Origin of the sequence: Rathayibacter sp. AY1E8, assembly GCF_002931415.1 — a bacterium.
Taxonomy (GTDB): domain Bacteria; phylum Actinomycetota; class Actinomycetes; order Actinomycetales; family Microbacteriaceae; genus Rathayibacter.
On the sequence record NZ_PSVI01000001.1, the window covers coordinates 54,180 to 111,249 of the forward strand.

Consider the following 57,070-nt stretch of genomic DNA (forward strand, 5'->3'; position numbering starts at 1 on the left):
CGGCGCGTGACTCCGCCCGCCCGCGCCGCTCGACCTCGCTGCGGCGCGCGTACCTCCGCGACTACCGCTACGCCTACGGCTCGCGCTTCGTGCACCTGCGGGAGGGCTGGGACGTGTCGCGGTACGCGTCCGGCGACGGCGCTCCGGTGCTGCTCATCCCCGGGATCTATGAGACGTGGCAGTTCCTCCGGCCCATCGCCGAGAGGTTGCACGCGGCGGGCCATCCGATCCACGTGCTGCCCGCGCTCGGCTACAACACGCGGCCGATCGTCGCGTCGGCCGGACTCGGCCAGGACTACCTGCGCGAGCACGATCTGCGCGGAGTCGTCGTCGTCGCGCACAGCAAGGGCGGCCTGATCGGCAAGCACATGATGGTCGTCGACGACCGCGAGGACGGGCGGATCGAGCGCATGATCGCCGTCTCGACCCCGTTCAACGGCTCGTCGCTCGCACGGATCGCCCCGGCGCGGGCGCTCCGGGAGTTCGCGCCCCACCGCCCGCTGATCCGCACCCTGCTGGCCGAGCGCGAGGCCGACGCGCGCATCACGTCGATCTACGGGATGCGCGACCAGTACATCCCCGGAGGGAGCCGCCTCGCCGGGGCGCACGAGAACATCGCGGTCTCGGTGGTCGGCCACTTCGCGCTGCTCTCGAGCCCGAAGGTGCTCGACCTCATCGCGGCCCGGGTCTGAGGCCGGACCGGATCCGCTGGACTCGCCGCCCGGGTGAGGCGCCTGCCGTGCGGCGCGTCCTCGACCGGAGGACGGCCGCCTCAGCGACGGGCCGAGCCGCCCGCCGCACTCAGGACCAGGGAGTGAGCAGCACGAGCGGGATCTGCCGCTCGGTCTTCGTCTGGTACTCGGCGTAGTCCGGCCACGCGGCGACCGCGCGCTCCCACCAGGCCGCGCGCAGATCGCCCTCGAGCACGCTCGCGGCGTAGTCCTTCTTCACGGGCCCGTCCTGCAGCTCGACGTGCGGCTCCTTGAGCATGTTGCCGTACCAGACGGGGTGCTCGGGCGCGCCGCCCTTGGACGCGACGACCACGTACTCGCCCTCGTGCTCGACGCGCATCAGCGCGGTCTTGCGGAGCTTCCCGCTCTTCGAGCCGACGGTGGTCAGGACGATGATGGGGCGGCCGCGGAGGAGGTTCCCCTCGGCTCCGCCGGTCCGCTCGTAGAGCTCCGCCTGCTCGCGGGCCCACTCGGACGTGCTGGGTTCGTACTCTCCGGTCAGCGGCATGCCTCCGATCGTACGGCCGCGGCGGCCCCGGTGGCCGACCCGTGTGCAGGAGGATGGAGCGGTGTTCTCCGCAGACCCGTTCGACCGAGCCCGTATCGCCCTCCTGCGCGACGACCTGATCCGCGCCCGCTACGGCGTGGACGCCGTGCGGGGGCTCTGGGGCGACGAAGCGGCCGAGGCGCTGCACCGCGGCGACCGGGTCCCCGCCCGCCGCGCCCTCGAGCGCAGCGGCGACCACGACGCGCTGGCCACCCTCGCCCGCCTGTTCCTCCTGGCCGATCCCGTCTCGGCCGACGACGCGGACGAGGCGTTCGGCGCTCTCGCGCTGGAGGGGGCGGTGGAGCTCGGGCTGGTGCGCGTCGAGGCCGGAGCCGTCGTCACCGCGGCCCTCGACCTGCGCCCCTACGACGTGGTCGACCAGCGCGGCGCTGCCTCCTGGTGGATCGCCTCCGACCTCGGGGAGCTCGCCCTCGGCCGCGCGCTCGACGAGGACCACGTGCTCGGCGTCGGCGGCGCGAGCCTCACGCTGACCGGCCTGATGATCCAGCGACCCGTCGGCCGCGTGCTCGACCTGGGGACCGGCTGCGGGATCCAGGCGCTGCACGCCTCCCGCCACGCCGAGCAGGTGGTCGCCACCGACATCTCCGAGCGCGCGCTCGCGCTCGCCTCCTTCACCGCGGCGCTCAACGGGATCGAGAACATCGAGTTCCGCCTCGGCAGCCTCTACGAGCCGGTCGCGGGGGAGCGCTTCGACCACATCGTCACGAACCCGCCGTTCGTCATCACGCCGCGAGCCGAGGGCGTCCCCTCCTACGAGTACCGCGACGGCGGGCTGGAGGGCGACGAGATCGTGCGCCGCGTCATCCTCGGAGCAGCCGAGCACCTGGTGCCCGGCGGTGTCGCGCAGCTCCTGGGGAACTGGGAGTACCGGGAGGGCGCGGACGCCTTCGACCGGATCGCGGCCTGGCTCGCCGACGCCCGCAGCCCGCTGGAGCAGGCGCTCGAGGCGGGGCCCGAGGGGCTCGACGCCTGGATGGGCGGGACCGCCTCTCCGCTGGACGTCTGGGTCGTGGAGCGCGAGCGTCAGGATCCGGCGGTCTACGCCGAGACCTGGATCCGGGACGGCGGCACGACCCGCGGCCCCGCGTTCGACGCGCTGGTCGACGCCTGGCTGACCGACTTCGAGCGGCGCGGGGTGACCGGCGTCGGCTTCGGCTACGTCACGCTCCGCCTGCCCGAGCAGCCCCGCCCGCCGATCCGCCGCTTCGAGCGGATCACCACGCCGGTCGCGACCGCGGGCCTGGGCGGCCACCTCGCCGCCTGCCTCGACGCGGCCGAGGCCCTCGCGTCGATCGACGATCGCGCTCTGGCGGGTCTCGCCCTGGTCGTCGCCGGAGACGTCACGGAGGAGCGGCACTACTGGCCGGGCAACGACGATCCGACGGTTCTGCGGCTGCGCCAGGGCGGCGGGTTCGCCCGGGTCGAGGAGGTCGACACGGCGCTCGCCGCCGTGGTCGGCGCCTGCGACGGCGAGCTCTCGGTGGCGGCGATCGCGGCGGCGGTCGCCTCGCTCCTCCAGGTCGAGGAGGAGGCGGTGTCCGACTCCGTGCTGCCGCGGGTGCGCGAGCTGGTGGCGACGGGGCTGCTGCGGCTGCCCCAGGGGGAACGCGGCTAGAAGAGGGTGGCGGAGTCCTCGACGGGGGGCGCAGCGGCCGCGGCGGGCGCGGCGGCGGCCGTCGGCCATCCGGGTCCGGCGTCGACGGGCTGCCGGCGCTGGTAGGCGGTCGCGGCGCTCCGGGCGCGGAGGTCGGCGGCCTCGTTCATCCGGTGGTTGGCGTGCCCCTTCACCCACTCGAAGGTGACGGCCCGGCCCTGCAGCTCCTCGTCGAGCGCCTTGATGATCTCGACGTTCATCACCGGCTTGCCGTCGGCCTTGCGCCAGCCCTTCCGCTTCCAGCCCGGCAGCCACTCGGTGCAGGCCTTGATGGCGTACTGGCTGTCGCAGAGGATGTGCAGCGGCTCCTCCTCCTGCGCGGTCGCGCGCAGCAGCTCGAGCACCGCGGTGAGCTCGCCGATGTTGTTCGTGCCGTGCGACCAGCCGCCCGCGGCCCAGCGCTCGTCGTCGACGTACCAGGCCCAGCCGGCGGGGCCGGGGTTGCCCAGTGCGGACCCGTCTGCGGCGGCGATGATGCTCACGTGCGTCTCTCCTCGTGCTCTCGGTGCTCGCGCCGGTGCGGCGCCCTCCGAGGGTAGTCGGCGGGCGGGGCGGTCCGCGGCGCGCGGCGCGGAGTCAGGCGGAGGAGGAGCGGCGCGCGATCGTCACGCGCGTCGAGTACGGCATCGCGACGGTCCCGCTCCCGCCCGACTCCTCGTCCACCACGGCGTCGACCGCCGCGAGGACCGCGGCGCGCTCCTCGTCGGGCATCGCGATGACGGAGCTGCGGGACGCGAACATGTCGCGCACCCCGGCTCGGTCCAGCTCGAAGGACCACTCGAAGGCCGCGAACGCCACCCGCTCGAGAGCGGAGCCGAGCGGCGGCCGGAGCGTGTCGAAGCGCTCGGCGGAGGAGGCTCCGGCGACCTCGCCGAGCCGGCGCACCCAGGGGACCGACTCGTCGCGGATGTTCCACACCAGCGCGAGCACGCCCTCCGGCACCAGGACGCGGGCGACTTCGGCTCCCGCGCGCTCGGCGTCGACCCAGTGCCACGACTGCGCGGCGGTGACGAGCTCCGCGGAGGCGTCCGCGGCGGGGATCGCCTCGGCCGTCCCCTCCTCGGGGCGGACCCCCGGCAGATTCGAGGCGAGCCGCGCGAGCATCTCCGCGTCGGGCTCGACCGCGGTCACGGCGAGGCCGCGGGACGCGAGCGACGCGGTGAACTTGCCCGTTCCCGCGCCGAGGTCCACGGCGCGCAGCCGATCGGAGGCGTCGGCTCCCGCCGCGCGGGCCCGCTCCGGGAGGAAGGCGCCCGCCACCCGCGCGGGGGCGTGCCCCACGATCCAGTCGACGGCGTCGTCGGGGTAGCCGGGCCGCCCGCGGTCGTAGGCGTCGACCGCGCTGCCGAAGGAGCGTCCGAGGCCGCTCATCGCTTCTCCGCCGCTCGCGCGAGCACGTCCACCGCGTAGCCGTAGCCGGCGATCCCCGCGCCGACGATCACGGCGATCGCGACGTCCGAGAGGTAGGAGTGCTGCCGGAACGGCTCGCGCCGGTGCACGTTGCTCACGTGGACCTCGACCATCGGCAGCTCGGTCGCGAGGACGGCGTCGCGGATCGCGATCGACGTGTGCGTGAACGCCCCGGCGTTGAGCACCACTCCCGAGACGGAGCCGCGAGCCGCGTGCAGCCGGTCGACGATCGCGCCCTCCGAGCTGCTCTGGAAGGTCTCGACCGTGAAGCCGTGCCGCTCGGCCGCCTCCGCCGCCAGCGCCTCGGCGTCGGCGAGGGTGTCCGAGCCGTAGAGCTCGGGCTCGCGGGTGCCGAGCAGGTTCAGGTTCGGGCCGTTGAGGACGAGGATCGGCAGCTTCACGCTCCGACCCTAGCGCCGGCCGTCCCCGCGAGCGGGAGCGGCGGCAGCGCCGCGCTGCCGGCCGTCCCCGCGAGCGGGAGCGGCGGCAGCGCCGCGCGCAGGAGGATCAGCTCGCGCGCACGGGCGTCCAGACGCCGGTCCTCCTCGGTCCGCGGCTCGAGAGGCGGGACCGGCTCGGCCGCCCCGTCGGAGCCCCGCACCACGAAGACGCTCCGGCACTGCGTGGTCAGCTCCAGCTCGCCGGTCCGCGGGTCCCCGGAGCGCACGTGCACCGCCAGGTGCATGCTCCGGGCGCTCGTGTGGATGAGGCGCGCCTCCACCTCGACGAGGTGCCCGATGCGCACCGGACGGTAGAAGTGGATCCCGCCGGAGTAGACGGCCACCGCGTCGCGGCCGGTCCAGCGCTGCGCGACCGCGTCGGCCGCCTCGTCGATCCAGCGCATCACGATCCCGCCGTGGGCGTTGCCGCCCCAGTTGACGTCGCCCGGCGCCGCGAGGAAGCGGAACACGATCCGCGGACCGGTGCCCTCCTCGGTGTACTCCTGGGCGCGCATCACGTCGTGCAGCCGTCGGCGGCCGTCGATGCGCGCGGCGGCGCCCTCGGCGAGGGACAGGTCCTCGATCGAGCGGGGCCGCCACTCCGGGACCGACCGCGGCCTCTTCTCGTCGTCGACGGCCACGAACACGAGGAGGCAGTGCGTGGCGTCCTCGTAGAGGCCGGTCCGCGGATCCGCCTGCGCGACCTGCACCAGCACGTGCATGCTCGTGCGCCCGGTGTGGATGACGCGGGCGGTCGCCTCGATCAGGTTGCCGACCGAGATGGGCCGGGTGAAGTGGACGTTGCCGACGTACGCCGTCACGCAGTAGCCGCCGCTCCAGCCCACGGCGCAGGCGTAGCCGGCCTTGTCGATCCACTCGAGGACGCGGCCGGCCTGGGCGCTGCGGCCGTCGGCGGTGGCGTCCTGCGGGGCGGCGAGGAAGCGGAGCGTGATGCGGTCGGTCATGGTGCCCGTCGTCGTGGGAGCGGAAGGGGAGAGTGGACCCGCGGGGGTGCGAGGAAAGGGGGATGATCCGCCCGCGGGCCACAGGGGTGTCCGGCCGGAGCCGGCTCGGTCAGGGGGATCAGGCCGCCAGCGGCAGCTTCTCGGCGAGGAGCCGGAGCCGCAGGGCCCGGAGCTCGGCGGTCAGCTCGGGCGGCAGCCGGTCGCCGAACCGCGTGAAGAACTCCTCCGTGAGCGCGCACTCCTCCAGCCACGCCTCGACCGGGACGGAGAACAGCTCCTTCTTCTGGGCCGCGGAGAGCCGGAGCCCGTGCGTGTTGATCGCGACCGGCAGGTCGCCGAGGGGGCTCCGCCGCGCCTCCGCCAGCCCCTCCAGGCGGCGGACGAGCCACTGCAGCACCCGCGCGTTCTCGCCGAAGCCGGGCCAGAGGAACTCGCCGTCCGCGTCCTTCCGGAACCAGTTGACCTGGAACACGGCCGGCGCCGCATCGCCGAGCTCGGCGCCGATCGCGAGCCAGTGCGCGAAGTAGTCGGCCATGTTGTAGCCGCAGAAGGGGAGCATCGCGAACGGATCGCGGCGCAGCTCCCCGACCGTGCCCTCCGCGGCCGCGGTCTTCTCGGAGGCGACGGTCGCACCCAGGAAGACGCCGTGCTGCCACGAGGTGGCCTGCGTGACCAGCGGGACGTTGCTCGCCCGTCGGCCCCCGAAGACGATCGCGTCCAGCGGCACGCCCTCGTGGGCGTCCCAGTCGGCGGAGAGCGACGGGCACTGCGCGGCCGGCGCGGTGAAGCGGGAGTTGGGGTGCGCGGCAGGCGTGCCGGACGCCGGCGTCCACGGGTGCCCGCGCCAGTCGGTCAGCCGCTCCGGGACCTCGTCGGTCAGGCCCTCCCACCACACGTCGCCGTCCTCGCGGAGCGCGACGTTGGTGAAGATCGTGTTGCCCCAGAGCGTCTGCACGGCGTTCGGGTTCGAGGTCTCCCCGGTGCCGGGAGCGACGCCGAAGAAGCCCGTCTCGGGGTTCATCGCCCAGAGGCGTCCGTCCTCCCCGCGGCGCATCCAGGTGATGTCGTCGCCCAGCGTCTCGACCCGCCAGCCGGGGATCGCGGGCTGCATCATCGCGAGGTTGGTCTTGCCGCACGCGCTCGGGAAGGCGGCGGCGACGTGGTAGCGCCGTCCCTCGGGCGAGACGATGCGGATCAGCAGCATGTGCTCGGCGAGCCAGCCCTCCTCGCGCCCCATCGCCGAGGCGATGCGCAGGGCGAAGCACTTCTTCGCCAGCAGGGCGTTGCCGCCGTAGCCGGAGCCGTACGAGACGATCTCGCGCGTCTCCGGGAACTGGGTGATGTACTTCACGGGGCTGCACGGCCAGGCGACGTCCTCGCGGGAGACGCCGTCCGCGTCGCGGAGGGGCAGCCCCACGGTGTGCACGCCGCGGACGAACGGGGTCTCCTCGGTGAAGGCGGCGAGCGGCTCGGAGCCCACGCGCGCCATGATCCGCAGGTTCAGCACCGCGTAGGCCGAGTCGGTGACCTGGACGCCCAGCTGCGAGAGCGGACCGCCGACGGGCCCCATCGAGAACGGGACGACGTACATCGTCCGTCCGCGCATCGCTCCGTCGAGGAGGGGAGCGAGCTCGGCCCTCATCGCGGCGGGCTCGCGCCAGTTGTTGGTCGGTCCCGCGTCGGCCTCGTCGGTCGTGCAGATGAAGGTGCGGTCCTCGACCCGGGCGACGTCGTCCGGGTCGGTGCGGGCCAGGAACGAGCCGGGCCGCCACTCCGGATTGAGCGGGAGGAGCGTGCCGGAGGCGACGAGCCGCTCGGTCAGGCGGTACCACTCCGCGGGGGAGCCGTCGCTCCACTCGATCGCGTCGGGCTTGAGGATCGCGGCGGTCTCGCGCACCCAGCGGCGGAGGGCGAGGGGCGCCGGCGGCACGACGGGCGCGGGGACGGACGTCGGCCCGGTCATGGTGCTCGGCTCGAGTCGGACGGTGTTGCTGTAGATGCTCATGCTGGCTCCGCTTTCGGTGGTCGTCGTCGACGGGAGTGGGGAGTCGCCGGCCGCAGCCGGAGAGAGGCCGGCCGGGCCGGGAGGGGCGCTCGGTGGCGCCTGAAGCCAGGATGGAGGAGGATCAGGAGGTATTCCCGGCGCTCAGGCGGTCAAGAAACCGCCTTTTTGCGCTTCCGTCACAACCGACCGCTGGAGCTCGTCGTGACCGATCCCTCGACGCCCGCCCCGGGCTCCGACGCCGTGCTGCTCGGGCAGCGCCTGCGCCACTTCCGCACCCGGCGCGGACTGACCCTCGGGCAGCTCGCCGAGCGCGTCGACGTGTCGGGGAGCCAGCTCTCGCTGATCGAGACGGGGCGCCGCGAGCCGCGCCTCTCCCTCCTGCAGCGCCTCGCGGCCGCGCTCGGCGTCGAGCTGGCGGCGCTGCTCTCGGACGAGCCGCCGAGCGAGCGGGCCGCGCTCGAGATCGAGCTGGCGCGCGTGCAGAAGGGGTCGCTGTACCGCTCGCTCGGCCTGCCCGAGTTCAAGGTCAACAAGGGGCTGAGCACGCCCGTGCTGGAGGCGTTCCTCGGCGTCTACCGCGAGCTCGCCCGTCGCCGGAGCGAGGCGAGTGCCACACCGGAGGAGGCGCGCCGAGCCAACACCGCCCAGCGGCTCCAGCTGCGCGAGCGCAGCTCCTACCTGCCCGAGATCGAGGAGGTGGCGGGCGAGATGCTCCGGACCGTCGGGCACCGCGCAGGAGCTCTGACCCACAGCTCCGTCTCGAAGATGGCCCGGCACCTCGGCTTCGAGATCATCCACGTCGGCGACCTGCCGCACTCCGCCCGCTCGGTGATCGACCTCGCGAACGGCAGGATCTACCTCCCGCCCGCCTCGATCCCCGGGGGGCACGGCCTGCGGGCGCTGGCGCTGCAGGCGATGGCGCACCGCCTCCTCGGGCACGAGCGGCCGGTGACCTACGCCGACTTCCTCCGCCAGCGCCTCGAGATCAACTACTTCGCCGCCGCGTGCCTGATGCCGCTGGAGCCGGCGGTCGCGTTCCTCCAGGAGGCGAAGCGCGAGCGGGACGTCTCGGTGGAGGACTTCCGCGACGGCTTCGGCGTCACCCACGAGGCCGCCGCCCTGCGCTTCACGAACCTGCTCACCTCGCACCTCGACATCCGGATGCACTTCCTGCGGGTGCTGGGAGACGGCTCGATCCAGAAGGCCTACGAGAACGACGGGCTGCCGCTGCCGACCGACGTCACCGGGGCCGTCGAGGGCCAGGTCGTCTGCCGCTACTGGTCGGCGCGCTCCGCGTTCACCCGGACCAACCGGACGACGGAGTACTACCAGTACGTCGACACTCCGGCGGGCACCTTCTGGTCGGCGTCGCAGACCGGCACGACCGCCACCGAGGAGTTCTCGATCACCGTGGGCGTCCCGTTCGCCGAGGCCCGCTTCTTCCGAGGCCGCGACACCGACCGCCGCGAGCTCTCCCGCTGCCCCGACGAGTCCTGCTGCCGGCGCGCCCCGTCGGAGCTCGCCGCGCGCTGGGACGGCAACGCCTGGCCGAGCGCGCGCCTGCACGCGCACGTGCTCGCGCCGCTGCCGTCGGGGACCTTCCCCGGCATCGACGACGCCGAGGTCTACGAGTTCCTCGACGCGCACGCTCGCGAGTCCTGACCGCTCCCGCGAGACGCCGCTCCGGTGCGCCTGGGTCGGCGTGCCGCGTACCCGAGCGCGCCCGCGGAAGGGCGGGAGTCGTCAGTCCGAGATGAGGGCGCGGGCCGTTCCCTCGTCGAGGATGAGGTCGGTGATGAGGCCGGCCGCCAGGGCGCCGCGCAGGCCCGGCAGCTTCGAGGCGCCCGACACGACGCAGATCCGGCGCGACGCGCGGCGCACCGTGGAGAGGTCCGGACCGCTTGCACGTTCGTTCATGGGGATGTCGTCCCAGCTGCCGTCGGACCGGTAGAACACCGTCGCGACGTCGCCGACGACCCCGGAGCCGCTGAGCGAGGTGAAGTCGCTCGGCTCCAGGTAGCCGCCGATGTAGACCTTCGAGGGGACCGCCGCGAACGGCGACCCGAGCCCGAACAGCGCCACGTCCATCCGCTGCTGCAGCTCCAGGACCCGTCGGGTGGAGCGCTCGCGCCACACCGCCTGCTTGGTGGTCGGGTCGTCGAAGAACGCCGGCACCGGGAACTGCTGGACCTTCGCCGCGTAGGCGTCACCGAAGCGGCGGAGGATCTCGCTCGAGTAGTTGATGCCCGTGGTCTCGGTGTTGCCGGCGCCGTTCAGCTGCACGATCTGCGTGTTGTGCGTCTCCTTGGCGATCAGGTGGCGGCTGATCGCGCTCATCGTGGAGCCCCAGGCGATGCCGACGATCATGTTCGAGTCGATGAACTGCCCGAGGATCCTCGCTGCGGACAGGGCGACCCGCTCGAGCCGGTCGATCTCGCTGGTGTGGTCCGGCACCGGCACGATGTGCGCCGTGATGTCGAAGTGGGACCGCACCTCGGCCGAGAGGGCGCTCGCCCGGTCGAGGGGGGAGCGGATCTGGATGTCGACCAGGCCGGTCGCGCGGGCGTGCGAGAGCAGGCGCGAGACGGAGGAGCGCGACGTGTGCAGCTCGTGCGCGATCGCGTCCATCGTCAGATCCTGCATGTAGTACAGCTGGGCCGCACGCAGCGCGTCCCGCGTCTTGTCGGGATGGGTCGCGTGGGTCGTCTCGTCGAGTTCGACGACCGGTCTCACCGGGGTCATAGCGCTCCCTGCACGGATTTCCACCCGTCTTGACCGGATGTGTTGTCGGGTCAAGGATGGCTGTATTCCTCCGCGAAATCAATCGGTCATCTCCCCGGTGCAGGCTGGTGCGGAGGCCTCGACGACACCCCTACGACACGAAGGCGAGTACGAAGTGGCACAGTCCGACGGAACTCCCGGAAACTCCGCTCTGCGCGAGAGCGTCGCTGCTCTCCGCGACAACCCCCGCGCCACGGTCCTGGTCATCGGCGGTGGCATCAACGGCATCGGGACCTTCCGCGAGCTCGCGCTCAACGGCGTCGACGTCGCCCTCGTCGAGCGCGGCGACTACGTCTCCGGTGCCTCGAGCGCCTCGAGCCACATGATCCACGGCGGCATCCGCTACCTCGAGAACGGCGAGTTCCGACTCGTCAACGAGGGCGTGCACGAGCGCAACGGCCTGCTGAAGATCGCTCCCCATTACGTGAAGCCGCTGCAGACGACGATCCCGATCTACTCGACGTTCTCGGGCATCCTCGCGGCTCCGCTGCGCTTCCTGACCCACAAGTCGGGCAAGCCGCAGGAGCGCGGTGCGCTGCTGATCAAGGTCGGCCTCACGATGTACGACTTCTTCTCCCGCGACGGCGGCACGGTCCCGCGCCACCAGTTCCACGGGCGCAAGCGCTCGCTGAACGAGCTCCCCAAGCTCGACCCGAAGATCAAGTACACCGCCACCTACTTCGACGCCTCCGTGCACGAGCCCGAGCGCCTCGCGCTCGACGTGCTCCACGACGCGCTGATCGGCGGCAGGAAGGCCCGCGCGGCCAACTACGTCGAGGCCGTCGGCGCCGACGAGAAGGGCGTCGTCCTCCGCGACCGCGAGTCCGGCGAGGAGTTCACCTTCGCGGCGGACGTCGTCGTCAACGTCTCCGGACCGTGGACCGACTTCACCAACACGGCCCTCGGCACGTCCACGAAATTCATGGGCGGCACCAAGGGCTCGCACATCGTGCTCGACAACCCCGAGCTGGTCGAGGCCTGCGAGGGTCGCGAGATGTTCTTCGAGCACAGCGACGGACGCATCGTCCTCATCTACCCGCTCAAGGGCCGCGTGATGGTCGGCACGACCGACATCGACGCCGACCCCACGAAGCCGGCGGTGTGCACGGAGGAGGAGATCGACTACTTCTTCGAGCTCGTCAACCACGTCTTCCCGGCCATCCGCGTGGACCGTTCGCAGATCGTCTTCAAGTTCTCCGGCATCCGCCCGCTGCCCCGCCACGACGACGAGGCCCCGGGCTTCGTCTCCCGCGACTACCGCATCGAGCCCTCGACGCTCCCCGGCAACGGCTCGCCCGTGCTCAGCCTGGTCGGCGGCAAGTGGACGACGTTCCGCGCCCTGTCGGAGCACCTCTCGAACGAGGTCTTCAAGCGGATCGGCGTGACCCGTCGCGTCTCCACCGTGAAGACCCCCATCGGAGGCGGCAAGGGCTTCCCGCGCACCGACGCGTCCCGCGCGCAGTGGATCAGCCAGCACCGCTCCGGGCTCTCCTCGGCCCGCACGGGCCAGCTGCTCGAGCGCTACGGCACCCGCGCGCAGGAGGTCATCGAGGCCCTGGCCGACGGACACGACGAGGCGCTCGACTTCGACAAGGACTTCACCACCGGTGAGATCCGCTACCTCGCCCAGCGCGAGAGCGTGGTGCACCTCATCGACCTGGTGATGCGCCGCACCAACCACGCCTTCACGGGCGGCCTGAGCCGCGAGCTCCTCGAGGAGCTCGCCGAGCACACGGGCGCCGTGCTGGGCTGGGACGACGCCGCCCGCGCGTCGGAGGTCGACGCGACCATCGCGCACCTCAAGGAGTACAACGGCGTCGACGTCGGGGGCACCTCGGTGCAGACCCCGACGGCCGTGCCCGCCTCCTGATCGGCGATCAGGCGCGGATCGACGGAAGCCCCGGACCGAGGACCACCTCGACCGGGGCTTCCGTCGTGACAACGCACAAACGTGCACGCGCCGTTCCTTGTCGCTAGGACAGGGCGCCGATAACTTCACACCGTCGGGCATCGAAGCCCGCCGCGGACGCCTGTGCGCGTCCGTCTTACGAAAAGGAAAAGGTCAACGTGGACAATCTCGGAGTGGTCTTCCTCGCCGAAGTCGTGGGAACGGCCATGCTCGTGCTCCTCGGCTGCGGTGTCGTCGCCAACGTCGCGCTCGTGAAGAGCAAGGGTCTCAACGGCGGAACCCTCATGGTCAACATCGGCTGGGGCTTCGCGGTCTTCGCCGGTGTGATCGTCTCGTACAACTCGGGGGCGCACCTCAACCCCGCGGTCACCCTGGGCCTCGTCGCGAGCGGAGCGACCGAGTTCGGATCCGGCGTGCCCGTCAACATCGTCTCGATCCTCGTCTACATCCTCGCCCAGATGATCGGTGCGATCCTCGGTGCCGTCTTCTGCTGGCTCGCCTACAAGCAGCACTTCGACGAGGAGCCCGACGCGGCGAACAAGCTCGGCGTCTTCTCGACCGGCCCGGCGATCCGCTCGTACGGCTGGAACTTCGTCACCGAGGTCATCGGCACCTTCGTCCTCGTCTTCGTCGTCATCGGCTTCGGCGGCGGACGTCAGGGCGACGGCGGTCTGGCCGCGCTCGGCGCGCTGCCCGTCGCCATCCTGGTGATCGCGATCGGCGCCTCCCTCGGCGGCCCGACCGGCTACGCCATCAACCCCGCCCGCGACCTCGGCCCCCGCATCGCGCACGCTCTCCTGCCGATCAAGGGCAAGGGCTCGAGCGACTGGAGCTACGCCTGGGTGCCCGTCGCCGGCCCGATCGTCGGTGGAGTGCTCGCGGGCCTCGCCTCGCTCGTGCTGCTCCCGGTCCTCTAGACCGCCGCGCTTCCTTTCACCCCCGTTACGAAGGAGTAATCATTCATGGCTGACTACGTCATCGCTATCGACCAGGGGACCACGTCGTCCCGCGCGATCATCTTCGACAAGAAGGGATCGATCGTCTCCACCGGCCAGAAGGAGCACGAGCAGATCTTCCCGCGCGCCGGCTGGGTCGAGCACGACCCGATCGAGATCTGGAACAACGTCCGCGAGGTGATCGGCCAGGCTCTCTCCCGCGCCGACCTGACCCGCCACGACATCGCCTCCGTCGGCATCACCAACCAGCGCGAGACCGCTGTCGTCTGGGACAGGACGACCGGCAAGCCCGTCTACAACGCCATCGTCTGGCAGGACACCCGCACCCAGTCGATCGTCGACCGCCTCGCCGGCGACGAGGGCGCGGACCGCTTCAAGTCGATCGTGGGCCTCCCTCTCGCGACCTACTTCTCCGGCACCAAGATCGTCTGGATCCTCGAGAACGTCGAGGGTGCTCGCGAGAAGGCCGAGGCAGGCGACCTGATCTTCGGCACGACGGACACCTGGGTCCTCTGGAACCTGACCGGCGGCATCGACGGCGGCGTCCACAAGACCGACGTCACCAACGCCTCCCGCACCCTGTTCCTCGACCTCGAGACCCTCGAGTGGCGCGACGACATCCTCGAGGCCTTCGGGGTCCCGAAGTCGATGCTCCCCAAGGTCTGCTCCTCCTCCGAGGTCTACGGCCACGTCGAGTCCTCGTCGCTGCTGCGCGAGGTCCCGATCGCCGGCATCCTCGGCGACCAGCAGGCCGCGACCTTCGGCCAGGCGGCGTTCGACCCGGGCGAGGCGAAGAACACCTACGGCACCGGCAACTTCCTGATCTTCAACACGGGCACCGAGATCGTCCACTCGAAGAACGGTCTGCTCACCACCATCGGCTACAAGCTCGGCGACGGCGAGGTGCACTACGCGCTCGAGGGCTCGATCGCGGTCTCCGGCTCGCTGATCCAGTGGCTGCGCGACAACCTGGGCCTCATCGGCTCGGCCCCCGAGGTCGAGGCGCTGGCCGCCACGGTCGAGGACAACGGAGGCGCGTACTTCGTGCCCGCCTTCTCGGGTCTGTTCGCCCCCTACTGGCGCTCCGACGCACGCGGAGCCCTCGTCGGCCTCACCCGCTACGTCAACAAGGGCCACATCGCCCGCGCCGCGCTCGAGGCGACCGCCTTCCAGACCCGCGAGGTCCTGGACGCGGTCAACGCCGACTCCGGCGTCCCCCTGCAGGAGCTCAAGGTCGACGGCGGAATGATCGCCAACAACCTGCTCATGCAGTTCCAGGCCGACATCCTCGGCGTCCCGGTCGTCCGACCGGTCGTCGCGGAGACCACCGCGCTCGGAGCGGCCTACGCGGCCGGTCTCGCGGTCGGCTTCTGGGAGAACCTCGACGACCTGCGCCAGAACTGGCAGGAGGACTCGCGCTGGACCCCGCAGATGGACCAGGACGAGGCCGCCCGCCAGTACCGCCTCTGGAAGAAGGCCGTCACCAAGACCTTCGACTGGATCGACGAGGACGTGCAGTAGTTTTCTCCGCGGCAGTCCCTGCCTGCCGCGGCGCGGTCGGCTCATCGAGATGGTCGCGTCTCGGGGAGCGGGTTCCGTCCGGCTAGGGGACGACGCTGACACGCGTCCTCCCCGTTCGCCTCGTGCGGCGAGCGGATGATGTGCGTCCGTTCACGGTGAAGCGCCCTGTCCGACCCCCGGGTCGGGTGGGGCGCTTCGTCGTTCCGACGACGACGCAACGGGTATCGCAACGGGGTGGTTCGGGGACACCCATGCTGGTCGAGTGGTCGCCGCAGACGGCTCATCGAGACCCGGCAATTCGGACCTGCATGCTGGTCGCGTAGTCGCTGCAGGCGGCTTATCGAGACCCGGACCGGGTGAGGCCTCAGCCCGCCGACAGCCCGAGCTGCGCGTCCAGCTCATCCAGGGAAGCGATCCGGCGCACGCCCAGCTCGACCGCCTCGGGCGGCAGCTCGCGGCCGTGCTCGGGACCGCCGACGCGGTCGAGCCAGACGCCGCGCAGGCCCGCAGCGGCCGCTCCGACGGCGTCGGTGCCGAGCCGGTCGCCGACGTAGAGGGCCTCCTCCGGAGAGACCCCGAACCGCTCGCAGGCGATCGCGAAGATCCGCGCGTCCGGCTTGGCGACGCCGACGTCGCCGGAGGCGATCACGTGCTCGAAGCGACCGGAGAGGCCCGTGCCCTCGATCTTCCCCCGCTGGAAGTCGAGCACGCCGTTGGTGATGACGCCGAGGCGGACTCCGGCGGCGTCGAGCCGGTCGAGGACGGGCAGCGCGTCGTCGTGGAGGGTCCAGGCGGCGACGTAGCGCTCGAGGTACCCGCGGAACCAGGAGCTCGCCTCCTCGGGAGCCAGCATGACTCCGGCCTCCGCGGCGAAGTCCGTGGCGCGCGCCCGGCGCTGGCCCTCGTAGTCGAGCTCGCCCGCGAGGTAGCGGTGGTAGTGCTCCTCCTCGAGCAGGTGCCAGCGGCGCTGCACGTCGGCCGGCTCGCCGGCGTAGGCGGCGCCGAGCGAGGCGGCGTACGCGACGATCCCCTCCCGCACAGCGCGGGCATGGGCGAAGAGGGTGTCGTCGAGGTCGAAGAGCGCGAGCCGCAGCACGGCCGCCTCAGCGGACGCGGCGGAGGAGGCCGACGGAGTCGTAGACGGCGGCGAGCGTGCGCTCCGCGGTCTCGGACGCGCGGTCGGCGGCGAGGGAGAGGACCCGGTCGAGCTCGGCCGGGTCGGCGAGCAGCTCCGCGGTCCGCGCTCGGATCGGGTCGAAGGTGGCGGCGACCACCTCGACGAGGCCCTTCTTGAGGTCCCCGTAGCCGCGGCCCGCGTACTCCTGCTCCAGCGACTCGACGGAGCGGTCGGCGAGGACCGAGTAGATCGTCAGCAGGTTCGAGACGCCGGGCTTCGCCGCCCGGTCGAAGCGCACCTCCGACTCGGTGTCCGTCACGGCGCGCATGATCTTCTTCGCGGTCGCCTTCGGCTCGTCGAGCACGCTGAGCAGGCCCGCATCCGACTCCGCCGACTTCGACATCTTGGCGCCCGGGTTCTGCAGGTCGAAGATCTTCGCGGTCTCGCGCACGATGTGGGGCTCCGGCACGGCGAAGGTCTCGCCGAAGCGCGAGTTGAAGCGCGCGGCGAGATCGCGGGTGAGCTCCAGGTGCTGGCGCTGGTCCTCGCCGACCGGCACCGCGTCCGTCTGGTACAGCAGGATGTCGGCCGCCATCAGGATCGGGTAGGTGAACAGGCCCACCGAGGCGGCCTCAGCGCCCTGCTTCGCCGACTTGTCCTTGAACTGCGTCATCCGGCTGGCCTCGCCGAAGCCGGTCAGGGTGTTGAGGACCCAGGCGAGCTCGGCGTGAGCGGGCACGTGGGACTGGATGAAGAGGGTCGAGCGCGCGGGGTCGATGCCCGCGGCGATGTACTGCGCGGCGGTCGCGCGGGTGCGCTCGCGGAGCTGCTGCGGGTCCTGCGGGACCGTGATCGCGTGCAGGTCGACGACGCAGAAGTAGGCGTCGAAGTCCTCCTGCATCGCGACCCACTGGGTCAGCGCGCCGATGTAGTTGCCGAGGTGCAGCGACCCGGAGGAGGGCTGCATGCCGGAGAAGATGACGGGCTTGGCGCCCGGGGTGCTGGGAGTCATGGGTGGCCTCGAGGGGTCGGGATCGCGGGGAGAGGGTCAGAGCTCGTAGTCGACGACCACGGGGGAGTGGTCGGACCAGCGGGTGTCGTAGGAGGCGGCGCGGTCGACCTCGTAGCTGCGGGCGAGGTCGGCGAGCGCGGGCGTGGCGAGCTGGTAGTCGAGGCGCCAGCCGGTGTCGGTGTCGAAGGCCTGGCCGCGCTGCGACCACCACGTGTACGGTCCGGGCACCTCGCCCGCGAACCGGCGGCCGAGGTCGACCCAGCCCAGTCCGGCACCGGCGTTGTAGTCCGGGTCGCCCTCGGCGCCGACGAAGCGGTCGACGTAGGCGCGCTCCTCCGGGAGGAAGCCGGCCTTCTTGACGTTGCCCTTCCAGTTCTTGATGTCGAGCGTGCGGTGGCCGACGTTGAGGTCGCCCATCACCACGGCGAGCTCGCTGTGCGCCTGGATCTCGGGCAGGCGCGCCTCCATCGCGTCGAGGAAGCGGTACTTCTCGACCTGCTTGGGGGTGCCGACCTCGCCGGAGTGGACGTAGGTGGAGACGACGGTGAGCGAGCGGCCGCCGACCTCGTAGTCGGCCTCGAGCCAGCGTCCGGCCGAGTCGAAGTCGTCGGCGCCGAACGTCACGCGGTGGATCGTGGCGCGCCTGCGCGAGGCGAGAGCGACTCCGGCGCGCCCCTTGGCGGTCGCCTCGTCGTGCAGCACGTCCCACTCGTCCCCGAGGAGCCCCGTGAGGTCGTCCGTGGAGGCGCGGACCTCCTGCAGGGCCAGGACGTCGACGTCGCGGGCGGCGAGCCAGTCGCCCATCCCCTTGCGGTAGGCGGCGCGGACGCCGTTCACGTTGACGGAGGCGATGCGGAGGGTGCTGCGAGTCACCGGAGCAGTCTATTCGGAGCCGCGGAGCGGGCCGCCCGGCCGCGCTCGCACCCCGGAACGCGGAAGCCGGCGGCCGCCTCACGCCACTCCCTCGGAGAGGGGGAGGAGCGCGGAGGCGACCGCCGGCGGGACCGCTCAGGACGGTCGGTCGGAGGGGATCAGGCGGGGACGGCCTGCGCGGTGGCGGGCTCGGGCACCTCGGCGACCACTGGGGCGCGCTTGATGCTCTTCGCGATGATCACGCAGACGGCCGTGACGACCATGCCCACCAGGATGGCGACCAGGTAGAGGATCGGCTGCCCGACGAGCCCGGTGACCCAGACGCCGCCGTGCGGGGCGCGGAGGGTGGAGCCGAAGAGCGCGACGAGCGCACCCGTGACGGCCGAGCCGACCATGGCGGACGGGATCACGCGCAGCGGGTCGACCGCGGCGAACGGGATGGCCCCCTCCGAGATGAAGGACGCGCCCAGCAGGTAGGCGGCCTTGCCGTTCTGGCGCTCGGCGTCGGTGAACAGGCGCTTGCGGAGCGTCGTGGCCAGGGCCAGACCCAGCGGCGGGGTCATGCCGGCGGCCATGACGATCGCCATCACCTTGAACTGCACGGAGTTCGGGTCGCCGTCGGCGGGGACGGAGGCGAGGCCGGTGGTCGCGAAGGCGTAGGCCACCTTGTTGACCGGACCGCCCATGTCGAACGCCATCATGAGGCCGAGGATGATCCCCAGGATGATCAGGTTGCCGCCCGAGAGGCCCGAGAGCCAGGACGACAGGCCCTCGCTCAGTGCGCGGAGCGGCGCTCCGAGCACCACGAACATCAGGAAGCCGGTGATGAAGGTGGCGATCAGGGGGATGATCACGACGGGCATCAGCGACTTGAACGCCGCGGGGAGCTTGATCCGCGAGATGTAGAGGGCCGCGTAGCCGGCGATGAAGCCGGAGGCGAGGCCGCCCAGGAAGCCCGCGCCGACGGTGACCGCGACCGCGCCGCCGAGGAAGCCCGGCGCGATGCCGGGACGATCGGCGATGCCGAAGGCGATGAAGCCCGAGAGCACCGGCACCAGGAAGGCGAAGGTCGCGCTTCCGATGAGGAACATCACTCCGGCCCAGTCGGTGATGTTCGCCACGTTGAAGCCGTCGTCGATGATCTGCTGGGCCGTGAAGTCGACGATCCGGTAGCCGCCGAACAGGAACGACAGCGCGATCAGCAGACCGCCCGCCGCGACGAACGGGATCATGTAGGAGACGCCGGTCATCAGGTTCTGGCGGATGCGTGTTCCGACGCCGACCTTCTTCGGCGCGGCGGGGGCCGCGGCCGGAGTCGAGCGGGCGGGGGCGGACGCGGCGGAGCCGGAGCCGCGGAGGGCCAGAGCGCGGTCGAGGACCTCGTCCGGCTTGGACAGGGCCTCGGCGACGCCCACCTGGAGGATCGGCTTGCCGGCGAAGCGGTCCTTGCCGCGGACCTCGAGGTCGGCGGCGAGGATGACGACGTCCGCGGCGGCGATGTCGGCCGCGGTCATCTCGTCCGAGCCGGCCGCGCCCTGGGTCTCGACGTGGATCGGGTAGCCGCGCTTCTTCGCGGCCTGCTCGAGCGCCTCCGCCGCCATGTACGTGTGGGCGATGCCCGCGATGCAGCTGGTCACGGCGACGAAGCGCGGGCCGGAGGCGGGGCTCGCGGCGGGCGCGTCCTGCACCTTCGCGACGGCGCGGTCGATGACGTCGGCCGCCTTCGCGAGCGCCTCCGACGTGCCCACCTCGAGGGTGGGCTTCCCGGCGAAGCGCTCCTTGCCGCGGACCTCGAGGTCGGCGGCGAGGATCACGACGTCGGCGTCGGCGATGGTCCGGTCCGACATGGGATCGGAGCCCGCGGCGCCCTGGGTCTCGACCTGGATCTCGTACCCCTTCTTCTTCGCGGCCTGCTCGAGGGCCTCGGCCGCCATGTAGGTGTGCGCGATGCCGGCGATGCAGCTCGTGACGGCGACGATCCTCATGAGACGACGACCTCTCGGGCGATGATGTCCGCGACCTCCTGGCCGCTGGCGGCGGCGCGGAGGGAACCGGTGAAGGACTCGTGGATCAGCTTGCGGGCGAGCTGGGCGAGGATCTTGAGGTGCGCCTGGTCGGCGCCGTCCGGAGCCGCGATCAGGAAGATCAGGTCGGCCGGGCCGTCGGGGGCGCCGAAGTCGACGCCCTGCTTCGCGATGCCGACCGCCACGCTGGGCGAGACGACGTGGGAGGAGCGGGCGTGGGGGATCCCGATGCCGCCGGGCATGCCGGTCGCCATCTGCGACTCGCGGTCGCGGACGTCGGCGAGGAAGCCGTCGAGGTCGGTGACGCGGCCGGCGTCGGCGAGCGTCTTCGCGAGCTGCGCGGTGGCCTCGTCCTTCGTGGCGGCGGTGAGGTCGACGATGACCGTCGACGCCTCGGTGAGAGCAGTCATGCGCTCAGTTCTCCAATCGGGAGGGTGGGGTCGGGGTTCTCGACGACGGAGACGTCGTCGAGGCGGAGGGAGTCGGGACCCGGGGCTTCGCTGCCCGGGAGCTGGACAGCGGCGGTACCCCACGCGACTGCTGTCGCGAGGCGCTCCGCCTCCGTGGCGTCGACGGCCGAGAGGTAGCCGGCGAGCGTGCTGTCGCCGGCGCCGACGGTGCTGAGGGGCACGACGGCGGGGGCGCCCGCCCACCACGACGCGTGCGCCGTGACGAGGAGGGCGCCGTGCTCTCCGAGGCTGACGAGCGCTCGCGCGTCGGGCAGCTGCAGGAGTTCACGGGCTCCGGCGACGACGTCTCCGACCGTCGTCAGGGAGCGGCCGAGGAGCTCCTCGAGCTCCTCGAGGTTGGGCTTCACCAGGGTGGCGGTGCCGGCCGCGATGATCGCGGTCAGGGGGGCTCCCGAGGTGTCGACGGCGAGGGGGACGCCGAAGTGCAGGGCGAGGCGGCCGAGGGCGGGGTAGAAGTCCGCTCCCAATCCCGGGGGGACGCTGCCGCAGGCGACGAGCCAGCGGGGCGAGGCCGAGACGTGCTCGCCGATCAGCTCGGAGAGGGCGTGAGCCTCCTCCTCCGTGACGGCGGGGCCGGGCTCGTTGATCTTGGTGGTGCGGCCCGTCCGGTCGTCGACCACGGTGATGTTGGTGCGGATCGGGTGGGCGATCGCCGCACTGGCCGAGCGGACTCCGGCGGCCCGGAGCATCGTGGACAGGTCGACGCCGGTGGAGGCGTCGGCCGGGTAGACCGCGGTCGCCTCGACGCCGTTGCGCGCGAGGGCACGGGCGACGTTGACGCCCTTGCCGGCCGGGTCGCGCCGCACGTCGTGCGCGCGGTTGACCTCGCCGACGGCGAAGCCGCTCGTGGAGAGGGTGACGTCGATGCTCGGGTTGGCGGTGACGGTGACGATCATGCGCGGACGACCTCCGGGCCGGCCGACTCGATGTCGTCGGCGAGCTCGTCGTCGACATCGGCGTCGGTGATGACGGTGTCGACCGCGGACAGCGGAGCGACGTGCCCGAAGTCCTGCCGGCCGAACTTCGAGTGGTCGGCGAGGACCACGACCCGGCGCGCGGAGGCGATGATCGCGGACTTGACGACGGCCTCGTCGAGATCGGGGGTGGTGAGCCCGCGCTCGAGGCTGAGGCCGTTCGTGCCGATGAAGGCGACGTCCACCGAGACCGTGGAGAGGGCCTGGGCGGCCCACGGCCCGACGGCGGCCTGCGTGACTCCGCGCAGGTGCCCGCCGATGAGGTGGAGGTCGATGTTGGGCCGGCCGACGAGCGCCATCGCGACGGGGAGGGAGTGGGTGACGACCGTCAGCCGGCGGTCCAGGGGGAGCAGCTCCGCCAGCCGCACCGTGGTGGTGCCGGCGTCGATGGCGATCGAGCCGCCGTCGGGCACCTCGGCGAGGGCCGCGGTGGCGATGCGGTCCTTCTCGCCGGCGAGGTGTCCCTCCCGGGCGGCGACCTCGGGCTCGATGCCCAGCCGCTCGACGGGGATGGCTCCGCCGTGCGCACGGCGCAGCAGGCCCCGCTTCTCGAGGCTGGTGAGATCGCGGCGGATCGTCTCCGGCGTCACGGCGAGGGAGAGGGCGAGGTCGCGGACCTCGACACGCCCGTCGGTGCGGGCGCGGTCCAGGATCGCCTGGTGCCGCTCCGGTGCGTACATGTGGACTCCGTCGTCTGGCCGTGGGTGGTGCGCCGGATCCGCGGTGTCGTTGCCGACCTCGGATCTGCGTTTACCTCTTTTTAGACCCGTTCAGGAGGGAAGTCAACAGAAACGGACAGAATCGGCAGGCGGAATCGGGCGCGGCGACGCCGGGAAGACCGGGAAGCGGACCGCCGGGTCAGGCGGCGAGCTGCTCGAGCTCCTCCTCGAGCTGCGCGAGCTGGCGCTCCAGGCGCCGTCGTTTCAGGAGGGACGCCTCCGGCAGCGCGGCGCGAAGCCGCTCGCGCTCGGCCTCGGCGAGGGTGCGGCGCGCGGTGCGCAGCTGCTCCTCCCGCTCCTTCTCGCGCTCCTCCGGCGTGAGCTTGCGCGCCGAGATCCCGGCGTCGCTCATCCCGACGGAGATCCACGACGCGGCGATCAGGATCACCTGGCAGACGAGGTTGAACCAGATCAGCAGACCGATGAGGACCGCGAACGAGGCGAGCAGCGGATTGCGGGAGGCGCCGCCCAGCAGCTGCGTTCCGAGGACCTTGAGCGCGCCGAGAGCGATTCCGCCGAGCAGCGACCCCGCCCAGAGGTTCTTCCAGGGGATCGAGATGCCCGAGAGGATGCGGAAGGAGCCGGCGAGGGTGCCCGTGTCCAGGGCGAGCATGATCAGCAGGCCGACCGCGCTGCCGGCGAGACGGGCCGGCATCGACTCGCTGCCGATCCCGAGGAAGCCGAACGCCACGTCCACCAGCGAGGTCGAGAACACGGAGAGACCCGCCGAGACCAGCAGCACCGCCCCGAAGACCAGGGCGAGCCCCGCGTCCTTGAGCTTGAGCAGGACGAAGAGGGTCGTGGGTCCGGGGAGCGAGAAGAGCAGCCGGACCGCCTGGCGCAGGCTCCCCAGGAAGTTCAGCGCCGTCCAGAGCAGGCCGGCGGCCGCGATCGCACCCGTCCAGCCGAGGATCGACGAGTCGAGCAGGTCGTCCACCGACACGAGCGCGTTCTTCCCGCCGATCAGGCCGGGGACGGAGCGGGTCACCAGATCGAGGAGGGAGTCGCGCAGCACCGAGTCGTCGCGCACCCAGAAGCCGAAGACGGCGAAGAAGACGAAGAGCGCCGCGAAGACCGCGAACAGGGCCTGGAAGGCGAGTCCGGAGGCGAAGAGGGGCCCGCCGGTCTCGGAGTAGTGGAGCATCACCCGCACCGGCCGCGTCCGCATGACCCGCTCGAACAGGCCCGGGATCCCGCGGGGAGTGTCGGCCGCCTCGGTCATTCCTCCAGCGTACTGAGGCCTCGCGGCGCTCCCGTGCACGCGCCCGCCTGCACGCTGGAACGCGTCCGGCCCGCCGGATCCGAGGATCCCGGCGGGCCGGACGCGTTCGCGAGGGGGAGGATCAGGCGCGGCCGCGGATGACGGCCTGCTTCACCTCGGCGATCGCCTGCGTGATCTGGATGCCGCGCGGGCACGCCTCCGTGCAGTTGAAGGTCGTGCGGCAGCGCCACACGCCCTCCTTGTCGTTGAGGATGTCCAGGCGCGCTCCACCGGCGTCGTCGCGCGAGTCGAAGATGAAGCGGTGGGCGTTCACGATCGCCGCGGGGCCGAAGTACTGCCCGTCGGTCCAGAACACGGGGCAGGACGACGTGCACGCGGCGCAGAGGATGCACTTCGTGGTGTCGTCGAAGCGGGCGCGGTCGGCGACCGACTGCACGCGCTCCTTGCCCTTGGGCGCCGGGGTGTTGGCGACCAGGAACGGCTGCACCTCGCGGTAGGAGGCGAAGAACGGCTCCATGTCGACGACGAGGTCCTTCTCGAGGGGCAGTCCCTTGATCGCCTCGATGTAGATCGGCTGCGAGATGTCGAGATCCTTGATCAGCGTCTTGCAGGCCAGGCGGTTGCGGCCGTTGATCCGCATCGCGTCGGATCCGCAGATGCCGTGCGCGCACGAGCGGCGGAAGGTCAGCGATCCGTCCTGGTCCCACTTGATGCGGTGCAGGGCGTCGAGGACGCGGTCGGTCGAGTACATCTCGACGTCGAAGTCCTGCCAGCGCGGCTCGGCGTCCACCTCGGGGTCGAAGCGGCGGATGATGAACGTGACGGTGAACGCCTCCGGGGCCGCGGGGGCGGCGGGCGGCTGCTCGAGGGTAGCGGTCGACATGGCTAGTACTTCCTCTCCATCGGCTGGTACCGGGTGATCACGACGGGCTTCCAGTCGAGCCGGATGTGGTCACCGGCGTCGGAGGAGTGGGCGTCACCGGAGAGGTACGCCATCGTGTGCTGCATGTAGTTCTCGTCGTCGCGCTTCGGGAAGTCGTCGCGCATGTGGCCGCCGCGGCTCTCCTTGCGGTTGCGCGCCGAGTAGACGACGACCTCGGCGAGGTCGAGCAGGAAGCCCAGCTCGACGGCCTCGAGGAGGTCGGTGTTGAAGCGCTTGCCCTTGTCCTGCACCGAGATGTTGCGGAACCGGTCGCGCAGGCGCTGGATGGTCCCGGTGACGGCCTCGAGGGACTCGTCGGTGCGGAACACCTGGGCGTTCTTGTCCATCTCGTCCTGCAGCTCCTTGCGGATCGAGGCGATCCGCTCGGTGCCGGTCGCGGAGCGGAGCGAGGCGAGCATGTCGCGGATCGCGCCGGCCGGGTCGGCGGGCAGGGGGGTGAAGTCGACCGTCTTGGCGTAGTCGGCGGCGTTGTTGCCGCTGCGCTTGCCGAAGACGTTGATGTCGAGGAGGGAGTTGGTGCCGAGGCGGTTGGAGCCGTGCACCGAGACGCACGCGCACTCGCCGGCGGCGTAGAGGCCGGGGACGACGGTCGTGTTGTCCGAGAGCACCTCGGCCTTGACGTTGGTCGGGATGCCGCCCATCGCGTAATGCGCGGTCGGCATGACGGGGACCGGCTCGACGACGGGGTCGACGCCCAGGTAGGTGCGGGCGAACTCGGTGATGTCGGGGAGCTTGGTCTCGAGGACCTCGGCGCCCAGGTGGGTGCAGTCCAGCAGCACGTAGTCCTTGTGCGGTCCGGCGCCGCGGCCCTCCGCCACCTCCTGGACCATGCAGCGGGCGACGATGTCGCGCGGCGCGAGGTCCTTGATGGTGGGGGCGTAGCGCTCCATGAAGCGCTCGCCCGAGGCGTTGCGGAGGATCGCACCCTCTCCTCGCGCTCCCTCGGTGAGGAGGATGCCGAGGCCGGCGAGGCCGGTCGGGTGGAACTGGAAGAACTCCATGTCCTCCAGGGGGAGGCCCTTGCGCCAGATGATGCCGACGCCGTCGCCGGTGAGGGTGTGCGCGTTGGAGGTGGTCTTGTAGATCTTGCCGAAGCCGCCGGTCGCGAAGATGATCGCCTTCGCCTGGAAGACGTGCAGCTCGCCCGTGGCCAGCTCGTAGGCGACGACGCCGGAGGGCTTGGCCACTCCGTCGACCTCGGTCATCACCAGGTCGAGGACGTAGAACTCGTTGTAGAAGTTGATGCCGAGCCGGACGCAGTTCTGGAACAGCGTCTGCAGGATCATGTGGCCGGTACGGTCGGCCGCATAGCAGGCCCGGCGGACGGGCGCCTTGCCGTGGTCGCGGGTGTGGCCGCCGAAGCGGCGCTGGTCGATCTTGCCCTCCTCGGTGCGGTTGAAGGGCAGGCCCATGTTCTCGAGGTCGATGACCGCGTCGATGGCCTCCTTCGCGAGGATCTCGGCCGCGTCCTGGTCGACGAGGTAGTCGCCGCCCTTGACGGTGTCGAAGGTGTGCCACTCCCAGCTGTCCTCCTCGACGTTCGCGAGGGCGGCGGCCATGCCGCCCTGCGCCGCTCCGGTGTGGGAGCGGGTCGGGTACAGCTTCGAGATCACGGCCGTCTTCGCCTTGGGGCCGGCCTCGATGGCCGCGCGCATCCCGGCACCGCCGGCGCCGACGATGACGACGTCGAACTGGTGGTAGTGGACGCCGTCGGGTCCGACGGTCTGCGCGAAGGCGCTCTGGTCGGCGCCGGTGTGGGAGTGGCCTGGTGTGCTCACGGGGTGGGTGCTCCGTCGTACGGGGATGGGAGGGGGAGGTGCCGGGACGCGGTGCCGCGGACCGGGAGGGGCGCGGGCCCCTCTCCGATCCGCGGCACCGTGGTCACGCTGCGCAGAAGGAGGGCAGCAGGTCCGCGGCGGTGCCGGCGGGGCACGGGTCGAACGCGAAGACGACCCAGGTGCCGAGCGCGATCAGCGCGACGACGGCGACGAGGATGCCGCCCTTGAAGGCCTTGGCCAGCAGGGGCGAGGTCGCGTAGTCGTTGACCAGCGTGCGCATGCCGTTGCCGCCGTGGATCAGCGCGAGCCACAGCATGAGGACGTCCCACCACTGCCAGAACGGGTTCGCCAGCTTGCCGCCGACGAAGCCGAAGTCGATGGCCTTGATGCCGTCGCCCAGCAGCAGGTTGTAGATGAGGTGCCCGAAGATCAGGACGATCAGCACGACGCCGGAGGCGCGCATGTAGATCCAGCCCCACTTCTCCCAGTTGGTGCCGGAGGAGCGGGTCGGGGTGTGCGGGGTCCGCGGTGCGGCGACGGTGCTCAATGCGCACCCCCCTCGCTGAAGACGTTGATCAGGTGGCGCGGCGCGAAGCCGAGCATCAGCACGACCCAGAGGCCCATGACGACCCAGAAGAGGACGCGCTGGTTGCGGGTCGCCCAGCTCCAGAAGTCGACCAGGATGATCCGCAGGCCGTTCAGCGCGTGGAACGCGATGGCGCCCACGAGCCCGGTCTCGCCGAGTCCCATGATCGGGTTCTTGTACGTCCCGATGACCGCGTTGTACGCCTCGGGGCTCACGGCGATGAGAGCGGAGTCGAGGACGTGGACGAGGAGGAAGAAGAAGATGGCGACACCGGTGATCCGGTGGAGCACCCACGACCACATGCCTTCGCGACCGCGGTAGAGGGTGCCGGCCGGACGCCGGATCTTCCCCTGCTTCCGGGGTGCGAGGGTTTGAGCAGCTTGAACTGACACGAACAACCCTCCCTGGTTGTGCTCCGACGGCCTGACCTGTTCCCACGTCGCGTGGACGGGGACGGGGCGGGGAGCGACGAGAAACTCGCCCTCCGATTCTAAGCGCGCTCGCAGGCGGGCGCGGCTTAGGCGAGCCTTAGCTGCGGGGCAGGGCGAGGGCGGGCGCCCCCGCGGTCGCGTAGTGCGCGAGGAGCTCGTCGGTGAGCGCGCTCCAGGTGCGGTGGAGCACGCGGCGGCGGCCCGCCTCGCCGAGCCGGGCGCGCAGTGCGGGATCTCGGACCAGGCGCTCCACCTGCCGGCGCAGGTCCGAGTCGCTCTCGGGCGCGTAGAGCAGGCCGTCCACGCCGTGCTCGATGAGGTCGGTGGGGCCGCCCGCGTGCGGCGCGACCACGGCGGTGCCGGACGCCTGCGCCTCCTGGACCGTCTGGCCGAACGTCTCCTCCGTGCCGGTGTGCACGAAGACGTCGAGCGCGGCGAAGACCGCCGGCAGCCGGTCGCCGTCGAGCCGGCCGAGCATCCGCGCCGCCGGGCCGAGGGCGGCGGCGACCCGGGCGGAGGAGGGGCCGTAGCCGCCCACGACCAGCTCCGCGTGCGGGAGGGAGGCGAGCGCCGCCATCCGCTCCACCCTCTTCTCGGGGGAGAGGCGCCCGATGTAGCCGACGAGCGCGTCGTCGGTGCCGAGTCCGGCACGGACGGCCTGCGCGTAGGGGGAGGAGCGGCGGCGCGGGTGGAAGCGCTCGCTCTGCACGCCGCGGCCCCACAGCGCGGTGCGCTCGATGCCGGCGGCGGCGAGGTCGTCGAGGGCGCTCGTGGAGGGGGCGAGGGTCAGGTCCGCCCCGGCGTGGATCTGGCGGATCACCCGCCAGGCGAGGGCGCGGGCGCCGCGGATGCCGTAGCGGGCCGCGAATCGCGCGACGTCCGTCTGGTAGATCGCGACACTCGGCACCCCGAGCCGGCCGGCCGAGGCGATGGCGCGGGCGCCGAGGAGGAAGGGCGAGGCGACGTGCACCACGTCGGGCTCGAAGTCGGCCAGCTCCCGGGTGAGGGCGAGCGTGGGGATCCCGACCGGGAAGTCGCGGTAGGCGATCGCCGGGTGCTCCACGACGCGGTGGCCCGCGTAGTGGCCCGGCGCCCCCGCGGCCGGGCAGACGACGAGCGCCTCGATCCCGCGCTCCGCGAACTCGTCGAGCACCCGCAGGACGCTCGTGGTCACGCCGTTCAACGACGGCAGGAAGCTCTCGGTGACGACCGCGACTCTCACGCCCCGGACGCTACGGCGGCGGGATGAACGGCGGCGCGCGCCCGGGTGAACGGACGGTCGCGCTCGGGCTCCCTTGTATCCTGCGGACATGACATCACCTGAGACCGATGGCCGCGCCCCGCTCGACCGCTTCTACAGCGTGATCCCCGCCGGCGGGATCGGCTCGAGGCTGTGGCCGCTCTCCCGGGCCGACGCCCCGAAGTTCCTGCACGATCTGACGGGATCGGGACAGACCCTCCTCCGCGACACCTGGGACCGCCTCGCGCCTATCTCGGGCGCCGACCGGATCATGGTCGTGACCGGCCGGGCGCACCGCGCCGCCGTCGAGGAGCAGCTCGAGAGCCTCGAGGACCTCAACGTCGTCCTCGAGAGCGAGCCGCGCGACTCGTCCGCCGCGATCGGCCTGGCCGCGGCCATCCTCGAGCGCCGCCAGCCGGGCGTGATCATCGGCTCGTTCGCCGCCGACCACGTCATCAGCGGTCAGCAGCTGTTCCACGACGCGGTCGCCGAGGCCGTCGTCGCGGCGGACGCGGGCTACATCGCGACCATCGGCATCACGCCGACCGAGCCTGCCGTGGGCTTCGGCTACATCCGCACGGGGAAGCACCTCGGGATCGACGGGGCGACGCACACGCTCGCCGTCGACTCCTTCGTCGAGAAGCCCGACGCCGACACCGCGCGCGCCTATCTCTCCAGTGGTCAGTACCTCTGGAACGCGGGCATGTTCATCGCCCGCGCCGACCGCCTCCTCGAGGAGCTCGGCCGCGCCAAGCCGAAGCTGCTCGCCGGACTGCTCGAGCTCGCCGCCGCGTGGGACACCCCGGAGCGCGGCGCGGTCGTCGACCGCATCTGGCCGGGCCTGGAGAAGATCGCGATCGACTACTCCGTCGCCGAGCCGGCCGCGGCCGCGGGCAAGCTGGCCGTCGTGCCCGGCCACTTCTCCTGGGACGACGTGGGCGACTTCGCCTCGATCGCGAAGCTGCACTCGAGCGGACTCCGCTCGGACCTCGCCATCCTCGGCGAGGACGCGCGTGTTCTGGCCGACTCCGCGACGGGCATCGTCGTCAGCGGCGGCAACCGCACCATCGCCCTCATCGGAGTGAAGGACATCGTCGTCGTGGACACCCCCGACGCACTCCTGGTGACCACGACCGAGAACGCCCAGAAGGTCAAGGGCGTCGTCGACGCCCTGCGCCTCTCCGGCCGCACGGACGTCCTCTAGCCCTCCGTCCCACCCGTCGAAGCGCGGCCCTCCCCTCGGAGGCGCCGCGCTTCGCCGTTCCGCCCCTCGCCTCATGCGCGTGCGGCGGTCCCGATACGCCGTTCGCGCGGCGACTCGACCACCCTCGATGAGGGCCTCGGCCGTCGCCCTGGGTGCTGGTGGCTGGGTCTCGATACGCCGCTTCCGCGGCAACTCGACCACCATGGAGGAGCATCGCGTCGAGCCCGACCGCGCGCAGCGCGGAGCTCCTCCGAACGCCTTCGACGTCCGGCAGCAGGGGAGAGGGCCGCGAGCCGGAATCGCGTGCCAAGCGATTCAGGCCAGCCCGACGCGACCCGCTCTGCGGAACGCACCCGTCGCGAAGCCGACCGCGCCGAGCCGCTCCGCGGCTCGGAATCGAGCCCAGCCGACCGCGCCGAGCCGCTCCGCGGCTCGGAATCGAGCACAGCCGACCGCCCCGCGACACGCTCCGCATGTCGCGAAGATCAACACTGTGTAACTCTTCCTGACCACCACCGTCCGGGCGGCTGAGCGGCTTGTCACATTGGGTAACGTGTGGGGATCGACGCCCTGCTGCGCTCGTCGCGCGGGGCCGCATTCCTGGAGGACGACATCTTGACTATCACCTCGCGTAAGGCCGCGTTCGGCGGTCTCGCCGCCCTCGGCGTCACCGCGCTTCTCGCCGGTTGCGCCTCCGCCCCCGAGGAGAGCGGCTCCAGCGCCGCCGCCGGTGGCGACTTCCTGCCCTGCATGGTCTCCGACGCGGGCGGGTTCGACGACAAGTCGTTCAACGAGCTCGGCTACAACGGCCTCGTGAAGGCCTCGGAGGACCTCGGCGTCACGCCGAAGACCGTCACCTCGGAGTCCGAGACGGACTACGCCCCGAACCTGACCAGCCTCGTCGACCAGGGCTGCAACCTGATCATCACCGTCGGCTTCGCGCTGGCCGAGGCCACGTCGGCCGCGGCCGAGGCGAACACGGACATCGACTTCGCGATCATCGACGACGCGTCGATCGACCTGCCGAACGTCAAGCCGATCACCTTCGACACCTCGCAGGCGGCGTTCCTCGCCGGCTACACGGCCGCGTCGTACTCCAAGACCGGCGTCGTCGGCACCTACGGCGGCCAGCAGTTCCCGACCGTCACGATCTTCATGGACGGCTACGCCGACGGCGTGAAGTACTACAACGAGCAGAAGGGGAAGGACGTCAAGGTCGTCGGCTGGGACGTCGACGCGCAGACCGGCTCCTTCACCGGCGGCTTCGCGGCGGGCGTCGAGGCCAAGTCGGCCGCGCAGTCGCTGATCGACCAGAACGCGGACGTCATCCTCCCCGTCGGCGGTCCGATCTTCCAGTCGGCGATCGAGGCGATCCGCGACTCCGGCAAGGACATCGCGATGGTCGGCGTGGACGCGGACCTGTACGAGACCTACCCCGACGGCGCCGACCTGTACCTGACCTCGATCCTCAAGGGCATCGAGGCCGGCACGACCGACGTCACCAGCTCCGCCGGAGCCGACGACTTCGACCCCACTCCCTTCGTGGGCACCCTCGAGAACGACGGAGTCGGCATCGCGCCGTTCCACGACTTCGAGTCGAAGGTCTCGGGCGACCTGCAGGGCGAGCTCGACACCATCAAGGCGGGCATCATCGACGGCTCCATCACCGTCACCTCCCCGTCCGCTCCCGCGGCGTCCTAGCCGTCTCCTCGAAGAGGCCGGCGGGCCCGAGCACACCTCGGGCCCGCCGGCCTCTTCGTCGGTCCGGCGGGCCGATCGGCTCCGCTGCGTCCATCGATCCCGGCCGACGGCGCATCGTGGCGCGAACCGAAAGTTAGATTGGTCCCATGAAGCTCGAACTGCGTGGCATCACGAAGCGCTTCGGCGCGCTCGTGGCCAACGACCACATCGATCTCACCGTCGAACCCGGTGAGATCCACTGCCTCCTCGGCGAGAACGGCGCGGGCAAGTCGACGCTCATGAACGTGCTCTACGGCCTGTACCAGGCCGAGGAGGGGGAGATCCTGCTGGACGACGCGGTCCAGCACTTCTCCGGTCCGGGTGACGCCATGAAGGCGGGCATCGGGATGGTCCACCAGCACTTCATGCTCGTCCCCGTGTTCACCGTCGCCGAGAACGTCATGCTGGGCCACGAGGAGACGAAGGCCGGCGGGCGCCTGGACCTCGCTGCCGCGCGCGCCCGGGTGCGCGAGATCTCGGACCGCTTCGGCTTCGACGTGGATCCCGACGCCCTGGTCGAGGACCTCCCCGTCGGCGTGCAGCAGCGGGTCGAGATCATCAAGGCGCTCTCCCGCGACGCCCGGGTGCTCGTGTTCGACGAGCCGACCGCGGTGCTGACCCCGCAGGAGACCGACGAGCTGATCGCGATCATGCGCCAGCTGCGTGCGGCCGGGACCGCCATCGTCTTCATCACGCACAAGCTCCGCGAGGTGCGCGAGGTCGGGGACCGCATCACGGTCATCCGCCTCGGCAGAGTCGTGGGGGAGGCGTCGCCGACGGCGAGCAACGCCGAGCTCGCCTCGCTGATGGTGGGCCGCGCCGTCGAGCTGACGGTGCAGAAGGAGCAGGCGGTGCCGGGCGACGAGGCCCTCGTCGTCTCGAACCTCACCGTGCGCGACGCCAACGGCCAGGCCGTCGTCGACGACGTCTCCTTCGAGGTCCGCCGCGGCGAGATCCTCGCGATCGCAGGCGTGCAGGGCAACGGCCAGACCGAGCTCACCGAGGCGATCATGGGCCTGCAGGAGCGGGTCGAGGGCTCGGTGACCCTGGACGGGCGCCGCCTCGACGGGCTGTCCGTGCGCCGCGTCCTCGAGTCGGGGGTCGGCTTCGTCCCCGAGGACCGCACCGAGGACGGTCTGGTCGCCGAGTTCACGATCGCCGAGAACCTCATGCTCGACCGCAGCGACCGCGGTCCGTTCGTGAAGGGACTGGGCCTGCGGCTGAAGGAGCTCGAGCGCTTCGCCGAGGAGCGGGTGCGCGAGTTCGACGTGCGCGCCCAGGGGATCGGCACCCACGTCGGCCGCCTCTCCGGAGGCAACCAGCAGAAGGTGGTGCTCGCGCGCGAGCTCAGCCGGGAGCTGCGGCTGTTCATCGCGGCGCAGCCCACCCGCGGCATCGACGTCGGCTCCATCGAGTTCGTCCACAAGCGCATCGTCGAGACGCGCGACACCGGGGTCCCCGTGATCGTGGTGTCGACGGAGCTCGACGAGGTCGCGGCGCTCGCCGACCGCATCGCGGTCATGTACAAGGGCGGGATCATCGGCATCGTCCCCGCCGACACGCCCCGCGAGGTCCTGGGGCTCATGATGGCCGGGCAGGCGCCCGCCGAGAAGGGAGCGGCGGCGTGAGCGACGCGCAACTGCCCGCGGTCGATCCCGACGCGGAGACCGAGAAGGCGTCCGGGCTCGAGCCCGGCCAGAAGCCGGATCAGGAGGTGCGCCCCGGCCCGCTCGAGAGCGGTGCCTCGCGTGTCCTGCGCGAGATCCTCTCCGGCACCGCGCTGATGTCGGTGCTCGCCGTGCTGCTCTCCCTCATCGCGGGCGGCGTGCTGATCGCCGCGACCGACAAGGACGTCCAGGCGGCGTCGGGCTACTTCTTCGCCCGGCCGCTCGACACCCTGCAGGCGATCTGGCAGTCCGTCTCCGGTGCCTACTCCTCGCTCTTCCAGGGCTCGGTCTACAACTTCCGTCGCGAAGGCTTCGCCAACGGCATCAAGCCACTGACGGACACCCTGGCCTTCGCGACCCCGCTGATCGCCGGCGGCCTCGGAGTGGCGCTGGCCTTCCGCGTCGGCCTGTTCAACATCGGCGGCCGCGGTCAGATGCTGATCGCCGCCGCCTGCGCGGGCTGGGTCGGCTTCTCCTTCGACCTCCCGTGGGGCGTGCACCTGATCGCCGCGCTCGCCGCCGGCATCCTGGGCGGCGCGCTCTGGGGCGGACTCGTGGGACTGCTCAAGGCCCGCACCGGCGCGCACGAGGTGATCCTCACGATCATGCTCAACTACGTCGCGTTCTACCTGATCTCGTACCTCCTGCGGACGCCCGGCGCGCTGCAGGCGCCCGGCTCGAACAACCCGAAGTCGCCCGGGATGAAGGAGACCGCGGTCTTCCCGGCGCTCCTCGGCCCCGGATACTCGCTCACGCTCGGCTTCGTCTTCGCGGTCCTCGCGACCGTGTTCGTCTGGTGGCTTCTGAACCGCTCGACGATCGGCTTCAAGTTCCGCGCGGTGGGGGAGAACCCTCACGCGGCCCGGGTCGCGGGCATCGACGTGAAGAACAGCTACGTGTACGCGATGCTCCTCTCCGGCGGCCTGCTCGGCCTCGCCGGCAGCGCCCAGGTGATGGGGACGGTCACGACCGGCTTCACCTCCGGGATCGACGCGGGCATCGGCTTCGACGCGATCACGGTCGCGCTGCTGGGCCGCTCCCGCCCCTGGGGCGTGTTCTTCGCCGGCATCCTCTTCGGCGCCTTCAAGGCGGGCGGCTACTCGATGCAGGCCGCCGAGGGCGTGCCGATCGACGTGGTCCTCGTCGTCCAGTCGCTGATCGTCCTCTTCATCGCCGCACCGCCGCTGGTGCGCGCGATCTTCCGCCTCCCGACGCCCGGGGCCGCCCCGAAGCGCCGCACCCGCCGCACCTCGGAGGTGTCCGCATGAGCACCGCCGTCGCCACCGCCCCCGACCGCGTCGTGATCCGCAGCTGGAAGGCGCCGATCGCGTTCGGCGTCTTCGCGCTGCTCGCCGTCGTCCTCTTCGTGGCCCTCGGCCGCGACGGGACGAGCTCGTTCCGCCTCGCCGCGGGGACCGACTTCTTCGCGCTGCCGGACATCCCGTTCCCGACGCGGGGGACGGGCGTGGTCGTCGCGATCCTCCTGGTCGCCCTGGCCGTCGCGTCGGCCGCACTCACCCGCGCCGGCCGCCGGATCCCGCTCTGGCTCTCGGCGGTCTTCGCCCTGGTCTTCCTGATCGGGTTCCTCGTCTGGGTATCGGCCGGTGCCGCCCTGCCCGTCTCGGGACTTCTGCTCGGGACCGTCGGACTCGCCACTCCGCTGATCTTCGGCTCGCTCGGCGGCGTCATCTCGGAGCGGGTCGGAGTCGTCAACGTCGCGATCGAGGGGCAGCTGCTCGCCGGCGCCTTCACCGCGGCGATGGTCGGCTCCCTCACCCGCCAGCCGGTGCTCGGCCTGCTCGCGGCGATGGTCGCGAGCGTCCTGGTGTCGTTCGTGCTGGCCGCCTTCGCGATCAAGTACCTGGTCGATCAGGTGATCGTCGGAGTCGTGCTGAACGTGCTGGTGACCGGCCTGACGAGCTTCCTCTACTCCCAGGTCCTCTCCGCCGACGCGTCGACGTTCAACTCGCCGGTGAAGTTCGACCGCCTCCCGATCCCGGTGCTCAGCCAGGTGCCGATCGTGGGCGCCGTCCTGTTCAACCAGACGGTGATCGTCTACCTGATGTACTTCGCGATCTTCGCGGTGTGGTGGGGCCTGTTCAAGACCAAGTGGGGCCTCCGCCTGCGCGCAGTGGGCGAGCACCCGCAGGCCGCGGACACCGTGGGCATCGATGTCGCCCGCACGCGCTTCTGGAACGTCTCCCTCGCCGGGGCGATCGCCGGAGTCGGCGGCGCGTACTACACGCTCGACGCGGTCGGCGCGTTCGGCAAGGAGATGACCGCGGGTGCGGGCTTCATCGCCCTGGCCGCCGTCATCTTCGGCCGCTGGGACCCGATCAAGGCGACGCTCGCGTCGCTGCTGTTCGGCTTCGCGACCAACCTGCAGAACGTGCTCGGCGTCATCGGCTCGCCCGTGCCCAGCGAGTTCATGCTGATGCTGCCGTACGTCGTGACGATCTTCGCGGTGGCCGGTCTCGTCGGCCAGTCCCGCGGACCGGCCGCCGCCGGCAAGCCGTACCTGAAGTCCTGAGAGGAGCCGTCGTGACCGACATCGACTGGGAGGCGCTGCGCGAGGCCGCCCTGGAGGCCATGAGCCACGCCTACGTCCCGTACTCGAAGTTCCCCGTCGGGGTCGCCGCGCTCGTGGACGACGGCCGGACGATCTCGGGCTGCAACGTCGAGAACGCCTCCTACGGGCTCACGCTCTGCGCCGAGTGCGCGCTGGTGTCCTCGCTGCACATGACGGGCGGCGGCCGGCTCGTCGCCTTCACCTGCGTCGACGGGAAGGGCGGCGTCCTGATGCCCTGCGGGCGCTGCCGCCAGCTGCTCTTCGAGCACTCGGCCGAGGGCATGCTCCTCCAGACCGTGTCGGGCGTGAAGACGATCGACGAGGTCATCCCCGACGCCTTCGGCCCGCGCACGCTCGAGGCCTACGCCGCCTCCTAGCGCCGCCGTCACCGCTCCCACTCCCGAACCGAGGACTCCGCATGACCCGCGCCACCCCCGTCGAGGACTTCGACGCCGTCGACATCATCCGCACCAAGCGCGACCGCGGCACGCTCTCGACCGCGCAGATCGACTGGCTGATCGACGCCTACACGCGCGGCTACGTCGCCGACGAGCAGATGGCGGCCTTCGCGATGGCGGTCCTGCTGAACGGGATGGAGCGCGACGAGATCCGCGACCTCACCCTGGCGATGATCGCCAGCGGCGAGCGCATGCGGTTCGACGGACTCGGCAAGCGCACGGTCGACAAGCACTCCACGGGCGGGGTCGGCGACAAGATCACGCTGCCGCTGATGCCGCTGGTCGCCTCCTTCGGCGTGGCGGTGCCCCAGCTCTCGGGACGCGGGCTCGGCCACACGGGCGGAACGCTCGACAAGCTGGAGTCGATCCCGGGCTGGCGGGCCGACCTCGGCAACGAGGAGATGCTGGAGCAGCTGCGGACGGTCGGCGGCGTGATCTGCGCCGCGGGCTCGGGCCTCGCCCCCGCCGACAAGAAGCTCTACGCGCTCCGGGACATCACCGGGACCGTCGAGGCGATCCCGCTGATCGCGTCCTCGATCATGTCGAAGAAGATCGCCGAGGGGACCGACGCCCTGGTGCTCGACGTGAAGTTCGGCTCCGGCGCGTTCATGGTCGACATCGAGCGCTCGCGGGAGCTGGCGCGGGCGATGGTCGACCTCGGCAACGACGCGGGGGTGCGGACCACCGCGCTGCTGACCAACATGAACGTGCCGCTCGGTCTGGCCATCGGCAACGCGAACGAGGTGCGGGAGTCGGTCGAGGTGCTCGCCGGCGGCGGCCCCTCGGACGTCCGGGAGCTGACGCTGGCCCTGGCCCGCGAGATGCTGGCCCTCGCCGGGCAGCCGGACGCGGACGTCGAGCGCGCCCTCGACGGCGGCGCGGCGATGGACACCTGGCGCGCGGTCATCCGCGCTCAGGGAGGGGATCCGGATGCGGCGCTCCCCGAGGCCCGCGAGACCCACGTCGTGGTCGCCGAGCGCGACGGCGTCCTGGTGGAGCAGCAGGCGCTGCCGTTCGGCATCGCCGCCTGGCGCCTGGGCGCCGGACGCGCCCGCCAGTCCGACGCGGTGCAGCACGCGGCGGGGATCGACCTGCACGCGAAGCCGGGCGACCGCGTCCGCGCGGGCCAGCCCCTGCTCACGCTGTCGGCCGACGAGCCGGAGCGCTTCGCCCGGGCGCTCGAGGCGCTCGACGGTGCCTACCGGATCGGCGACGACGGCGACGAGGTGCTCGGCGGCGGCCCCCTCGTGGCGGAGCGCGTCTCCTAGCCCCGCGCCGCCCGGCACGGAGGAGGCGCCGCCCGGCGAGCCGCTTCCGCCGACCCTCTAGGGTGGTCGGCGAACCACCGCCGACCTGCGAGGAGCACCGTGACCGATCAGACCGAGGAGTACCTCCTCCCGGGCGAGGGCGTCCTCATCGACGAGCTCCCCAAGGTGTCGCTGCACGACCACCTCGACGGAGGCCTGCGGCCCGGGACGGTCCTCGAGATCGCCCGCGAGACGGGCGTGCCGCTCCCGGCCGAGGAGCCGGACGCGCTCGCCGAGTGGTTCCGTGCCACGGCCGACTCCGGCTCCCTCACCGACTACATCGCCACCTTCGAGACGACGGTCGCCGTGATGCAGACCGCGCCGGCGCTCGAGCGCGTGGCCCGCGAGTTCGTGCTCGACCTCGCCGCCGACGGAGTCGTGCACGGCGAGGTGCGCTGGGCGCCGGAGCAGCACCAGCGCGCCGGGCTCTCGCTCGACGCGGCTGTCGAGGCGGTCCAGGAGGGGCTGCAGCAGGGCGTGCAGGAGGCGGCGGCGCAGGGATATCGCATCCGCGTCGGCCAGCTGATCACCGCGATGCGGCACGCCGACCGCTCGCTCGAGGTCGCCGAGCTGGCGCTGCGCCACCGCGAGCGCGGTGCGATCGGCTTCGACATCGCCGGAGCCGAGGCGGGCTTCCCCGCCTCGAGGCACCGTCCCGCCTTCGAGCTGCTCGCGGCGGCGCACTTCCCGACCACGGTGCACGCGGGGGAGGCGGACGGCCTCGACAGCATCCGCTCCGCCCTGCTCGACGGCCGCGCGCTGCGCCTGGGTCACGGCGTCCGGATCGCGGAGGACATCCGCATCGAGCGCCAGGACGACGACGCGAGCTACGTGACCCTCGGCGAGCTCTCGGAGTGGGTGAAGGACCGCGAGATCGCCCTCGAGCTCAGCCCCTCCTCCAACCTGCAGACCGGCGCCGTCGCGGCGTGGGGTGCCGAGCTCGCCGACCACCCCTTCGACCTGCTCTACCAGCTGGGCTTCCGCGTCACGGTGAACACCGACAACCGCCTGATGAGCGCGACGACCCTCAGCCGCGAGCTCGCCCTCCTGTCGGACGCGTTCGGGTACGATCTCGACGACTTCGAGGCCTTCCAGCTGAACGCGGCTCACGCCGCCTTCCTGCCGCTCGACGAGCGCCGCGAGCTCGTCGAGACGATCAGCGCCGGCTTCGAGGCGGCCTGACGGTGCCGCTCGACGCGCTTCCCGAGGAGGCGGTGGCCCTCCGCCACTCCGCCGGATCCTGGCGGGAGGCCGTCCTCGAGGCGGGCCGTGCTCTCGAGCGGACCGGCGCGGTGGACGCCGCCTACTCCCGGCGCATGGTCGAGCAGGTCGACGTGCTCGGGCCGTACATCGTCATCGCGCCCGGGCTCGCCCTCGCGCACGCCCGGCCCGGCAACGACGTCCTCGCGGACGGCCTCTCCGTCGTCACGCTGGCCGAGCCCGTCGCCTTCGGGCACAGCACCAACGATCCGGTCTCGGTCGTCATCGGGATCGCCGCCACCCAGGCGCACGGGCACGTCGGCTTCGTCTCCGGGCTCGCCGACGTGCTCAGCCGTCCGGACGCGGTCGGCGCCCTCGCCGCCGCCCGCACCCTCCGCAGCATCAACGCCGTCCTCACCGACAGCACCCCGCACCACCCGCACCACGGAAGAAGCGCATGAAGATCGTCACCCTCTGCGGCGCCGGAATCGGCACCTCCGCCATCCTCAAGCTCGGCGCCGAGCGCGCCCTCGAGACCCTCGACCTCGAGGCCGAGGTGATCGCCTCCGACCTGGCCTCCGTCGACGCGCTCGCCGCCGACGCGCAGGTCATCCTCACCTCCGGCGAGCTCGTCGACCGCATCGGCCGCACCTTCGCCGAGGTCGTCGTCATCGACAACTACCTCGACCAGAACGAGATCACGGAGAAGATCGAGCAAGCGCTGGGCTGAGCTCGACTCTGAGCCGCTCCCTGCGCGGCTCAGCGCGGTCGGCCTCCCGACGGGGTGCGTTCCGCAGAGCGTATTCCGTCGGGCTGCCTCGAATCGCTGCCACGCGATTCTCGGACGCGCCCTCCACCTTGCGGTGAGAGGGCGCTCCCTCCTCCTGCTGGTCGAGTAGCCGCAGAGCGGCGCATCAAGACTCCCATTTCCAGGGCGCGATGTGTCTACCGTGCGGTGGGAGGGCGTCCGTCGTCCGCCCCTGCTGGTCGAGTGGCCGCGGAGCGGCGTGCCGAGAGTCGGCTTCCTGCGCGGACGGCTGCCCGGACCTCGGGGGGTCAGCGGGCGGCGAGCTGCTCCAGGACGGTGCCGATCAGGCGGCGGGCGCGGGCGGGGGAGAGGCGGGCCGCTCGGCCGCGCGGGAGACCGCGATGCCGTCGAGGACCGCGAGGAGCAGCGCGGCGTCGTCGGCGCCGAACGACGCCGCGGGATGCGCGGCGCGCAGCAGCTCCAGGACGACGTCCTCCGTGCGCGACCAGCCGGCGGTGTGGATCGCGCGGATCTCCGGATCGGTGCCGGCGCGGGAGGCGAAGGCGGTCCACACGATCGCGTCGGGCACGTCCTCGTCCGCGACGCACGCGATCTCGTCGCAGAAGACGCGCAGCCGCACCTCGGCCGAGGGTTCGGCCTCCAGGCGGCTCCGCATCCGCTCGCGGAAGCGCTCCTCGACCCGGGCCATCGCGCCGGCCAGCAGCGCCTGCTTCGTCGGGAAGTGGTGCTGGACGGCCCCCACCGAGACGCCGGCCTCGGCCGCGACGGTGCGGATGCTGAGGTGCTCCGCCCCGCGGGTCGAGAGGACGGCGACGACCGCCGAGAGGATGTCGCTCCTGCTCTCGCGCCGATCCGGCATGGCGTCCCTCTCGTTCGACTGCTCGAGCAGGCTACGCTCTCGGACATGACCAATACGACCGTATTGCCACCCCGTGCCGGAGCCGGCCGCCGCATCGCGACCCTGGACGTCGTCCGCGGTGTCGCGATCATCGGGACCCTCGGCACGAACATCTGGATCTTCTCCCACCCCTGGGGGATGCTCGGACTGCTCTCCGTCCCGGTGACGCCGGAGACCTCCTCCTCCGCCGGGACTGCGCAGCTCCTGCTGATGGCGCTGGCGCAGGGCAAGTTCCTCGCCCTCCTCTCCCTCGCCTTCGGGGTGGGCCTCGCGATCCAGCACGCCTCCGCGGTCCGGCGCGGGACGCGCTGGCCGGGCCGCTACCTCTGGCGCGCGACGCTCCTCCTCCTGGACGGCGCGGTCAACTACGTGCTGATCGCGGAGTTCGACGTCCTCATGGGATACGCCGTCACCGGAGCGGTCGTCGCCTGGCTGCTGCTCACCCGGCCGACGACGCAGCGCCGCGTGATCCTCGTCTGCGGCGCTCTGCACGTCGTCCTGATCTCGGCGCTCGTGGCGCTCGTGGCGGTGAGTCCGGACGGTGCCGGACAGGGGCCGACCGGCCGGAGCCCCTACGCGGACGCGTCGTTCCTCGGCCTCGCCCTCTTCCGGCTGCAGAACGCGGGCGTCTTCCGTGCGGAGCCGGTGCTCATCGGGCTCCTCAGCCTCGCGATGTTCCTCCTCGGCGCGCGCCTCCATCGGGCGGGGGTCCTCGCCGCCGAGGGCGCGTCACTCCGCCGTCGCATGATGGTCCTCGGCGCCCTCGCCCTCCCCGTCGACCTCGCGCTGGGCGTCGGGGGGAGCGCCGCCGGTCTGCTCGCCGAGCGCTACCTCGTCGCGCCCCTGGTCGGGCTCGGCCTGCTCGCGGCCCTCGCCGAGGCCTGCCTCCGCCGGGGCGCCGAGGGCTGGGCGGCACGCCGGGCGCGGGAGGTCGGCCGGGTCGCCCTGAGCGCCTACCTCCTGCAGAACCTGCTCGGCGGCGCCCTCTTCTACGGCTGGGGACTCGGGCTGGCGGTGACCGCCGCGCAGTGGCGCGTCCCGGCGACCGTCGGAGCGTTCCTGCTCATCGCGGCGGTCGTCGTGCTCGCGGCGCACCTGTGGCTGCGCCGGTTCGAGCTCGGTCCGGTGGAGTGGCTCTGGAAGCGGGGCGAGCGGATCGGTGTCCGCGCGCCCCGCTGACCGGAGGGGGACCTACGCGAGGAGCTCCGCGGCGCCGGTGCGCAGGGCGGCGAGGCGGGACGAGACAGCCGACCGGCGGGCGTCGGCGTCGGAGTCGTGCGACCAGGCGTCGAGGTAGAGCTTGACCTTCGGCTCCGTGCCGCTCGGGCGCGCGATGAGACGGGCACCGTTCAGGGAGAAGCGGAGCGCGTCGGTCGGGGGCAGCGCGCCGCCCTCGGCGAGCAGGTCCTCGCTCCGCTCGACGGCGAGCCCGCCGATCGCGGTCGGAGGCGTCGCGCGCAGTCCGGCCATGATCCGGCCGATCTCGGAGAGGTCGGTGACGCGGAGCGAGATCTGCTCCGATCCGAAGAGCCCGAACCGCTCGGCGAACGACTCCAGCTCGTCGTCGATCGTGCGCTCCTCGGCGGCGAGCGCGCTCGCGAGGGAGAGGAAGGCGAGCGCGGCCGAGACGCCGTCCTTGTCGCGGACCGTCCCGGGGTTCACCAGGTAGCCGAGCGCCTCCTCGTAGCCGAAGACGAGGTCGGGGACGCGCGAGATCCACTTGAAGCCCGTGAGCGTCTCGGCGAAGTCGAGGCCGTAGTCGGCCGCCAGGGCACCGAGGGCGGGGGAGGACACGATCGAGCAGGCGAGCGCTCCTCCGGTGCGGCCCTCGCGGCGGGCCTGCTCGGCGGCGCGCCAGCCGAGGAGCGCTCCCACCTCGTTGCCGGTGAGGCGCCGGAAGCCCTCCGGCGCGGAGGCGTCGGGCACGGCGGCGGCGAAGCGGTCGGCGTCCGGGTCGTTCGCCACGATCAGCTGCGCGCGACCGGAGCGCGCGGTCGAGAAAGCGAGGTCGAGGGCGCCCGCCTCCTCCGGGTTGGGGAACGCGACCGTGGGGAACGCCGCGTCGGGCTCGATCTGCTCGACCACGACGGCCGGCTCGTCGAATCCCGCCGCGGAGAGCACCCGGTGCGCCGTCTCCCAGCCGACCCCGTGCATCGCCGTGTAGACGATGCGCAGCGGAGCGGACTGGCGGCCGACGGCGGCCGTCGCCTCGATGTAGGCGGCGACCACGGACTCGTCCGCGAGCCGGTACTCGCCGCGCGGCAGCTCCGGAACGCGCCGGTCCCGCGCGACCGCGAGGATCCGCTCGGCGATCTCGGAGTCGACCGGCGGCACGATCTGCGAGCCCTCGTCGGCGCCGCCGAGGTACACCTTGTAGCCGTTGTCCTGCGGCGGGTTGTGGCTCGCCGTGACCATCACTCCGGCGTCGGCGCCGAGGTGGCGCACGGCGAAGGCCAGCACGGGGGTGGGCAGGAGCCGGGGCAGCAGCACCGCGTCCACGCCGGCGCCCGCCATCAGCGCGGCGGAGTCCTCCGCGAAGACGCGCGAGTTCTTCCGGCCGTCGTAGCCGATCACGACCACGGGCCGCTGGACGCCCTGCGCCAGCAGGAAGTCGGCCAGGCCGACGGCGGCCTGCGAGACCAGCACGCGGTTCATCCGGTTGGATCCCGCCGCGATGGCGCCGCGCAGGCCCGCGGTGCCGAACGCCAGGCGGGCGCCGAAGCGGTCCTCGAGCTCGGCGCGGGCGGAGGCGTCGCCCGAGTCGGAGGCGGTCAGCAGGCCGACCAGCTCCTCCCGCGTCTCCGGGTCGGGGTCCTGGGCGAGCCAGGCCTCGGCGAGCTCCCGGACGTCGGCGCTCACAGGGCGCCCGTGATCCCGGCGAGCAGGCGGGCGAGGTCGTCCTCGGCGTCGCGGCCGGCCTCGAGCACCTCCTCGTGGCTGAGGGGGGTCTTCTGGATGCCGGCGGCGAGGTTCGTGATGAGCGACATGCCCAGCACCTCCATGCCCGCCTCGCGCGCGGCGATGGCCTCGAGGGCGGTCGACATGCCGACGATGTGGCCGCCGATGATCCTCGCCATCTGCACCTCGGCCGGGCTCTCGTAGTGCGGCCCGCGGAACTGCACGTACACGCCCTCGTCCAGCTCAGGACGCGTCCCCCGGGCGAGGTCGCGCAGGCGCGAGGAGTAGAGGTCGGTGAGGTCGACGAAGGTCGCGCCCTCGAGCGGCGAGTCGGCGGTGAGGTTGATGTGGTCGCTGATCAGCACGGGGGTCCCGGGCGTCCAGTGCTCCTTGATGCCGCCCGCGCCGTTGGTGAGGATCATCACCGTCGCGCCCGTCGCGGCGGCGGTGCGGACGCTGTGCGCGACGCGGCGCACGCCGTAGCCCTCGTAGTAGTGGGTGCGGGCGCCGATGATCAGCGCGCGCCTGCCGGTGGGGAGCAGGACGGAGCGCAGGGTGCCGCCGTGCCCGTGCACGGCCGGCTTGGAGAAGCCGAGGATCTCGGTGGCCTCCACCGTCGCGGTCGTCTCGCCGATCGCGTCGGCGGCCTTGCCCCAGCCGCTGCCGAGGGTGAGGGCGATGTCGTGCTTCTCGACCCCTGTCGCCTCGGCGATCTGAGCGGCCGCGCGGGCCGCGATCTCGAAGGGATCGGCGTCGGGGGCGTCGAGGGGGTGAAGGGTCTGGTCGGACATCCTCCCACCCTACCGACGGGCTGCGCGGCGGCGGAGGGCGACTCCCGCGGCCGATCCGACACCCCGCGATTGGGCGAACACTCAGTGAGAGAGGACAATGGGAAGCATGGCTTACGAGTTCGAGCGCGCGCAGAGGATCGCTGTACTCGGAGGGGGGCCGGGCGGCTACGAAGCCGCCATCGCGGGAGCGCAGCTCGGCGCTGAGGTCACCCTGGTCGAGCGGGTCGGAGTGGGCGGCTCGGCCGTCATCACCGACGTCGTCCCGTCGAAGTCGCTCATCGCGACGGCGGAGGCCACCAACGCCATCGGCGAGGCCGCCGACCTGGGCGTGCAGTTCTTCACCCGCTCGGAGCAGAACAAGCCGGTGCGCCCGGACGTGGCGGTCAACCTGGCGACGGTGAACAAGCGCCTGCTCGGGCTCGCGCGCCAGCAGTCCGAGGACATGCGCGCGAACCTGGTGCACCACGGCGTGCGCATCGTCCAGGGGGACGGGCGCCTGGACGGCTCGAACGCCTTGATCGTCTCCACGGCGGCCGGTGGCGAGGGCATGGACTTCGACCGCATCGAGGCGGACACGATCGTGGTCTCGGTGGGCGCCAGCCCCCGTGTGCTCCCGACCGCGGCTCCCGACGGCGAGCGCATCCTCAGCTGGACCCAGCTCTACAACCTCAAGTCCGTCCCCGAGCACCTGATCGTGGTGGGCTCCGGCGTGACCGGCGCGGAGTTCGCCTCCGCCTACCGTGCGCTCGGCGCCCGCGTGACCCTCATCTCCTCCCGCGACCAGGTGCTGCCCGGCGAGGACGCCGACGCGGCCGCCGTGATCGAGAACGTCTTCAAGCGCAACGGCATGGTCGTGCTCTCGAAGTCGCGCGCCGACCGCGTCGAGCGGACCGAGAAGGGCGTGCAGGCCGTGCTCTCGGACGGACGTGTCGTCGAGGGCTCGCACTGCCTGATGGCCGTCGGCTCCGTGCCGAACACGGCGGGCATCGGCCTCGAGGACGCGGGGGTGCAGCTGACGGAGTCGGGGCACATCCGCGTCAACCGTGTCGCCCGCACCAGCGTCCCCTCGATCTACGCGGCCGGGGACTGCACCACGTTCCTCCCGCTCGCCTCCGTCGCCGCCATGCAGGGCCGCACCGGCGTGTTCCACGCGATGGGCGACGCCGTGAACCCGACCGAGGTGCGCAACGTCGCGGCGAACATCTTCACGCAGCCCGAGATCGCGACCGTCGGGTGGAGCCAGCGCGAGATCGAGGAGGGCATCGCGCAGGGCGAGATCTACAAGCTCCCGCTCGCCGCGAACCCGCGGGCGAAGATGATGGGCATCCGCGACGGCTTCGTCAAGCTGTTCGCGCGCACCGGCTCCGGCACCGTCATCGGAGGCGTCATCGTCGCTCCGAAGGCGAGCGAGCTGATCTTCCCGCTCGCCCTCGCCGTGGAGCACCGCCTGACCGTCGACCAGGTCGCGCGGGCCTTCACCGTCTACCCGAGCCTCACCGGCTCGATCTCGGACGCCGCGCGCGCCATGCACATCGTCACCTGACGCGCCCCTCCGCCGGGCCGCGCGGGGTGCGGCCCTTCATCGGCAGAGCGCGCGACCGGGAATCGCGTGCGAAGCGATTGACGGCAGCGCGACGCGACCCGCTCGGCGGTACCACTCACGTCGAGGAGCCGACCGCGCCGGGCCGCGCGGGGAGCGGCCCGGAACGGGCTCAGACGATCTGGAGGAGCACGTGTCCCGCGGGGACGGTCGCTCCGGCCGTCGCGTCGAGGCCCTTCACGACGCCGTCCTTGTGGGCGGTGAGCGGCTGCTCCATCTTCATCGCCTCGAGGACGACGACCAGGTCGCCGGTGACGACCGTGTCGCCCTCGGCGACGGCGACCTTGACGATGGTGGCCTGCATGGGCGAGGCGACTGAGTCGCCCGTGACGGTGCTGACGGAGGAGGAGCCGCGGCGCTTCGGGGAGGCGGCAGCGGCCCCGCGGGCGGGTCCCGAGCCGACCAGATCGCCGGGGAGCGTGACCTCGACGCGGCGCCCGTCGACCTCGACGACCACGTTCCGGCGGGCCGCCGGCTCGTCGGTCGCTCCGGGCTCGCCGCTCCAGGCCGGGATCGTGTTCTCGAACTCGGTCTCGATCCAGCGGGTGTAGATCGTGAAGGGCGCGCCGCCCTCGGGGGCGAAGGCCGGGTCCTCGACGATCGCGCGGTGGAAGGGGAGGACGGTCGGCAGTCCGGTGACCTCGAACTCGGCGAGGGCGCGGCGCGAGCGCTCCAGCGCCTGCTCGCGGCTGTCGCCGGTGACGATCAGCTTCGCGAGGAGCGAGTCGAAGGAGCCGGAGATCACGTCGCCGGCGACGACGCCGGAGTCGACGCGGACGCCGGGTCCGCCGGGGGCCTTGAAGACGTGCACCGGGCCCGGAGCGGGGAGGAAGCCGCGGCCCGCGTCCTCGCCGTTGATGCGGAACTCGAAGGAGTGGCCGCGGGGCGCCGGGTCGTCGTAGTCGAGCACGCCGCCCTCGGCGAGGCGGAACTGCTCGCGCACGAGGTCGATGCCGGTGATCTCCTCCGACACGGGGTGCTCGACCTGGAGGCGGGTGTTCACCTCGAGGAAGGACACCGTACCGTCCTTGCCGATCAGGAACTCGCAGGTCCCGGCGCCGAGGTAGCCGACCTCCTGCAGGATCGCCTTCGAGGCGCGGTAGAGCTCGGTGTTCTGCGTGTCCGTCAGGAACGGCGCGGGCGCCTCCTCGACGAGCTTCTGGTGGCGGCGCTGGAGGGAGCAGTCGCGGGTGGAGACCACGACGACGTTGCCGTGCGCGTCGGCCAGGCACTGGGTCTCGACGTGGCGCGGCTGGTCGAGGTACTTCTCGACGAAGCACTCGCCGCGGCCGAAGGCGGCGACGGCCTCGCGCGTGGCGGAGGCGAACAGCTCCTCGACCTCGTCGCGCTCGCGGGCGACCTTGAGGCCGCGACCGCCGCCGCCGAAGGCCGCCTTGATCGCGACGGGGAGGCCGTACTGGTCCACGAACTCGAGCACCTCGGCGGCGCCGGAGACGGGGTTGAGGGTTCCCGGGGCGAGCGGCGCGCCGACCTTCTCGGCGACGTGGCGGGCCGAGACCTTGTCGCCGAGGCGCTCGATGGCCTCGGGGCCGGGGCCGATCCAGATCAGGTCGGCGTCGATGACGGCGCGGGCGAAGTCGGCGTTCTCGGCGAGGAAGCCGTAGCCGGGGTGCACGGCGTCGGCACCGGAGCGGCGCGCCACCGAGAGCAGCTTGTCGATGACGAGGTAGGTCTCGGCGCTGGTCGTCCCGCCGAGGGCGTAGGCCTCGTCGGCGAGGCGGCTGTGCACGGCGTCGCGGTCCTGGTCGGCGTAGACGGCCACGGAGGCGATCCCGCTGTCGCGGGCGGCGCGGATGACTCGGACGGCGATCTCGCCCCGGTTGGCGACGAGCACCTTCGTAATCTTCGGCATGGTCCCCAACCCTAGGGGGCGGCTCCGCCCGGCCCGGCGCGGCTCACCACAAAGAAGCGGAGGGCCTTCGTCGGTTCCTCACAAGGGCGGGACGGGCCTCAGCGGTTCCAGAGCGCGGTCCAGTCGACGCCGAGGCTCCGCACCAGAGTGCGGAGGGTCGGCACCGACATCCCGATCACCGTCGAGGGGTCGCCCTCGATCGCGGTGATGAAGCCGGCGCCGCGGCCGTCGATGGTGAAGGCGCCGGCCACCTCGAGGGGCTCGCCGGTGGCGACGTAGGCGTCGATCTCGGCGTCGTCGATGTCGTCGGCGAACGTGACGGCGGCGGAGGTGACCGCTCCGGCCTCGCTGACGATCCTCCCGCCGCGGTGGTCGACGAGCCAGTGGCCGGAGTGGAGGCGGCCGGTGCGACCGCGCTGGGCGCGCCAGCGCTCCCGGGCCCGCTCCGGCTCGTGCGGCTTGCCGTGGACGACCCCGTCGAGGACGAACGCGGAGTCGCCGCCGAGCACCAGGCCGTCGATGTCCGGGCGCAGGACGGCGTGCGCCTTGGCGCGGGCGAGCAGCGAGACGGTGGCGTCCGCGTCCAGTGCCGCGCCCCGCTCCTGCTCGGCCCGGGCGACGGCCGCGGGCTCGTCCACCTCGGAGGGGACGACGACGGGCTCGATCCCGGAGGCCCGCAGCAGCGCGAGGCGCGCGGGGGAGGTGGAGGCGAGGTAGAGGCGCACGAGGGCTCCCTGCGGCCGGGCCCACGCTGTGGGATGCTCGACGGATGGCACAGACCCCGTCCCGAGCATCCGCCCGCCCCGACGGGGCCGACGACGCACTCGGGACCGAGATCGAGCTCGACATTAGCAACGTCGCCCACGGCGGCGTGTTCGTCGCCCGGCACGAGGGCCGCGTCGTCTTCGTCCCGGACGTCCTCCCCGGCGAGCGCGTGCGGGCGCGGATCAGCGAGGTCCGGCACGACAGCTTCTGGCGTGCCGAGGCGCTCGAGGTGCTCGAGGCGTCCGAGCACCGGGTGGAGCACGTCTGGCCCGAGGCCGCCCTCGACCGCCGCCCGGGGGAGCGCGTCGGCGGCGCCGAGCTCGGCCACGCCGACCTGGCCTACCAGCGCGAGCTGAAGCGCCTCGTGCTCGTCGACTCCTTCTCCCGCTTCGCCCGTCGCGAGGTCGAGGTGGAGGTCTCGCCGATCGGCGGGGACGACGCGTCCGGCGGCCTCGGCTGGCGCACGCGGAACCGCCTCCACGTCGACGACGACGGACGGGTCGGCCCCTACGCGGCACGCAGCCACCACGTCGTCACCGTGGAGTCGCTGCCCCTCGCGACTGCCGACTCCTCCCTGGCCGCACCGCTCGGCGAGCGCCTCGCTCCCGGCTCGGTGGTCGACCTCGTCGACGCGGCCGGGTCCGAGGGAGCCGCGGTGCTCGTGCACGACCCCTCCGACAAGCGCGCCCGCCGCGACCGCACGGTGGTGAGCGAGTTCGTCGCCGACCGCACCTTCCGGGTCGACCGCACCGGCTTCTGGCAGGTGCACCGCGGAGCCGCCGCCGCGCTCTTCGAGGCCGTGCAGGCCGCCGTCGATGCGGACGCGGCGGACCCGTCGGCCGCCAACCACGACCTCTACGGCGGGGTGGGCCTGCTCGCCGCGGCGCTGGCCGACCGCCTCGGTGCCGGAGTGCGCGTGACCAGCGTCGAGAGCGACTCCCGCGCCACCGAGCACGCGCTCGAGAACCTGGCCGACCAGGTCGGCGCCCGCGCGGTGACCGCCCGCGTCGACCGCTACCTCCGCGACGTCGTCGCCCAGGCCGATGCGCGCGAGCGGGCGCGGTGGCGCGCGGCGACCGTGGTCCTCGACCCGCCGCGCTCGGGCGCCGGCCGAGCGGTCACCGACGCTCTGGCGGAGCTGCGGCCGGCGCAGCTCGTCTACGTCGCCTGCGACCCGGTCGCGCTCGCCCGCGACGTGGGCGCCCTGACCGGGGCCGGCTACGAGCTGGAGCGCCTCGAGGGCTTCGACCTCTTCCCGCACACCTCCCACGTGGAGGCCGTTGCGCGACTGGTCCGCCGAGAGGACTGACCGCGGGCCCGCGCCTGCGTACCATGGGCGGGATGGAGCCCCACGTCGACGCAGCCGAGGCCCCGCGCGTGCGCGTGGCGATCGTGGACGACCACGAGTCGGTGCGCCTGGGCGTGGCCGCCGCCGTCGAGAGCGCGGGGATGCAGGTGGTCGCCGCCGCCGAGACCGTCCAGGCCCTCGAGAGCACGATCGGCGGCGCCGAGATCGAGGTGCTCGTCCTCGACCTGTCCCTGAACGACGGCTCGAGCATCACCAGCAACGTCAAGTGGGGGCAGGTGCGCGGCTCCGCCGTCCTCGTCCACAGCATCGCCGACCGCGTCGTGGCCGTGCGGGAGGCGCTCGCCGCGGGAGCGGCCGGCGTCATCCCGAAGTCCTCGCCCATGTCGACGGTCGTCGCCGCCATCCGCACGGTCGCCCGCGGCGAGGTCCTCAACAATCTGGAGTGGGCCTCGGCCATCGACGCCGACGACGACTTCGCGCGGGCCGTGCTCGGCCGTCGCGAGCGCGACGTCCTGCACCTCTACGCCTCGGGGCTGCCGCTGAAGCTGGTGGCCGAGCGGCTGCAGATCTCGGTGTCGACGGCGAAGGAGTACCTCGACCGGATCCGCGACAAGTACGTCGAGATCGGCCGTCCCGCCCCGACGAAGGTCGATCTGCTGCGGCGCGCGGTGGAGGACGGCATCCTGCCGGGCATCGACCCGGACGACGGCGATGGCGGGCGCTGAGGCGCCGATCGCCCGCCGCAACGCCGGGCGCGAGCGCATCGACCGGATCATCAGCACGGTCGTGTCGTTCTTCGGCTTCGGCTTCGGCGTGCAGACCGTCCCGCCGATCCTCGCGCAGCTGCCCCTCCTGCGCCCCGAGGTGGCCTGGCCGGTGCTGGTGCTGGTCTTCGGATCGCTCACCGCCGCCGTGGTCACCGCCGTGCTGCGGCGGGGCACGCGGATCACGGCGGTCCTGGTCGCCGTCGGTGTCCTCATCGCCCTCCTGACCTGGCCGGCCGCCGTCTCCACCGGGGGCGAGGACCGCGAGACCCCGTGGATCTGGTACCTGCTGACCATCGGCACCGCCTTCTGCACGATCGCCGCTCCCCTCCGGATCGCGATCGCGTACGTGTCGGTGACGACCGTGCTGTTCGGGCTGCTGCGCGTCCTCCCCTCCGGCGGCGGGGCGGAGCCGACCCGCGCGATCCTCGACGCCGCCTACGTGGGCATCGTCGGCTTCGTGATGCTGGTGCTGATCACCGTGCTCCGGCAGTCGGCCGACGAGATCGACCGTGCGCAGACGACGGCCATGGAGCAGTACGAGGCGGCGATGCGCCAGCACGCCGGCGAGGTGGAGCGGGTCGAGGTCGACGCCCTGGTGCACGACAACGTGCTCGCGACGCTGCTCTCCGCCGCCTCCGCCGAGTCGCCGGCCGAGCGTGCGCTGGTCTCCTCGATGGCGCAGCGCACCCTCGCCGTGCTGCTGCCCGACCACGAGCCGGAGGCGCCCGAGGGGCTGGTCCCGCTCGAGCTCCTGCAGCGCCAGCTCGCCCACGCGGCGTCCACCTTCGGGACCGAGATCGCGGTCGCGACGGCCGAGGGAGTGGATCCGCGCGCGACGACGCTGCCGCGCCCGGTGGCCGAGGCGCTGCTCGGCGCGGTCTGGCAGGCGCTCGCCAACAGCGTCCAGCACGCGGGTCCGAGCGGCAGCGTCCACCGCGCCGTGCACGGGCTGCTGGGCGACGGCGCGGTGGAGGTCGTGGTGGAGGACGACGGCCGCGGCTTCCGGCTCGCCGACGTCCCGCGCGAGCGGCTGGGCATCCGGCTCTCCATCCTCGAGCGGGTGCACAACGCGCGGGGATCGGCGCGGGTCGACTCGACTCCGGGCGAGGGCACCCGTGTCGTCCTCTCCTGGCGGGCGGACGCGGGAGGAGGGCCGTGATCGCCTACCCGCGCCCCCTGCTCCAGGCGCTCGGCGCCGGCTTCTCGCTGTACCACGTGGTGCTCGCCTTCTTCTCCTTCCGCATCTCCCCGGCCACGCCGGCCGACCTCGTCGCGGTCGCGCTGTACGTCGCGGCGACCGTCGTCGCCCTCTGGCCGGGAGCGACGACCCGGCTCGCCCTGCCCGTCGCGGTCGGGATGACCGCGGTCGCCGTCGCTCTGCCGCTGCTGGTCGCGCCCTCGCTCGATCCGGGTGCCTCCAACGGCTACTCCACCTGGTACATCGCCGCGGTCGGCACCCTCATGACGATCGTGTGCGCCCGCCGGCGCGCGGCCTGCGCCTGGGTCGGCGTCGGCTTCCTGATCGTGCACACCGTGTTCTGGGCCGGCCCGGCCGCGCTGGCCACTCTCGGCGTCGTCGGGGGGATCGCCTGGGTCGCGATCGCGCAGCTGCTCATCGTCGAGCTCGGGCGCGCGGGCTCCGAGGCGCGCGTGCTCGAGGCGGCCGAGCGCGCGGCCGCGTCGTGGCGGGCCGCGGAGGAGGCGCACCTCACGGAGCGCGAGGTCCGGCTGGAGCAGACCCGTGCCCTCGCCGCCGACATGCTGCTGCGCATCGCCGAGCCGGGACCGGGCCTCACCGACGAGGAGCGGCGCGAGTGCCGGCTGCTCGAGGCGGCCGTGCGCGACGAGATCCGCGGCCGGCGGCTGCTGGACGACGAGGTGCGGCGTCTCGTGCTCGACGCGCGGCGGCGGGGGGTGACCGTCTCGGTGCTCGACGACGGCGGCCTCGACCGCACCTCCGAGGGCGAGAGCCGACGGGTGCTGGGGGAGCTCGCCCAGGCTCTGAGCGGGATCCGCGAGGAGGTCGACCGCGTGGTGGTGCGCACCGCGTCGGCCGACTCGGCGTCAGCCGTCACGGTCGTGGGCCTGCGGACGGCCGGCGACGGCAGCGCGGGCGCCCTCGGCTCCGACGACGCGGGGGACGAGGTCGACGCCTGGGTCGAGATCCGGCGCGACGGCGTCGGCGGACGGGACGTCTGAGCGGCGGAGAGCGCGCGGGACGGCGCGGCCGTCCGCCTGCGCAGCGACCGGCGGCGACCCCCCCGGAGGGCGTGCGGATGTCGGATCGGTGCCGCGGGCGGTACGCTCCGGCTCTCAGCACGGCTCAAGTCTCGGCGCGCCCGGTCTCTCGGAGCGGACCGATCGTCGGCGCGGCACGATGGTGAGCAGAGCTTTCACGAGCAGGGCCCGTCGAGCGCACAGCGCGTGATGAGAAGAGCCCGTTAACGGAGTGCGGCGGGCCGTCCACTCCTCCGAAGAGGGGGCCCGGCCCGCCGTCAAACCCCGAGTGAGGGTAACAACCCGAATATTACCCTCACTCGCCCCCAACACACCCGCCTGCTTACCCTGGTCGGCGAGTGATTGGCGGTGCCCCTTCCGAAGGAGGAGCACCGTACGTCCACTAGTGTGCTCGCTCCGCCAGGAGGCGCATAGTCAGCACTTTAGGGGACTAATCGGGGGACAAATTTCACGTTCCGCGTCGCGGATCGCTCGTTCCCCGACGGGCTGCGTCTGCGAGTCCGCTCAGCCGGAGAAGGAGCGCCACGCTCCGGGTGCCGGCCGCAGCGGCCCGCGGACCGCCGCGGCGCGGTCGTTCCAGCCCCCGCTGAGCTCCTGCGGGGTCTCCGGCTCGGCCTCGGTGCGAGAGGTCAGTGCGGTGACGACGGCCGTGACGGCGGCGATCTCGGCGGCGTCGAGGCCGGGGGTGGAGATGACGACGGCGGGTGCGGAGTCGGAGGCGGTCATCCCGCGACGCTATCGCATGCCGTTCACGGCGCCGGTCGGCGGGGCATGGCTATGCTGACGCCGGATGCCGCCGGAGCGTCGTCCGTCCGTTGCGAACAGGAGCGTCCCCGCATGCCGACGTGGTTCCCGAGGAGCGGTGCCGCGGCGCTGCGCCCCCTGCGTCTGCTGGTCCGGAGGTCGCCGGCGGCCGTCTCGGTCGTCCTGGTCCTCCTGGCCGCGAGCGCGATCACGGGGACGCTCGTCGCCCCCGCGGGAGCCGAGACGACGGCCTGGTGGGCGGCGGGCCCGATGACGACCCTCGACGGCCGTCCGTGGACGGCCGTGACCGCCCTCCTGATCGCGGCGGACCCGCTGCAGCTGCTCCTGGACGTCGTGCTGGTGCTCCCGATGCTCCTCGCCGCGGAGCGCCGCCTCGGCTCGGCCCGCACCCTCCTCGCCTTCCTCGTGACCGGCGCCGTCGGGATCGTCGTCGGGTCCTCCGTGCAGTCGATCGGCGCTCTCGTCGGGGAGTGGTGGGCGGGCGACACCGTCGGCGACCACACCTTCGACCCGCTGATCGGCGCGGTCGGCGCCCTCATCGGCTCGACCGCCTTCATGGGCGCTCTGTGGCGTCGCAGGCTCCGGGTGACCGTCTTCGCCGTCGTGCTGATGTTCGTTCTCTACGCGGGCGACTCCGCCGACGCGTACCGGCTCCTCGGGGGCGGCGCGGGGCTCGTGCTCGGCGCGGTGCTCGCGCGGGGAGCGGCGGGGCTGCGTCCGCAGCGTCCGGCGCCGAGCTCGCACCGCGAGTCCCGGGGGCTGCTGGCGGCGGTCGTCGTCGTCACCGCGATCGGTCCGCTCGTCGCCGTCCTCTCGGACTCGGGCTACGGTCCGTTCTCGTTCCTCGGCCGACTGCTGCAGAGCGCCTTCACGGGGACGACGGACCTCGAGGACCCGTGCAGCCGCGCCCTCCGGCACTGCGCGCACCACGTGAAGCTGAGCCTGGTCGCCCCCGGGCCGATCCTGCTGACGTTCGTCCCGCTCCTCCTCCTGCTCGTCGCCGCCTACGGCCTGCGCTCCGGGCGCCGCTTGGGCCTGCTGCTGGCGGTCGGGGTGAACATCGCGATCGCGATCCTGGAGGTCTTCTCCCTCCAGCGCGCCGCCCGTCACCCCGAGTTCCTGTACTACGCCGAGTACCTGCTCTGGGTGGCGACGACGGTGCTGGTGCCGCTGGCCGTCGTGGCGATGCTCGTGTTCGGGAGGAGGCACTTCCGCATCCGCGCGCCCCGTGCCGCCGCGAGGCTCTGGACGCGGGTCGTCGCCATCGCCTTCGTCGTGTCCCTCGGCGGCTACCTGGCGCTCTCGGCCGGCGTGCGCACGAGCTTCGAGCCGCTCCTGGGCCTCGGGAGACTCCTCCTGGACGGGCTGCTGCGCTTCGTCCCGGTGAGCTTCCTCGGCGGCGCCGGACTGCTCGCCGTGCCGCGGGAGCCCGTCGCGCGGATCGTCTTCGAGTGGGTCGGCCCGGTGTTCTGGCTCGTGGTCGTCGTTGCGGTGGTCGCTCTGCTCCGGGCCACCGACGTGCAGCGGAACCGCGGCGACGAGGCGCGGTACCGCGCGCTCCTGTCCCTGCACGGCGCCGGCAGCCTCGGCCACCAGGGGACCTGGGAGGGCAACGCGCACTGGATCTCGGCCGACGGGACCGGCGGAGTCGCCTACCGGGTGATCGGCGGCGTGGCGATCACCCTCTCCGACCCGGCCTGCGCTCCGGAGCGGCGGGAGGACGTCGTGGCCGAGTTCGTGCGTTTCTGCGACGAGCGCAGCTGGACGCCCGTCTTCTACAGCATCCACGACGAGCTGCTCCCCGTCTTCGACCGGCTCGGCTGGTCGCGCCTCTCGGTCGGCGAGGAGACGATCATCGAGCTCTCCTCCTTCGAGCTCACCGGCAAGCGGTGGCAGAAGGTGCGCTACCCGCTCACGCGCGGCATCAAGCTGGGCATCGAGGCGCAGTGGACCAGCTGGCCCGAGCTCTCCCTCGGCATGGCCAACCAGATCGTCGACCTGTCGGAGCGCTGGGTCGCCGAGAAGGCGCTGCCCGAGATGGGCTTCACCCTCGGTGGGATCGACGAGGTCCGCGATCCCGACGTCGCCCTCCTGCTCGCGGTCGGACCGGACGGCGTGCTGCAGGGGGTGACGAGCTGGCTGCCCGTGCATCGGGAGGGGCGCGTGGTCGGCTGGACCCTCGACTTCATGCGCCGCTCCGACGACTCGATGCCCGGCATCATGGAGTTCCTCATCGCCTCCGCGGCGCTGCGCGTCAAGGAGGAGGGCGCCGAGTTCCTCTCGCTCTCGGGCGCACCGCTCGCCACCGCACCGGTCGAGGAGGGGGAGGAGCCTCCGGAGCCGACGGTCCTCTCGCGCCTGCTCGAGTTCCTCTCGCGGACGCTCGAGCCGGCCTACGGCTTCACGTCGCTGTTCCGCTTCAAGGCCAAGTTCCACCCGCGCTACGCGGGCCTCTGGATGACCTACGCCGACGCGCTGCAGCTGCCCCGGATCGGAGCCGCGCTGGGTCGCGCCTATCTGCCCGACCTCTCCGCCGCGCAGGCGCTGGCGTTCGCGCGGGTGGTCGGGGCGAAGCCGGAGGAGAAGCCGTCCGAGGCGTCCGCGGCGAAGCCGGATGCTCCGGCCGCCAGGGCAGGCGCTCCTGCGGCGAAGGCGGGTGCTCCGACAGCCGAGCCGGACGGTCCTGTGGTGAAGGCGGGTGGTCCTGCGGTGAAGGCGGGTGCTCCGGCTGCGAGGGCGGATGCCCGGGAAGCGGAGCCCGATTCCGCGACAGGGGAGCCGGGTGCTCCGGCCGCGGAGCCGGCCGCTCCCGTCGTGCGGCCCGATGCTCCCGCGGAGTCCGCTGCCCGACGGACCGGCCCCGGCTCCTCCGACTGATCGTTCCGCCCCTCCGCCCCGCGAGGAGGTGGGCGCAGCGGAACGCCGCGGCACGGACGGTCTCCCGTCTCCTGCCGCGGCGTCCGAGCAGGCCGGGTCAGAGCGGGATGTTGCCGTGCTTCTTCGCGGGCAGGTTGGCGCGCTTGGTGCGCAGCGCCCGCAGCGCCTTGATGACGGAGACACGCGTCGCCGAGGGTTCGATCACGCCGTCGAGCTCGCCGCGCTCGGCCGCGAGGAACGGGCTCGCGACGTTGTAGGTGTACTCGTTCGCCAGGCGCGTCCGGACGGCTGCGACGTCCTCACCGGCCTCCTCCGCCTTGCGGATCTCGTTGCGGTAGAGGATGTTCACCGCGCCCTGGCCGCCCATCACGGCGATCTCGGCGGTCGGCCACGCGAGGTTGATGTCGGCTCCCAGCTGCTTGGACCCCATCACGATGTACGCGCCGCCGTAGGCCTTGCGCAGGATGACCGTGACCAGCGGCACGGTCGCCTCGGCGTAGGCGTAGAGCAGCTTCGCGCCGCGGCGGATGACGCCGGTCCACTCCTGGTCGGTGCCGGGCAGGTAGCCCGGGACGTCGACCAGGGTCAGGATCGGCAGCGAGAACGCGTCGCAGAAGCGGACGAAGCGGGACGCCTTCTCGCCCGCCTCGATGTTCAGCGTGCCCGCCATGGCGCTCGGCTGGTTCGCGATGATGCCGACGGAGCGGCCCTCGACGCGGCCGAAGCCGATCATGATGTTCGGCGCGAACAGCGGCTGCACCTCGAGGAAGTCGCCCTCGTCGACGATGTGCTCGATGACGGTGCGCATGTCGTACGGCTGGTTCGGGCTGTCCGGGATGACCGTGTCGAGGAAGCGGTCCGCGTCGGTCGTCTCGAGATCGACCTCGGTCTCGAAGACGGGTACCGGCGACAGGTTGTTGTCCGGGAGGAAGGAGAGGAGCGTCCGCGCGTAGTCGAGCGCGTCGTTCTCGTCGCTCGCGAGGTAGTGCGAGACGCCCGAGATCTTGTTGTGGGTCAGCGCGCCGCCGAGCTCCTCCATGCCGACG

Annotated in this window: 51 protein-coding genes (3 of these 51 cut by a window edge); 24 read left to right on the forward strand and 27 right to left on the reverse strand. The window is 72.3% G+C overall.

Going from position 1 to position 57,070, the window contains the following annotated elements; translation table 11 throughout:
• Positions 1-10, forward strand: the 3' portion of a protein-coding gene (locus C5C74_RS00310; RefSeq protein WP_104223207.1) for a VOC family protein. Its footprint begins 464 nt before the window's first position; the window shows 10 of its 474 coding nt (coding positions 465-474); the start codon falls outside the window, past its left edge; its stop codon occupies positions 8-10.
• Positions 1-692, forward strand: the 3' portion of a protein-coding gene (locus tag C5C74_RS00315) for a triacylglycerol lipase (protein WP_104249466.1). Its footprint begins 4 nt before the window's first position; 692 of the gene's 696 nt are visible here — the last part of the coding sequence; its start codon lies off the left edge, out of view; its stop codon occupies positions 690-692. The genes C5C74_RS00310 and C5C74_RS00315 overlap by 14 nt, the downstream gene beginning before the upstream one ends.
• 109 nt (positions 693-801) lie before the next feature.
• On the opposite strand, the gene C5C74_RS00320 is transcribed toward C5C74_RS00315, so the two are convergent.
• Positions 802-1,239, reverse strand: a complete 438-nt coding sequence (locus C5C74_RS00320; RefSeq protein ID WP_104223205.1) for a nitroreductase family deazaflavin-dependent oxidoreductase — start codon at positions 1,237-1,239, stop codon at positions 802-804.
• A 61-nt stretch (positions 1,240-1,300) separates the two neighbouring features.
• On the opposite strand from C5C74_RS00320, the gene C5C74_RS00325 reads away from it, so the two are divergent.
• The gene (locus C5C74_RS00325) at positions 1,301-2,914 is read left to right on the forward strand and encodes a methyltransferase (protein WP_258064065.1); all 1,614 of its coding nucleotides are present in this window, start codon (positions 1,301-1,303) and stop codon (positions 2,912-2,914) included.
• On the opposite strand, the gene C5C74_RS00330 is transcribed toward C5C74_RS00325, so the two are convergent.
• The 5 genes from C5C74_RS00330 to C5C74_RS00350 form a co-directional block, all read right to left on the reverse strand.
• Positions 2,911-3,435 (reverse strand): ribonuclease H, encoded by a 525-nt coding sequence (locus C5C74_RS00330; RefSeq protein ID WP_104350768.1) that lies wholly within the window; start codon positions 3,433-3,435, stop codon positions 2,911-2,913. The genes C5C74_RS00325 and C5C74_RS00330 overlap by 4 nt on opposite strands.
• Before the next feature lie 94 nt (positions 3,436-3,529).
• Positions 3,530-4,324, reverse strand: a complete 795-nt coding sequence (locus C5C74_RS00335; protein WP_104350769.1) for a class I SAM-dependent methyltransferase — start codon at positions 4,322-4,324, stop codon at positions 3,530-3,532.
• Positions 4,321-4,764, reverse strand: coding sequence for a type II 3-dehydroquinate dehydratase (gene aroQ, locus C5C74_RS00340; RefSeq protein ID WP_104223201.1), 444 nt, complete (start codon positions 4,762-4,764; stop codon positions 4,321-4,323). Before aroQ ends, C5C74_RS00335 begins: the two co-directional genes overlap by 4 nt.
• Positions 4,761-5,768 carry an acyl-CoA thioesterase gene (locus tag C5C74_RS00345; protein ID WP_104350770.1) on the reverse strand — a complete coding sequence of 336 codons (1,008 nt, stop codon included), beginning with the start codon at positions 5,766-5,768 and terminating at the stop codon, positions 4,761-4,763. The genes aroQ and C5C74_RS00345 overlap by 4 nt, the downstream gene beginning before the upstream one ends.
• Before the next feature lie 118 nt (positions 5,769-5,886).
• Positions 5,887-7,773: a phosphoenolpyruvate carboxykinase (GTP) gene (locus C5C74_RS00350; RefSeq protein WP_374953478.1), complete on the reverse strand. Its 1,887-nt coding sequence runs from the start codon at positions 7,771-7,773 to the stop codon at positions 5,887-5,889.
• Between the two features lie 201 nt (positions 7,774-7,974).
• On the opposite strand from C5C74_RS00350, the gene C5C74_RS00355 reads away from it, so the two are divergent.
• Entirely contained in the window at positions 7,975-9,435 is a 1,461-nt protein-coding gene (locus tag C5C74_RS00355) for a helix-turn-helix domain-containing protein (protein ID WP_104350771.1), read from the forward strand.
• Positions 9,436-9,516: 81 nt separating this feature from the next.
• Here C5C74_RS00355 and C5C74_RS00360 read toward each other — a convergent pair whose 3' ends face one another.
• The gene (locus C5C74_RS00360) at positions 9,517-10,515 is read right to left on the reverse strand and encodes a sugar-binding transcriptional regulator (protein ID WP_104223198.1); all 999 of its coding nucleotides are present in this window, start codon (positions 10,513-10,515) and stop codon (positions 9,517-9,519) included.
• A gap of 154 nt (positions 10,516-10,669) precedes the next feature.
• On the opposite strand from C5C74_RS00360, the gene C5C74_RS00365 reads away from it, so the two are divergent.
• The 3 genes from C5C74_RS00365 (at position 10,670) to glpK (ending at position 14,940) form a co-directional block, all read left to right on the forward strand.
• Positions 10,670-12,424 (forward strand): glycerol-3-phosphate dehydrogenase/oxidase, encoded by a 1,755-nt coding sequence (locus C5C74_RS00365; protein ID WP_258061232.1) that lies wholly within the window; start codon positions 10,670-10,672, stop codon positions 12,422-12,424.
• A 245-nt stretch (positions 12,425-12,669) separates the two neighbouring features.
• Positions 12,670-13,380 (forward strand): MIP/aquaporin family protein, encoded by a 711-nt coding sequence (locus tag C5C74_RS00370; protein WP_374952909.1) that lies wholly within the window; start codon positions 12,670-12,672, stop codon positions 13,378-13,380.
• A gap of 45 nt (positions 13,381-13,425) precedes the next feature.
• Positions 13,426-14,940 carry a glycerol kinase GlpK gene (glpK, locus tag C5C74_RS00375; RefSeq protein WP_104350773.1) on the forward strand — a complete coding sequence of 505 codons (1,515 nt, stop codon included), beginning with the start codon at positions 13,426-13,428 and terminating at the stop codon, positions 14,938-14,940.
• A 364-nt stretch (positions 14,941-15,304) separates the two neighbouring features.
• On the opposite strand, the gene C5C74_RS00380 is transcribed toward glpK, so the two are convergent.
• The 13 genes from C5C74_RS00380 to C5C74_RS00445 form a co-directional block, all read right to left on the reverse strand.
• Positions 15,305-16,036, reverse strand: a complete 732-nt coding sequence (locus tag C5C74_RS00380) for an HAD family hydrolase (RefSeq protein ID WP_104350774.1) — start codon at positions 16,034-16,036, stop codon at positions 15,305-15,307.
• 7 nt (positions 16,037-16,043) lie between these two features.
• Positions 16,044-17,069, reverse strand: coding sequence for a tryptophan--tRNA ligase (gene trpS, locus C5C74_RS00385; RefSeq protein WP_104232840.1), 1,026 nt, complete (start codon positions 17,067-17,069; stop codon positions 16,044-16,046).
• Positions 17,070-17,105: 36 nt separating this feature from the next.
• Positions 17,106-17,942 (reverse strand): exodeoxyribonuclease III, encoded by an 837-nt coding sequence (locus C5C74_RS00390; protein WP_104223192.1) that lies wholly within the window; start codon positions 17,940-17,942, stop codon positions 17,106-17,108.
• A 158-nt stretch (positions 17,943-18,100) separates the two neighbouring features.
• On the reverse strand, positions 18,101-19,927 hold the full coding sequence (locus tag C5C74_RS00395; RefSeq protein ID WP_104232839.1) for a PTS fructose-like transporter subunit IIB: 1,827 nt from the start codon (positions 19,925-19,927) through the stop codon (positions 18,101-18,103).
• Positions 19,924-20,376 carry a PTS sugar transporter subunit IIA gene (locus C5C74_RS00405; RefSeq protein ID WP_097166616.1) on the reverse strand — a complete coding sequence of 151 codons (453 nt, stop codon included), beginning with the start codon at positions 20,374-20,376 and terminating at the stop codon, positions 19,924-19,926. The genes C5C74_RS00395 and C5C74_RS00405 overlap by 4 nt, the downstream gene beginning before the upstream one ends.
• Positions 20,373-21,332, reverse strand: coding sequence for a 1-phosphofructokinase family hexose kinase (locus C5C74_RS00410; protein WP_104226424.1), 960 nt, complete (start codon positions 21,330-21,332; stop codon positions 20,373-20,375). Before C5C74_RS00410 ends, C5C74_RS00405 begins: the two co-directional genes overlap by 4 nt.
• The gene (locus C5C74_RS00415) at positions 21,329-22,090 is read right to left on the reverse strand and encodes a DeoR/GlpR family DNA-binding transcription regulator (protein ID WP_104226423.1); all 762 of its coding nucleotides are present in this window, start codon (positions 22,088-22,090) and stop codon (positions 21,329-21,331) included. Before C5C74_RS00415 ends, C5C74_RS00410 begins: the two co-directional genes overlap by 4 nt.
• Before the next feature lie 178 nt (positions 22,091-22,268).
• Positions 22,269-23,351: a YhjD/YihY/BrkB family envelope integrity protein gene (locus C5C74_RS00420; protein WP_104223189.1), complete on the reverse strand. Its 1,083-nt coding sequence runs from the start codon at positions 23,349-23,351 to the stop codon at positions 22,269-22,271.
• Positions 23,352-23,472: 121 nt separating this feature from the next.
• Complete coding sequence (locus C5C74_RS00425) at positions 23,473-24,234, reverse strand: succinate dehydrogenase iron-sulfur subunit (protein ID WP_068254543.1); 762 nt, start codon at positions 24,232-24,234, stop codon at positions 23,473-23,475.
• 2 nt (positions 24,235-24,236) lie between these two features.
• A complete protein-coding gene (gene sdhA, locus C5C74_RS00430) occupies positions 24,237-25,973 on the reverse strand; it encodes a succinate dehydrogenase flavoprotein subunit (protein WP_104232891.1) in 1,737 nt (578 codons plus the stop codon).
• A gap of 202 nt (positions 25,974-26,175) precedes the next feature.
• On the reverse strand, positions 26,176-26,619 hold the full coding sequence (locus tag C5C74_RS00435; protein ID WP_104223187.1) for a succinate dehydrogenase hydrophobic membrane anchor subunit: 444 nt from the start codon (positions 26,617-26,619) through the stop codon (positions 26,176-26,178).
• Entirely contained in the window at positions 26,616-27,050 is a 435-nt protein-coding gene (gene sdhC, locus C5C74_RS00440; RefSeq protein ID WP_374952907.1) for a succinate dehydrogenase, cytochrome b556 subunit, read from the reverse strand. Before sdhC ends, C5C74_RS00435 begins: the two co-directional genes overlap by 4 nt.
• 136 nt (positions 27,051-27,186) lie before the next feature.
• Positions 27,187-28,311 carry a glycosyltransferase family 1 protein gene (locus C5C74_RS00445; RefSeq protein ID WP_181134629.1) on the reverse strand — a complete coding sequence of 375 codons (1,125 nt, stop codon included), beginning with the start codon at positions 28,309-28,311 and terminating at the stop codon, positions 27,187-27,189.
• Between the two features lie 88 nt (positions 28,312-28,399).
• On the opposite strand from C5C74_RS00445, the gene C5C74_RS00450 reads away from it, so the two are divergent.
• The 10 genes from C5C74_RS00450 (at position 28,400) to C5C74_RS00495 (ending at position 39,204) form a co-directional block, all read left to right on the forward strand.
• Positions 28,400-29,533: a mannose-1-phosphate guanylyltransferase gene (locus C5C74_RS00450; protein WP_104223184.1), complete on the forward strand. Its 1,134-nt coding sequence runs from the start codon at positions 28,400-28,402 to the stop codon at positions 29,531-29,533.
• A gap of 615 nt (positions 29,534-30,148) precedes the next feature.
• Complete coding sequence (locus C5C74_RS00455) at positions 30,149-31,234, forward strand: BMP family protein (protein WP_104232890.1); 1,086 nt, start codon at positions 30,149-30,151, stop codon at positions 31,232-31,234.
• Positions 31,235-31,380: 146 nt separating this feature from the next.
• Complete coding sequence (locus C5C74_RS00460; protein WP_104226419.1) at positions 31,381-32,901, forward strand: ABC transporter ATP-binding protein; 1,521 nt, start codon at positions 31,381-31,383, stop codon at positions 32,899-32,901.
• Positions 32,898-34,208: an ABC transporter permease gene (locus tag C5C74_RS00465; RefSeq protein ID WP_219813431.1), complete on the forward strand. Its 1,311-nt coding sequence runs from the start codon at positions 32,898-32,900 to the stop codon at positions 34,206-34,208. Before C5C74_RS00460 ends, C5C74_RS00465 begins: the two co-directional genes overlap by 4 nt.
• Entirely contained in the window at positions 34,205-35,470 is a 1,266-nt protein-coding gene (locus tag C5C74_RS00470) for an ABC transporter permease (protein WP_104350776.1), read from the forward strand. Before C5C74_RS00465 ends, C5C74_RS00470 begins: the two co-directional genes overlap by 4 nt.
• 11 nt (positions 35,471-35,481) lie before the next feature.
• The gene (locus C5C74_RS00475; protein ID WP_104223180.1) at positions 35,482-35,886 is read left to right on the forward strand and encodes a cytidine deaminase; all 405 of its coding nucleotides are present in this window, start codon (positions 35,482-35,484) and stop codon (positions 35,884-35,886) included.
• Positions 35,887-35,927: 41 nt separating this feature from the next.
• Positions 35,928-37,235, forward strand: coding sequence for a thymidine phosphorylase (locus tag C5C74_RS00480; protein WP_104350777.1), 1,308 nt, complete (start codon positions 35,928-35,930; stop codon positions 37,233-37,235).
• Positions 37,236-37,334: 99 nt separating this feature from the next.
• Positions 37,335-38,456, forward strand: coding sequence for an adenosine deaminase (locus C5C74_RS00485; protein WP_104339876.1), 1,122 nt, complete (start codon positions 37,335-37,337; stop codon positions 38,454-38,456).
• A 2-nt stretch (positions 38,457-38,458) separates the two neighbouring features.
• Positions 38,459-38,935 (forward strand): PTS sugar transporter subunit IIA, encoded by a 477-nt coding sequence (locus C5C74_RS00490; protein WP_104223177.1) that lies wholly within the window; start codon positions 38,459-38,461, stop codon positions 38,933-38,935.
• Positions 38,932-39,204 carry a PTS sugar transporter subunit IIB gene (locus tag C5C74_RS00495; RefSeq protein ID WP_104350778.1) on the forward strand — a complete coding sequence of 91 codons (273 nt, stop codon included), beginning with the start codon at positions 38,932-38,934 and terminating at the stop codon, positions 39,202-39,204. Before C5C74_RS00490 ends, C5C74_RS00495 begins: the two co-directional genes overlap by 4 nt.
• 361 nt (positions 39,205-39,565) lie before the next feature.
• Here C5C74_RS00495 and C5C74_RS00500 read toward each other — a convergent pair whose 3' ends face one another.
• The gene (locus tag C5C74_RS00500) at positions 39,566-40,102 is read right to left on the reverse strand and encodes a TetR/AcrR family transcriptional regulator (RefSeq protein WP_104350779.1); all 537 of its coding nucleotides are present in this window, start codon (positions 40,100-40,102) and stop codon (positions 39,566-39,568) included.
• Positions 40,103-40,147: 45 nt separating this feature from the next.
• Here C5C74_RS00500 and C5C74_RS00505 point away from each other — a divergent pair, with 45 nt between their 5' ends.
• Positions 40,148-41,320, forward strand: coding sequence for a DUF418 domain-containing protein (locus C5C74_RS00505; protein WP_104246686.1), 1,173 nt, complete (start codon positions 40,148-40,150; stop codon positions 41,318-41,320).
• Between the two features lie 12 nt (positions 41,321-41,332).
• Here C5C74_RS00505 and C5C74_RS00510 read toward each other — a convergent pair whose 3' ends face one another.
• Together C5C74_RS00510 and C5C74_RS00515 are read right to left on the reverse strand one after the other, a co-directional pair.
• A complete protein-coding gene (locus C5C74_RS00510; RefSeq protein ID WP_104327113.1) occupies positions 41,333-43,000 on the reverse strand; it encodes a phospho-sugar mutase in 1,668 nt (555 codons plus the stop codon).
• Positions 42,997-43,830, reverse strand: coding sequence for a purine-nucleoside phosphorylase (locus tag C5C74_RS00515; protein ID WP_104232831.1), 834 nt, complete (start codon positions 43,828-43,830; stop codon positions 42,997-42,999). Before C5C74_RS00515 ends, C5C74_RS00510 begins: the two co-directional genes overlap by 4 nt.
• Positions 43,831-43,936: 106 nt before the next feature.
• On the opposite strand from C5C74_RS00515, the gene C5C74_RS00520 reads away from it, so the two are divergent.
• Positions 43,937-45,373 carry an NAD(P)H-quinone dehydrogenase gene (locus C5C74_RS00520; protein WP_104223171.1) on the forward strand — a complete coding sequence of 479 codons (1,437 nt, stop codon included), beginning with the start codon at positions 43,937-43,939 and terminating at the stop codon, positions 45,371-45,373.
• A gap of 169 nt (positions 45,374-45,542) precedes the next feature.
• Here C5C74_RS00520 and C5C74_RS00525 read toward each other — a convergent pair whose 3' ends face one another.
• Positions 45,543-47,303, reverse strand: a complete 1,761-nt coding sequence (locus tag C5C74_RS00525; protein ID WP_104346750.1) for a biotin carboxylase N-terminal domain-containing protein — start codon at positions 47,301-47,303, stop codon at positions 45,543-45,545.
• Positions 47,304-47,401: 98 nt separating this feature from the next.
• Positions 47,402-48,028 carry a nucleoside triphosphate pyrophosphatase gene (locus tag C5C74_RS00530; protein ID WP_181134103.1) on the reverse strand — a complete coding sequence of 209 codons (627 nt, stop codon included), beginning with the start codon at positions 48,026-48,028 and terminating at the stop codon, positions 47,402-47,404.
• 44 nt (positions 48,029-48,072) lie between these two features.
• On the opposite strand from C5C74_RS00530, the gene C5C74_RS00535 reads away from it, so the two are divergent.
• Genes C5C74_RS00535 through C5C74_RS00550 form a run of 4 tightly spaced genes read left to right on the forward strand, consistent with a single transcriptional unit; the run spans position 48,073 to position 52,343 of the window.
• Positions 48,073-49,377 carry a class I SAM-dependent RNA methyltransferase gene (locus C5C74_RS00535; RefSeq protein ID WP_146080877.1) on the forward strand — a complete coding sequence of 435 codons (1,305 nt, stop codon included), beginning with the start codon at positions 48,073-48,075 and terminating at the stop codon, positions 49,375-49,377.
• A 23-nt stretch (positions 49,378-49,400) separates the two neighbouring features.
• Complete coding sequence (locus tag C5C74_RS00540) at positions 49,401-50,102, forward strand: response regulator transcription factor (protein WP_104223169.1); 702 nt, start codon at positions 49,401-49,403, stop codon at positions 50,100-50,102.
• Positions 50,089-51,303 (forward strand): sensor histidine kinase, encoded by a 1,215-nt coding sequence (locus C5C74_RS00545; protein WP_104350780.1) that lies wholly within the window; start codon positions 50,089-50,091, stop codon positions 51,301-51,303. Before C5C74_RS00540 ends, C5C74_RS00545 begins: the two co-directional genes overlap by 14 nt.
• Entirely contained in the window at positions 51,300-52,343 is a 1,044-nt protein-coding gene (locus tag C5C74_RS00550) for a hypothetical protein (protein WP_104225461.1), read from the forward strand. Before C5C74_RS00545 ends, C5C74_RS00550 begins: the two co-directional genes overlap by 4 nt.
• A gap of 543 nt (positions 52,344-52,886) precedes the next feature.
• On the opposite strand, the gene C5C74_RS00555 is transcribed toward C5C74_RS00550, so the two are convergent.
• Entirely contained in the window at positions 52,887-53,108 is a 222-nt protein-coding gene (locus C5C74_RS00555; protein WP_104223166.1) for an acyl-CoA carboxylase subunit epsilon, read from the reverse strand.
• A gap of 111 nt (positions 53,109-53,219) precedes the next feature.
• On the opposite strand from C5C74_RS00555, the gene C5C74_RS00560 reads away from it, so the two are divergent.
• The gene (locus tag C5C74_RS00560; protein WP_181134630.1) at positions 53,220-56,024 is read left to right on the forward strand and encodes a DUF2156 domain-containing protein; all 2,805 of its coding nucleotides are present in this window, start codon (positions 53,220-53,222) and stop codon (positions 56,022-56,024) included.
• Between the two features lie 97 nt (positions 56,025-56,121).
• Here C5C74_RS00560 and C5C74_RS00565 read toward each other — a convergent pair whose 3' ends face one another.
• Positions 56,122-57,070, reverse strand: the 3' portion of a protein-coding gene (locus C5C74_RS00565; RefSeq protein WP_104262424.1) for an acyl-CoA carboxylase subunit beta. Its footprint extends 656 nt past the window's final position; 949 of the gene's 1,605 nt are visible here — the last part of the coding sequence; its start codon lies off the right edge, out of view; its stop codon occupies positions 56,122-56,124.

Coding starts and splice junctions, on each gene's coding strand:
- C5C74_RS00320 (WP_104223205.1), bottom strand. CDS start 1,239: ATGCCGCTGACCGGAGAGTACGAACCCAGCACGTCCGAGTGGGCCCGC.
- C5C74_RS00335 (WP_104350769.1), bottom strand. CDS start 4,324: ATGAGCGGCCTCGGACGCTCCTTCGGCAGCGCGGTCGACGCCTACGAC.
- C5C74_RS00345 (WP_104350770.1), bottom strand. CDS start 5,768: ATGACCGACCGCATCACGCTCCGCTTCCTCGCCGCCCCGCAGGACGCC.
- C5C74_RS00350 (WP_374953478.1), bottom strand. CDS start 7,773: ATGAGCATCTACAGCAACACCGTCCGACTCGAGCCGAGCACCATGACC.
- C5C74_RS00360 (WP_104223198.1), bottom strand. CDS start 10,515: ATGACCCCGGTGAGACCGGTCGTCGAACTCGACGAGACGACCCACGCG.
- C5C74_RS00370 (WP_374952909.1), top strand. CDS start 12,670: ATGCTCGTGCTCCTCGGCTGCGGTGTCGTCGCCAACGTCGCGCTCGTG.
- glpK (WP_104350773.1), top strand. CDS start 13,426: ATGGCTGACTACGTCATCGCTATCGACCAGGGGACCACGTCGTCCCGC.
- trpS (WP_104232840.1), bottom strand. CDS start 17,069: ATGACTCCCAGCACCCCGGGCGCCAAGCCCGTCATCTTCTCCGGCATG.
- C5C74_RS00395 (WP_104232839.1), bottom strand. CDS start 19,927: ATGAGGATCGTCGCCGTCACGAGCTGCATCGCCGGCATCGCGCACACC.
- C5C74_RS00405 (WP_097166616.1), bottom strand. CDS start 20,376: ATGACTGCTCTCACCGAGGCGTCGACGGTCATCGTCGACCTCACCGCC.
- C5C74_RS00410 (WP_104226424.1), bottom strand. CDS start 21,332: ATGATCGTCACCGTCACCGCCAACCCGAGCATCGACGTCACCCTCTCC.
- C5C74_RS00415 (WP_104226423.1), bottom strand. CDS start 22,090: ATGTACGCACCGGAGCGGCACCAGGCGATCCTGGACCGCGCCCGCACC.
- C5C74_RS00420 (WP_104223189.1), bottom strand. CDS start 23,351: ATGACCGAGGCGGCCGACACTCCCCGCGGGATCCCGGGCCTGTTCGAG.
- C5C74_RS00425 (WP_068254543.1), bottom strand. CDS start 24,234: ATGTCGACCGCTACCCTCGAGCAGCCGCCCGCCGCCCCCGCGGCCCCG.
- C5C74_RS00450 (WP_104223184.1), top strand. CDS start 28,400: ATGACATCACCTGAGACCGATGGCCGCGCCCCGCTCGACCGCTTCTAC.
- C5C74_RS00460 (WP_104226419.1), top strand. CDS start 31,381: ATGAAGCTCGAACTGCGTGGCATCACGAAGCGCTTCGGCGCGCTCGTG.
- C5C74_RS00470 (WP_104350776.1), top strand. CDS start 34,205: ATGAGCACCGCCGTCGCCACCGCCCCCGACCGCGTCGTGATCCGCAGC.
- C5C74_RS00480 (WP_104350777.1), top strand. CDS start 35,928: ATGACCCGCGCCACCCCCGTCGAGGACTTCGACGCCGTCGACATCATC.
- C5C74_RS00495 (WP_104350778.1), top strand. CDS start 38,932: ATGAAGATCGTCACCCTCTGCGGCGCCGGAATCGGCACCTCCGCCATC.
- C5C74_RS00500 (WP_104350779.1), bottom strand. CDS start 40,102: ATGCCGGATCGGCGCGAGAGCAGGAGCGACATCCTCTCGGCGGTCGTC.
- C5C74_RS00505 (WP_104246686.1), top strand. CDS start 40,148: ATGACCAATACGACCGTATTGCCACCCCGTGCCGGAGCCGGCCGCCGC.
- C5C74_RS00515 (WP_104232831.1), bottom strand. CDS start 43,830: ATGTCCGACCAGACCCTTCACCCCCTCGACGCCCCCGACGCCGATCCC.
- C5C74_RS00520 (WP_104223171.1), top strand. CDS start 43,937: ATGGCTTACGAGTTCGAGCGCGCGCAGAGGATCGCTGTACTCGGAGGG.
- C5C74_RS00525 (WP_104346750.1), bottom strand. CDS start 47,303: ATGCCGAAGATTACGAAGGTGCTCGTCGCCAACCGGGGCGAGATCGCC.
- C5C74_RS00535 (WP_146080877.1), top strand. CDS start 48,073: ATGGCACAGACCCCGTCCCGAGCATCCGCCCGCCCCGACGGGGCCGAC.
- C5C74_RS00540 (WP_104223169.1), top strand. CDS start 49,401: ATGGGCGGGATGGAGCCCCACGTCGACGCAGCCGAGGCCCCGCGCGTG.
- C5C74_RS00545 (WP_104350780.1), top strand. CDS start 50,089: ATGGCGGGCGCTGAGGCGCCGATCGCCCGCCGCAACGCCGGGCGCGAG.
- C5C74_RS00555 (WP_104223166.1), bottom strand. CDS start 53,108: ATGACCGCCTCCGACTCCGCACCCGCCGTCGTCATCTCCACCCCCGGC.
- C5C74_RS00560 (WP_181134630.1), top strand. CDS start 53,220: ATGCCGACGTGGTTCCCGAGGAGCGGTGCCGCGGCGCTGCGCCCCCTG.